Genomic DNA, 56,035 nt, shown 5'->3' with positions numbered 1-56,035 from the left:
GGGCGCGTCGAGGTGCTCGTCGAGATTGACGGCGGGGACGACGTAGGGCCCGATCGCGGCCGGGGTCAGGTCGATCAGCCGCTTGCCGAGCGGGGTCAGCTTCGCGGCGTTCGCCTCGTGGGCCTTGGCGGAGGTCGCGTCGAAGACGATCTCGATCTCGTCGAAGTCCGGCAGCGCGATCAGCCCGTCCACGCCCTCGTGCGTGGTCTGGACGCCCATGCGGGCGGCGCGGGCGAGGCCGTCCGACGCCGGGTCGATGCCCACCATGGCGCCCATCTGGAGGTGCCGCGCCCCGCGCAGCACCTTGATCATCAGGTCCGTGCCGATGTTGCCCGAGCCGATGATCGCGACTTTGGTCCTGGTCATGACGCCGCTCCCGCCGCCTCGCTGAAACGGACGCTCACCGTGCCCAGCCCGGACAGGGTGGCGGTGACGGTGTCGCCGGCGGCCACCGGACGCATCGGGCCGAGCGCGCCGGAGAGGATGACCTGGCCCGCGCGCAGCGGCTCGCCCAGGTCGCGGGCCGTTCCGGCCAGCCACACGACCGCCGCGATCGGGTCGCCGAGGCAGGCCGCGCCGGTCCCGGTGGAGGCCTCCTCGCCGTTGACGCGCATCGACATCGCGACGTCGATCGGCTCGAACTCGTCGAGCGTGCGGCGCTCCGCGCCGAGCACGTAGGCGCCCGAGGACGCGTTGTCGGCGACGGTGTCACCGAAGGTGATGTCCCATCCGGCGATCCGGCTGCCGCAGATCTCCAGCGCGGCGACGCCGTACTCGATCGCGTCCCGGACCCGCGCGGTGTCGAGCGGGCCGTCGGCGAGGTCGGCGCGGAGCACGAAGGCGATCTCCGCCTCGGCCCTCGGCTGGAGCACCCGGTCGATCGGGATCGTGTCGCCGTCGGCGTACGCCATGTCCGCGAAGAGGACGCCCAGGTCGGGCTGGTCGACGCCGAGCTGCCGCTGCACGGCCTCCGAGGTCAGGCCGATCTTGCGGCCGACGGCCCGGGCGCCCGAAGCGAGCCGGCGCTCGGTGAGCGCGGCCTGTACGGCGTACGCGGCGGCGAGGTCGGCGCGGCCGATCAGGTCGCGCACGGGCGGACACGGCACACCGGACGCCGAGGCCCCGGCGAGCCGCTCGGCCGCGGCGGCGATGTCTGACTCGCTCGTGGCGGCGAGCCGGCTGGATTCTGTCACGACCTCAATGTGCGGCCCTGGACGGCCACAAAACCAGGCTAGCGTATCGCTCAGCGATACACTGGCAGCGTGACGACGGAAAGGGCCGACCTCGACACCGTGCTGGGCAAGGCGGTGACGATCCTGCGCGCCTTCCGGGCCGACGACCAGGCCGTCAGCCTCGCCGAGCTGGTCCGGCGCACCGGCCTGCACAAGGCGACCGTCCACCGGCTGTCTCGCGACCTCGTCGCCAACCGCCTCCTCGACCGCGCCGACGGCGGCTACCGGCTCAGCGGCGGCCTGTTCGAGCTCGGCATGCTCGCGTCACTGGAACGCAGCCTGCTCGAAGTGGCCATGCCGTTCCTCCAGGACCTTTACGAACGCACCCACGAGACCATCCACCTGGGCGTCCGGGAGGGCCGCGACGTCGTCTACGTCGCCAAGATCGGCGGCCACCGTCAGGCCAGGGCCCCCTCGCGCCCCGGCGGGCGGATGCCGCTGCACTGCACCGCGATCGGCAAGGTCCTGCTCGCCTATGCCGACGACGGCCTGCGGCACGACGTGCTCACCGGCCCTCTCGAACGGCGCACCCCGCACACCGTCGTCGCCCCCGGAGCCCTCCGCCGCCAGTTGCAGCGCGTGGCCGAGACCGGCGTCGCCTTCGAACACGAGGAATCGGCCCTCGGCCTCCTCTGCGTCGCGGCCCCCGTCCTCGGCCGCGACGATGAGACCCTCGCCGCCATCAGCGTGGCCGGCCCCACCGGCCGATTCCGCCCCGAAAGCCACGTCCCGACCGTCCGCGCCACGGCCGCCGCCCTGGCCGCCACCCTCACCCGCCGATCCATGCTCCGCTGACCCGCCTCCACCTGCTCGCGCCGGGCCTCAGCCGGGGGGATCTCCGGGGTCCGGCGGGGTGCCGCCGCCCCCGGCCACGTCGATCGCCGCGGCGGCGAGGGCCAGCACGGGGAAGATCGCATGTGGCGGGACCCGATAGACGCCGCGTTCGGGCTGCTCGACCAGCCCGGCCGACGCGAGCGTCTTGAGGTGGTGGTAGAGCTGGCCGGGGGAGGCCAGGGCCAGCTCCGCCTGCAGCTCCGCGACCGGCTTGGGGCCGACGACCAGTGATTGCAGGATCTGGAAGCGGGCCGGGTGCCCGGCGGCGGCCAGTACGGCGGTCAACGGCCCGGTCGGCTGCCGCAGCAGCCAGCCGGGGCTGCGGTTCACCTCCCACAGCCACTCGTTGCCGTCGAGCCTGGCCTGGCCGCCGTAGGTGATCAGGCCCGTGTCGTCGCCGCCGGCCGGGGGCCGGGAAGTGGCGGCGAGCACGGCCTCAAGGGCGGCGACCCGTGCCTCAAGGTCCTCGAACCGGTCGTCGGCACTGGTCAGGGTCGCCTCACTTCAATGCTGCGCGAACTCTCGCGAGGAAGCTCGCATCGGTCGCCATCCGCACGATGAACTGCTGATGAGCATAGCTGCGCAGCCCGGAGAACCAAGTGGCCTCCGGTAGGTCCCGCAGCACGAGGACGGTCTCGAAGGGCTTCTCTCCAGGTTGGACGATGTACATGGCCTCGCTGATGACACCGGGCATCGCGCCCTCCTTCGTGCCGATGACCAGCGTGCCCAGGTCGGCGCCGGGCTGGCGCATCGGCCACTCCAGGTGCTTTCGCGCCATCTTGTCCTTAGTTAGTTCGGCGAGCACTCCGCGCAGCACGCCGGGCTTGATGCGGGCCACGGTCTTGGACCAGGCGGCCTGCTCGGCGAAGCCGGGGAGCGTGAGCTGTAGCTGCTTGCCGGCCTTGACGTACTTCCGCAGGCACACGTCGGCGGGCAGCGCACAGCCGCCGAAGGCGCGCAGCGCCTCACCGTTGACGGTGCCGACCCGGGTCCGTGCGATCTTGCGCAGCGCATCGGGACCGAAGCGGTCGCGCAGCAGGTCGGTGGCGGCGTTGTCGCTTTCCTCGATCATGGCGGAGACGATCTGGTCGAGCGTGACGCTCGCACCGGGGTTGAGCCGTTTGAGCGCGGCCTCATGGGCACCGCCGTCGGTGCCCGGCAGGTGGTAGGCGTTCCAGCGAGCCACCGGTACGCGTTCGCCGGGCTTGGCCTTCCCCTTGCGGACGGCGTCGACGTAAGCGGCGAGATGGACGATCTTGATGGCCGACGCCACGGCCGTGAGCTGGTCTGCGTTGTGGCTGATGCCCTGCGTCACCAGCGCGACGTCGTCCGGGTTCGCGCGGATGTAGTCCAGCACCGCCTCAACGTTCTTGAGATCGGCGGGGGCGGGGGCAGTGGGTGCTGCGCCGGCGGTACTGGTCACCGGGGCCGCCACTACCGCGGCGAGCAGCATGCTGAGGATGGTCTGCATGCCTCCATTGAACCACAAAATCGAAATTTCGGAATAACGGAGTTTTGTCGGCGTGGCGGCTCCTGTGCGAAGCCCTCGGCCGGATCCCTGGTCATGCCCGGCCGCCGTGCCACGGTCCGCGAGCACGGATCGCGTACCCATGGCCCCACGCCGGGCGCCCCGGCCGCCCGATCTCCACGGTGGCAATTCGATTGTCCGGCCGGTGGGTGGTTCGCCATGATGGGCGCGGTGGACATTTCATACCGGCAGATACGTGCCGCCTACACCGACGAGTCCATTACCGTCTACCAGGCATACGACGCGGAAATCGCGGACGCGGCCGTCGCCGCCCAGCGTCTCGTGCCACCCTTCAAACGGGAGCGGATGACCTGGATCAAACCATCCTTCTCCTGGATGATGTACCGCTGCGGGTGGGGTAAGAAGCCAGATCAGGCCAGGGTTCTGGCCGTTGACATCACGCGGGACGGGTTCGAATGGGCGCTCCGGCACTCGTGTCTCAGCCATCCACGCGATCGCGCCGGTAAACGCCCGCGTGAGCACCCCGTCCGGATTCAATGGGACCCTGAACGCGACCCGCACCACAATCCGTTGCCGTACCGATCGATTCAGATCGGGCTTTCCGGCGAGGCCGTCACTCGTTATGTCGACGAGTGGACCGTGGCGATCACCGACCTCACCGACCGGGTGCACGGCATACATCAAGCACTACGTGACGGCCACGACATCACGGACATGCTGCCGGGCGAACGCCGCTATCCCCTGAGCGAAGAACTCGCCCGGACCGTCGGCGCGACGACGGTAGCCCCTGGTCAGGGGCCGAGCAGATCCCAGTGATTCCCCGCGATGTCGAGAAACACGGCCACACGCCCGTAGGGCTCGGCCCGCGGTCCCCTCACGAACTCGACCCCCGCCGACGTCATCCGCCGGTAGGCGGCGTCGAAGTCCTCCACCCGCAGAAAGAACCCCACCCGCCCCGCGACCTGCCGTCCCACCACGGCGGCTTGGTCCTCACCATCGGCCTGGGCCAGCAGCACTCCCGTCTGCCCCCCAGGCGGCCGGACCACGACCCACCGCTTCGGCCGACCATCATTGGTCAGCGCAGGCACATCCTCCGCCACCTCGAAGCCGAGCACGTCAACGAAGAACCCGAGCGCGACGTCGTAGTCGTCGACCACGACCGTGACAAGATCGATCCGCATGTACGAACGCATTCCCCTTCGGCTGATCGAAGCCTAGATCACGGAAGTGTCGCGCGCTCATGCCGTCATCGGAAGTAGTCGTACGCTCACGGTGGGCGTCCATTGGTCGGCGTGAGGAGACCCGCGGGGAACCACCACGATCCCAACAGCGGTGACAAGGATCCGAGGCCCGAGCCCGCCGCCTGACTGGACGCGGTCTACTCCGACCAGCCGATCGTCACCCAGCTCGCGGACGGCGCCGTCGCCGTCCGCGATGTGATCGGAGACCAGGGTGCCCTGAGACTCCCTCCCGACGCATCACACCTCGTCCAACTCCGCTCCGGCCGTCGTCGCCGATCTGCTCCGGCTGCTGCGCGTCGCCCCTGGGCATCGTGTCCTGGACGTCGGCACCGGTATCGGATGGACCGCCGCGCTGCCGGCCCACATCGTCGGCTAGCACTGCCTGGGCGGGTCGTCGGGGCTGTGCCGGGCGGCTAGGGGGTCTCGGCGGCTTGGCGGAGGTGCGTGCGGGCCCTGAGGTGGTCGGCGCGGTCTATGGTGGCCCACCAGGGGTGGCCGTAGAGGATGTCCAGGTGGCGGGCGCGTTCGGCGCGGGCCTCCGTCAGGGCGGTGCGCTGGGCCTCGGGGATGGTCGCCTTTCCTGAGGCGACCTCCGTGGCGGCGGGTATGGCCGACGCGATCTCCTCGCAGGTGCGTTCGGCGGCGAGGTAGGCGCGTTGGGCGGCGATCAAATCGGCGGGCAGGTCGAACTCGGCCACCGGATCCTCCTCGCTGTTGGTGCGAAGAGGATCATACGGATCGCCGTTTGCGGGGCTTCATGTGGGTTTGGATATTTATGGGCAGACTTGTGGTGATCTGTCCTATGCGCGTACCTTTCAGCAGGTGAACGACCCTGCACCACCCGGTGACGGCGACGCCGGGCTCCAGCACGAACCGCTCGCCATCGAAGATCTGGAACAGACCTGCCTGACCTGCCAGGGGCAGGGCACGCGGGTCGATCCCGCCTGGCAGGTCTGGCGGGAGCGGCTGAGAGAGCTCGCGGACGCCGCCCGGGAGGCGCGCGAAGCCGCCGGCCTGCCGCCTGAGACTCCCGCGACCGGGATGGGCGTGGTGATCGACATCCATGGAGGGGCCGGGCAGAGCCCGCCCGTCGACGTGCCGTCCGCGGTGGCGGACGCCGAACGGGCCCTGGACGACCACATGGACGCCCGGCCTCTGGCGTACGAGCAGCGGCGATGCGCCCTGTGCCGGGGGAACGGGGTGGTCCTGACCGACCTCGGGGTCGAGCTCGTGGCGCTCCTGGAGCGCCACGGCTTCGTGCGGTCCTTCGGCTAGCCCGGGACCTCTCGCGACGGCCGGTCGCTCCTCCGCGCCGCCACGATGATCAGCGCACCGGCGACGGACCCGGCCGCGAACGGGGACGGGACCAGGATGACCCCGCTGATCAGCGACCACGCCACGAGGCCCCAGCCGACCCCGGCCGGCAGGGGCACCGCGCGGGCGGCGAGTCGCCAGGTCGCACAACCCAGCAGGATCAGCGGTACGGCGAAGCTCCCCGGACCACCCCAGAATCCGGCCGCGTCGCGTAAAGCGGCCGTCGTCGAGGCGCCCATGATCGGGACGGCGGCCCAGATCCCGCGATCCACCCACCCAGAGACAACGCCCCAGGACAGGAGCGTCTGCACCGAAAGGTGCCCTGCCCCGAGGAAGAGCATGATCCCGCTCGCCCAGCGCAGCGGTGACCGCACGGAGCCCGTCACGGCGTGCCCGCCGGGCGTGCGTGGTCGCGCCAGGCGCGTTCCCATCCGCGGGTCAGCGCCGGGTAGACGATGAGGTAGCGGAACGGCGCGATCGCGGCCATGTAGAGCCGCCCGAACCACCCGTTGGCCTTGACCAGGACGGCCATCCGCAGCTCGTGGCCGCCGTCCGCGCCGGGCGCCCAGCCGAGGTGCATCACGGTGTGCACGGTCTTGTTCGCCAGCTCGCGCGCGGCCTCCGTGGGGAGTTCGTAGACCGGTTTGAGAGGCATGTCCGCACCGTCCTCCCCGCGCGGAGCGTCACGGAGATCGCCGGGCAGCCGGTCGCGGAGCGAGGCGACCCGCGCGCCGATGCCCGCCGACGGCCGGTCCCAGCCGAGGAGCCGGCCGATCTTCCACCGGAGGCCGAACAGGAACCTCACCGGCCAGGGCTGCTCCGACAGCCCTCCGGCGGCGCGCATCGCCGCGAGCATCACCGGAAAGTCGTCCGGCCCGGCCCCCGGGGTGCGGAACGCCCACACGTCCTCGACCGCGAAGTCGCCGGTGAACTCGTGGACGCGCCAGGGGTGCGCGCTGAACGCGCTCCTGGGCAGTTTCACGAGAGTGCCCCGTCCGGTCGCGGAGTGCCGGTGAGGCCGAGTGCGCGGTGGCGGGGGTTCGCCCGGCCGAGATTCGCCCGGTCTCCCGGGGCCGACGCATGGGTCATCTGATGCCTCCGAGGAGACCCCCGCCTTCAGGCGGGGGAGGAATCGGACTCCTGCCTCGCGGGGCAGGACGGACAAATCCACCGAATCGAACAACCGTGCGACTCGTGGTTGATCGCGCGATACGATGCCAGGCGTGGCGCAGGTCGTGAAGCGGGCCTATAGGTACCGCTTCTACCCGACCCCCGGGCAAGCAGCGGAGCTTGCCCGGACGTTCGGTTGCGTCCGCCTGGTGTACAACAAGGCGCTGGAAGCGCGGGCCCGCGAATACCGGGTGGAGGGGCGTCGAGTGTCCTATGCGGAGTCCTCGGCCATGCTCACCAGGTGGAAACGTGGCGGCGAGTTCGGGTTCCTGTCCGAGGTGTCGTGTGTGCCGTTGCAGCAGGCGTTGCGGCACCTGCAGGCGGCGTTCGCGAACTTCTTCGCCAGACGGGCCGGGTACCCGGCGTTCAAGTCGAGGAAGAGGTCGCGGTCGTCGGCGGAGTACACCCGTTCGGCGTTCCGGTGGCGCGACGGCACGCTGAGGCTGGCGAAGATGGACGCGCCGCTGGACGTCCGCTGGTCGCGTCCGTTGCCGGAGGGTGCGGAGCCGTCCACGGTGACCGTGTCCAGGGACGCGGCCGGACGCTGGTTCGTCTCCCTGCCGGTGGAGGAGAAGATCACCCCGCTGCCGCCGGCGGACGCGGCGGTGGGTGTGGACGTGGGGATCACCGCCCTGGCCACGCTGTCCACCGGGGAGAAGATCCCCAACCCCCGCCACGAACGCCGTGACCGGCGCAGGCTGGCCAAGGCCCAGCGGGCGCTGGCCCGCAAGGAGAAGGGATCGAACAACCGGGCCAAGGCACGGCTCAAGGTCGCCAGGGTGTACGCGCGGATCGCCGATCGCCGGCGGGATCATCTGCACAAGGTCACCACACGGCTTGTTCGCGAGAACCAAGTGATCGCCGTGGAAGACCTGGCCGTCCGGAACATGGTCAAGAACCGCTCGCTGGCCCGCGCTGTCGCCGACGCGTCCTGGCGTGAGTTGCGGGGCATGCTGGAGTACAAGGCGGCCTGGTACGGGCGCACGCTGGTGGTGGTGGACCGCTGGTTTCCCTCCTCCAGGCTGTGCTCGGCGTGCGGGGCCCTGCGAGAAGCGATCCCGCTGAACGTCCGCGAATGGACATGTGCCTGCGGCGCCGTCCACGACCGGGACGTGAACGCGGCCCGTAACGTGCTCGCCGCCGGGCAGGCGGAGAGTGGAAACGCCTGTGGAGCCGGTGTAAGACCCAATGGGGAGACCTCCTCGGCGGGCGGTCGGTGATGAAGCAGGAATCCCCTTCCTTCAGGAAGGGGAGAAGTCAACCACTTCATGGCGGTCCTCCCACCGTTCTATGTTGACCGACACAGGCTATAGGGGCCGACATTTGATGTGTCATTCGGCATACCTGATTAGATGGACCGCATGGCCACGCGACGTATGGAGAGGACTCAGGAGAGCCGCAGGCTGTTGCTGACGGCCGCGGCCGGGCTCTTCGCTGAAAAGGGGTACCGGCGGACGAGCTTCATCGACATCGCCGACAAGGCGGGCATCAGCCGTGGCTCCATCCCCTGGCACTTCGGCAACAAGCTGGGCCTGCTGGAAGCGGTGATCGACGACCAGCTCCAGGCCGTGCTCGGCCGGTTCGCCGAGGGGCGCTCCGACGATCCGCTCGACCGGGTCATGGCCTTCGTCCGGCTGCCCGCCGCGCGCCTGTTCATCACCCTGCTCGCCGAGGCCGTGGAGGCCGGCTCGCCGATCCGCGAGCACTACGCGCGCCTGCACGCGGCACTTCGGCACGAACTGCGGGCCCGCATACCGGCGGCGTCGCTCCCTGCGGGAACCACCCCGGAGGCGTTCGCCGTCGTCCTGGTGGGGGCCGTCATCGGCCTGCACGCCCAGTGGCGGGTCGCCCCCGAGGCCGTGGACCTGGACGTGGTGCAGGCCACGCTGCGCACGCTCCTGCCGCCGGGTCTGAACCGGGCGTCCTGAGCTGCTAGCCCAGGCCGACGAGCAGGGCCAGGACGGCCAGCGCGAGTGCCGTCGGGGTCATGGCGTAGCGCTCCGGCTTGCTGCGTGAGATCGCGTTCATCGCCGTGCCAAGTACGAAATATCCGAATATGACCCATGTCCCGGCCGTGGAGATCGAGTCGGCGACGACGTCGATCAGCCCCGCACGGTCGAGGGCGATCAGGGCGATCACCGCGTAGATCGGGATGGTGATGACGCTTCCGATCCGCTGCGCGGTCGGCAGCACGCGATGCCGTCCTCCCCAGGCGAAGTGCCCGAGCGGTGCGCCGGCCGCCAGGGCCGCTTGGCCCACTGCCGGCACGGCGAGAAGTGCGGTCAGGAGAATCGCGGCGATGGTCATGTTTTCGCAGCGTATGTCGCAAACGGGGCGGGTGCTGATCTTGGGCATTTGGAATGTCCCACGCCCGTCATCCGGCAGGGGCTATGCGGCCCGGAGGATCGGGGTTAGTGTCTACGCTCGTAGAAGTTCGGCGCGGCGCATGGAGGCGCATGATGAACTACGTCCCGGTTCCTTATGATCCCGAACTTGAGGAGGGCCTGGCGGCCTTCCTGGCGGCCGTCGAGGTCGTGCCGTTGCGGGCCGACACCATCGTGCGCAACCGGGAGCACTTCGCCGAGCTCATCCCGCCGATGGAGGTGATCGTCGGGGATCGGCCGGTCCAGTGGTGGGACGTCGACGTCCCCGGCCCTGAAGGCGCGCCCGACGTGACCCTCACCGTCGTACGGCCCAAGGGCGGGCCCAAGCCGGGCGCGGCGGCGATCTACGAGATCCACGGCGGCGGGATGGTGCTCGGCACCCGGTTCTTCGGGGTCGAGGGGCTGATCCAGTCGGCCATCGAGCACGGCACGGTCGGCGTGGCCGTCGAGTACCGCCTCGCGCCGGAGCACCCGGCGCCCGCCCAGGCCGAGGACTGCTACGCGGGGCTCGTCTGGACCGCCGAGCACGCCAAGGAGCTGGGCTTCGACCCGTCCCGCCTGCTCGTGTCCGGCTTCAGCGCGGGCGGCGGGCTGACCGCGGCCGTCGCCATCATGGCCCGCGACCGCCAGGGCCCTACCGTCGCCGGGCTCTACATGGGCGCCCCCATGATCGACGACCGGAACACGTCCGTCTCCAGCCGCCAGTACGACGGCATCGGCGCCTGGGACCGCAACAACAACGACACCGCCTGGACCGCGATCCTCGGCGAACGGCGGGGCTCCGCCGACGTCCTGCCGCACGAGGTGCCCGCGCGGGCCGCCGACCTGTCCGGGCTGCCGCCCGCCTTCGTCGAGGTGGGCGCGGCCGAGGTCTTCCGCGACGAGGCCGTCGAGTTCGCCACCCGCGTCTGGGCGACGGGCGGGCAGGCCGAGCTGCACGTGTGGGCGGGCGGCTACCACGGCTTCTCCGGCAGCTCCGACGCACCCGTCGCGCACGCCGCCCAGGCGGCCAAGCTGTCCTGGCTCCAGCGGATCCTGGACGTCTGAGGCGATCAGCCGCGGGGACGCGAGCCGCTGAGCACCCGATCGAGGAGGAAGCCGATCAGGCCGATGAGCAGCATGGTCGCGGCCAGCTGTACGTAGTCCAGGTTGTCACGCGCGTTGAGCCCCGCGTAGCCGAGGCCGTTGGAGACGCCGAACATCTCGGCGGGGACCAGGACGACCCAGGCGATGCCGAGGGCCACCGGAGCGCGGTGCGCGCTCGTCGTCCGCTCCACCCCGGTGGTGCTGAGCGAGGCCCGCATCGCCTGGTTCGCCGGCCACGCCCGCGCCTGCGCCCGTGCCCTGGAGGTCCTGCTGATCCCCCGGGAGAACGGGCGGTCAAGGTCTAGCCCGCCGCGGAGAGGATCACGTCGACCAGGCGGTCGGCGGCGTCGGGCTTGCCGTGCACGCGGGCCTGGGCGGCCATGGTGGCGCGGCGGGTGGGGCTGAGCAGCAGCGGTTCCACTTCCTGGCGCAGGGTCGTGGGGGTGACCTCGCCGAGGAGGGCCGCGGCCGCTCCGGCCCGCTGCAGGTGGCGGGCGTTGTGGGCCTGCTCGTCGCCCGCCGCCGTGGCCAGCGGGATGAAGACCGCAGGCTTGCCGAGCGCGGTCACCTCGGCGAGGGTGCCCGCGCCGGACCGGGAGATGACCATGTCGGCCAGGGCCAGCACGTCGGGCAGCTCGGTGCCGACGTACCCGGTCAGGTGGTAGCGGGCAGCGAGCTCGGGGGGCAGCGTGGCGGTTTCGCCGCGCAGCGCCTCCTCCTTCTCCGGCCCGCACTGGTGGATCACGTTGGCGTGGGAGAGCAGCCAGGGCAGCACGTCGCGGACGACGTCGTTGATCTGCTGCGCGCCGCGCGCCCCGCCGGTGACGTAGACGGTCGGTAACCGCCGGTCGAAGCCGGACAGGCCGAGCCGCTCGACCGCCCGGCCCGCCTGCCCGGTCAGCAGTTCGGGGCGCACCGGGTTGCCGGTGACCACGGCGTTGCGGCGGGCCGACTCGGGCAGCAGCGGGAGTGTGGACTCGGAGGAGACCGCGATGCGGGTGGCCGACCCGGCGAGCCTGCGGTTGGCCAGCCCCAGGCGTACGGTCTGCTCGTGCAGGACCAGCGGGCGCTCGCACATGCGGGCCGCCAGGCCCGCGGGCACCGCGACGTATCCGCCGGTGGCCAGCACCACGTCGGGCCGGAACCCGGACACGATGCGGCGGGCCTGGGCGACGCCGAGCGGCACGCGCGCCATGTCCATCAGGTTGGTCGGCGAGAGCATCTTGAGCCGGTTCCGGTACCTGCGGATCTTGCCGGTGGTCACCACCGCGAAGGGGATCTTCTCGGCGGGCGCGATGCGGGCCTCCAGCCCGTCGGCGGTGCCGATCCACACGACGTCCAGCGTGTCGCCGCTCCGGGCGAGCCTGGCCGCGAGCGTGCGCACCGCGGTGAGGGCCGGGTACGTGTGACCGCCCGTGCCCCCTCCGGTGACGATCAGTCGGAAGGTTGTCGCCATGCCGGGAGCCTAGCGCCGACCGGCGCAGGGAAGATCCGCCGCCACGTTGGCCAGGAAATGGTCTGCCGATCGGCCTGCGAACGCTTCGATAATCCCGGCGATGACAGCGACCGTAGCGCCCGCGGGCGCCGCCGCCCTGACGCGGGACATCGACCGGATCCTGCGCGATCCCCGGTTGTCCGCGTCGCGGGCGGGCGTGGTCGTGCGCAGCGCGGCCACGGGGGAGATCCTCTACGAGCGCGACGCCGACCGGCTGTTCACCCCGGCGTCGCTGGTCAAGCTGGTCACCGCCGCCGCGGCGCTGGACATCCTCGGCCCCGGCCACCGTTTCACCACCCGTGTGCTCGCCTCCGGGCATCACGCCCACGGGGTCCTGCACGGTGACCTGCACCTGCTGGGCACCGGTGACCCGGCCATGCTGGCCGCCGACTACGGCGCGCTCGCCGCCAAGGTGGCCGCGACCGGCGTCCGGACGGTCACCGGCGGGCTGGTCGCCGACGACACCTGGTTCGACGACGAACGTCACGGCGCGGGCTGGCTGATCGACGACGAGTCGCTGTACTTCGCCGCGCCCATCTCGGCGCTCACGGCCTCCCCCAACTCCCGCTATGACGCGGGGGCCGTCATCGTCACGGTGACCCCCGCAGGGCGGCACGGCGACCCGGCCGAGGTCACCACGACGCCGCGCACCGGCCACCTGGCCATCGACAACCGCGCCACGACCGGCGCCACCACGAGACTGCGGATCCGGCGCGCGCACGGCTCCGACCGGGTCGTGGTCACCGGCACCGTGGACCGTCCGGCCGCCGAGCGGATCGCCGTCCGCGACCCGACCGGCTACGCCGCGACGCTGTTCGGGGAGGCGCTGGCCGAGCACGGCGTCACCGTCGAGGGGCACACCGCCCACGCCGGGACGCCCGCCGGGGCGCGGGAACTGGCCGCGCACGAGTCCATGCCGCTGGCCGAGCTGATGGCGCCGCTGCTGAAGTGGAGCAGCAACGCGCAGGCCGAGATCCTGACCAAGACCCTCGGGCGGGCGGTGCGCGGCGAGGGCACCTGGCGCGCCGGTCTGGAGGTCCTCACCGGGTACGGCAGCCGTCACGGCGTCCGCTCCGGCCGCCTCCGGGACGGCTCCGGCCTTTCCCGGCTCGACTCGATGACCCCGCGCGAGGTGGCCGCGCTGCTGCTGGCCGTCCGCGCCAAGCCGTGGTTCGCGACCCTGCGGGACGCGCTGCCGGCCGCCGGGCACGGCGGCCCGCTGGACCGGGGCACCCTGCGCCGCCGGATGGACGGCACCCCGGCGGCGGGCAACCTGCGCGCCAAGACCGGCACCATGACCGAGGTCTCCGGTCTGGCCGGCTACGTGGACACCGCCGACGGCGAGCCGCTGGTCTTCTGCGTGCTGCTCAACAACCACCTGACCTCGGTGAAGGACGTGGAGGACGCCGTCGCGGTACGCCTGTCCCGCTTCCGCCGGGGGCCGGGTGAGCGGCAACTGGACAGCGAATGGCCTGGGAACTGAGCAGGCGTCCGGACGACACTCGGACGTGTCGGGTCCGCGGCGGCGGTCGCCGCGTCACCTCGACTCACATGTCACCACAGGAAGGCTGATCGACAGTGACCGAACGCCTGCGCGTGGCCGTGCTGGCCGGTGGGCCGTCCGCTGAGCACGAGGTGTCGCTGCAGTCGGCGCAGGCCGTGCTCGACGCGCTGCCGCGAGACCTGTACGAACCGTTTCCGATCATCGTGGACCGGCTCGGCAGGTGGCCGCTGGAACTGCGCCCCGAGACGGCGGACGTGGTCTTCCCGGTGATGCACGGGCCGTTCGGCGAGGACGGCGTGATCCAGGGCCACCTGGAGACGCTGGGCATCCCCTACGTGGGCTGCGGCGTGCTCGCCTCGGCCGTGGGAATGGACAAGGTCGCGATGCGCCGGGCGTTCATCGCCGAGGGCATCCCGGTCACCGAGCACGTGTGGTTCACCGGCCGTGAGTGGCGGGTCACCATGGACCCCTGGGACCTGGTGAAGTCGCTGGACTGGCCGATGTACGTCAAGCCGGCCAACCTGGGATCGTCGATCGGCGTCTCGCGGGTCGGCTCCGTGGAGGAGCTGCGGGTCGCCGTCGAGCTCGCCCTCACCTACGACCGTGTGGTGGTCGTCGAGCAGGGCGTGCGGGCGCGCGAGCTGGTCTGCGGGGTCCTGGGCGACCACGACCGGCCGGAGACCTCGGTGCCGGGCGAGCTGATGGTGCCCGGCGACTGGCTGGACTACGAGGCCAAGTACCTCAGCACGGCGGAGATCGCGCTCATCCCGGTCGAGCTGCCCGAGCGGGTGGAGGAGGAGGTTCGCGAGCTGTCGGTGCGCGCCTACCAGGCGATCGGCGGGTACGGCGTGGCCCGCGTGGACTTCCTCTACGAGCGGGCCACCGGACGCCTGTACGTCCTGGAGATCAACACGATGCCGGGCTTCACCTCTCGTTCCGTGTACGCGAGGACCTGGCAGGCGAGCGGTGTCCCCTACCCAGACCTGCTACGACGGCTGATCGACCTGGCGCTGGCCAGGAGCACCTCGTGATCCCCGTCTCGCTGCGCGAGATCGCCCGGGTGGTGGAGGGCACCCTGTACGACGTGCCCGACCCGGAGGCGCGGGTGGTCGCGCCGGCGGTCGTGGACTCCCGCGAGGTGGTGCCGGGCGGGCTGTTCGCCGCGACGGCGGGCCTGCGGGTGGACGGCCACAACTACGTGGCCGACGCCGTCGCGGCCGGGGCGGTCGCGGTGCTGGCCACCCGCCCGGTGGGCGTGCCCGCCCTGGTGGTGGCCGACGTCCAGCGGGCGCTCGCCAAGCTGGCGGCCTACCTGCTCGAACGCGTCCGCCCGGTGGTGATCGGGCTGACCGGATCGGTGGGCAAGACCACGACGAAGGACCTGCTGGCCCAGGTGCTCGAACGGCACGCGCCCACGATCGCCACGGACCGGTCCTTCAACAACGAGATCGGGCTGCCGCTCACGGTGCTGCGCGCCGACGCGGCCACCCGGTACCTGGTGCTGGAGATGGGCGCGTCACGCAAGGGCGACATCACATATCTGACCGGGATCGCGCGGCCGTCGATCGGGCTGGTTCTCAACGTGGGCACCGCGCACATGGCCCGGATGGGCCGCGGCCTGGCCGACGTGGCGTCGGCCAAGGGCGAGCTGGTCGAGGCGCTCCCCCCGGACGGGGTGGCGCTGCTCAACGCCGACGACTCCTACGTCATGGGCATGGCGGGCCGGACGACCGCCCAGATCGTGACGTACGGCAGGGCGTCGTCGGCGCACGTCCGCGCCGAGCGGGTGCGGATGGGCGAACGGGCGCGGGCGGTGTTCGACCTGGTGACACCGTCCGGCAGGGCCGGGGTCAGGCTCGGCGTCATGGGTGAGCACCAGGTGGCCAACGCGCTGGCGGCGGCGGCCGCCGCCACGGTGTTCGGGCTCACCGCGCCGGAGATCGCGGAGGGTCTGAGCACGGCGCGGCGGCGGTCGTCCGGCCGGTTGGAGGTCACCGACCGGCCGGACGGCGTGACCGTCGTCAACGACGCGTACAACGCCAGCCCGGAGTCCGTCCGGGCCGGGCTGCGGACGCTGAAGGCGCTGGCGGGCGCCCGCCGTACCATCGCCGTGCTCGGCGCGATGGGACAGCAGGCGGCGGCCTCGCGCACGCTGCACGAGCAGGTGGGCCGCCTGGCGGCCGAACTCGGCGTGCACGTGCTGGTGGCGGTGGGCCCAGGAGACCCGGTGGCGATGGCCCGGGCGGCGGAATCCGCGAGGCTGGGCATCGAGGTGCACACGGTCGAGGACGTGACGGGCGCCGTCCGGCTGACCGGGGAACTGCTGGAACCGGGAGACGTGGTGCTGGTCAAGGCGTCCAGCGAGGTCGGGCTCGACGCCTGCGCTCGCGCGCTGGCCGGCACCTGAACCGCCACCGGAAGGGCGGGTCTTACGATTCGGCCGGCGCCAAGTGGGGGGCGTCGGCCGGGGCCGCCGATGGAACCCGAGCCGCGGGAGGGGTACAGCCTGCTGTACCCCCGCGCGGTAGTGGACGGGATCGACGCATCGGTGATCCTTCAATATTTTGCGGATATGGGATTGCATAGAGACAACAACCGGGGAACTGGGGGATGGTTATGTCACAGTTGACTGACCACATGTCCGGACTACTGGGCTGGCGTTTGCAGGCCGCCCGTGAGCTGTCTTTCGTCGGGCGACGCGAGGAACTCGCCGTCTTCGACGCGGCTTTACGTGGAAATGGGTGCAACGTCCTCTTCGTGCATGGGCCTGGCGGCATTGGCAAGTCGGCCCTGCTGCGCCGGTTCGCGCAGCAGGCGGCGACGCTTGGACGCCCCGTCGCCCGGATCGACGCACGGGTGCCGGTCTCGACGGACGAGGGGTTCGAGGCCTTCGCCGCCTTCGAGGCCAAGGCCGCGCCGGTGCTGCACGACGGGAACGCGGTGCTGCTGATCGACGCGTTCGAGCAGATCCAGGACATGGAGGGCTGGCTCAGGGAGGTATTCCTGCCCAAGCTTCCGGTGGGCGCGCTGGTGGTGGTGGCCGGGCGGTTCCCGCCGGACATCCAGTGGCAGGCCGATCCCGGGTGGACGGGCGCGCTGGGCGTGCTGCCGCTGCGCGACCTCGCGCGCGACGACGCGCGGGCCCTTGTGGAGTCGTACGGCGTCCCGGCCGACCGGGCCGAACCGCTGCTCGCCTTCGCCGGAGGCCACCCGCTGGCCCTGCTGCTCGGCGCGACCATGGCCGCGCGCAACGGCGGCCCCAGCGAACGCGGCCCCGAACAGGACGTGGTGGCGACCCTGCTTGACCAGATCGTCGGCGAGGTGCCCTCCCCGTCCCACCAGCAGGCCCTGGAGGTCTGCGCGCACGCCTACGTGACCACGGAGGACCTGCTGCGGACCTTCATGCCGGACGAGGCCGCGACGCTCTTCCGCTGGCTGCGCCGTCTGCCGTTCGTGGAGTCGAGCAGCCTCGGGCTGTACCCGCACGCCGTCGTGCGGGAGGCGCTGGAGGCCGACTTCCGGTGGCGCGACCCGCAGGGGCACGCGGACATGCACGAGCGCATCCGCGCGCACCTCATGGAAAGGGTGCGGACGGTCGGCGACTCCGACGTCCTCGGCACCGTCGGCGCGCTGCTCTACCTGCACCGTGAGAACGGCGAGTCGCCCGTCTTCCACGACGCCCACCGCCAGTGCCTGGTCCAGGAGGACGTCCTGCGCGGCGAGGACACCGGGGCGCTGCCCCGGGTGGCCGAGGCGGCGGAGGGCGCGGAGTCGGCGGCCGGGGCGGCCTTCTGGCTGGAACGCCAGCCCGAGGCGTTCCGCGCGTACCGGCTGATCGGCACCGGCGAGCCGGTGGCGTTCTCCGCGTGGCTGCGGCTGCCCGCCCCCGACGACGAGGAGGCCAAGGCCGACCCCGTCGTGGCCGAGGCATGGGCGCACGCCAGGGCCACCGCGCCGCTGCGCACGGGCGAGTACCTGGCGGTCAACCGGACCTGGGTGGAGCCCGCCCACTCCGACAACTCCTCGGTCACCGATTTGCTGCACTGGCGGGCCATCGGCAACAGCCTGCGGTCGCAGCGGATGGCCTGGTCCTACATCGCGGTACGGGGCCCGGGCGAGGCGTCGGTGAAACGCGCGCGCCGCTACGGCATGGAAGAGATCGACGAGCAGCCGAAGGTGGGCGACGAGGTGTACGGCCTGTACGCCCACGACTGGCGGGCCCTGCCCGGCCAGGCGTGGCTGGAACGGCTGAACGGCGCGCCGGTCAGCGACCCCGAGGCCAGGACCACGAAGCTGGTGGTGCTCACCCGCGTGGAGTTCACCGAGGCGATCCGGCAGGCGCTGCGCCAGATGGGCCGGCCGGACGCGCTGGCGGCCTCCCCGCTGACCCGCACCAGGCTGGTCACCGAGCGCGGCGGCCCCGACCCGGTCGGGACCCTCCGCGACCTGCTGCGCCAGGCCATCGACGACCTCGGCGAGGACCCGCGGGCGGCCAAGTTTCACCGGGCGCTCTCCGCCACCTACCTGAACGGCGCACCCACCCAGGAACTGGCCGCCGAACGGCTCGGCCTGCCCTTCACCACCTACCGCCGCCACCTGATGTCGGGAATCGAACGAGTCTGCGCGGACCTGTGGCGCCTTGAGCTTTACGGCCCACCGGAACACCACGCGCGCTGAGCGCATGTCAGTCGCCGAGGGCGAGCCCGGCCGCCGCCTCCGCGTGCAACCGCGCGCTGGGCAGCAACGGGATCTTGGCCTCCTGGATCAGCAGCTCGATCTCGGTGCACCCGAGGATGACGCCTTCGGCCCCGTCGTCCGCCAGCTCGGCGACGATCTGGGCGTAGGCGTCGCGGGAGGACTCACGCAGTTCCCCGCGCACCAGCTCGTCGAAGATCACCTGATGTACCAGTTCCCGCCGCGCAGGGCCGGGGACGACGACCTCGAAACCGTGGGCGGCCAGCCGCTCACGGTAGAAGGGTTCCTCCATCGTGAACCGGGTGCCGAGCAGGCCGACCCTGCGCATTCCCCGGGCGCGGACCTCCCGGCCCACGGCGTCGGCGATGTGCAGGACCGGCACACCCGCCGTCTGGGCCACCTGGTCGGTCACCCGGTTGAAGGTGTTGCTGCAGATGAGCAGGACCTCCGCGCCCAGGTCGCGCAGCTTCCCGCCCGCGTCCGCCAGCAGCTCCCCCACTTCGTCCCAGCGGTCCGCGAAGATGAGATCCTCGACCATCGTGTAGTCGCAGGACCAGATCAGGCTCATGGCGGAATGACTGCCGCCGAGCCGTTCGCGCACCCGCTGATTGATGACCTGGTAGTAGATCACCGTTGACTCCCAGCTGAGTCCGCCGATCAGGCCGATGGTTCGCATGTGGCTCCGTTCATCATCTTCGCGAGCCGCACACTAAACGAATCGGATGTCCATTTTGAAGGCCGAAAAATGGCCACTCCTGACCGACGCGGAATCTTCCGGGCGGATTGTTCTTGGCCAGTGTTTGAAGTGTCGGATGGATGGTCAAGCTCCATAGGTTGCCTCCGGTTCGAACGTTCCGTTGGCAAGGAGATCTCGTTGAGAAGGCATAGCACCGCCGTACTGTCCGGGCTGCTGGCCCTCGGCACGGCCCTGGGGGCCGGCGGGTGCGGCGCGGGCAAGACCGAGACCGCCGGAGGCGGCACCGGGTGCGACACCGGCAAGGGCACCCTGGTCGTCGGGGTGATCGCCCCGATGTCGGGCAAGCTGTCGGCGATCGGGCTGGGCATCCGCAACTCCGTCGGGCTCGCGGTCGAGCAGGCCAACGCGCGCTGCGCGGTCAAGGGCTACCGGCTCACCATGGACGCGCAGGACGACGAGGCCAACCCCGACAAGGGCGCGGCGGCGGCCCAGCGCTTCGCGGACGACTCCAACGTGCTCGGCATCGTGGGCCCGTACAACTCGGGGGTGGCCAGGGCCATCCAGCCGAAGATCGCCCCCTCCGGGCTGCTGGAGATCTCACCCGGCAACACCGACCCGGCGCTGACCAGGGGCGCGGACTTCGCGATCTCCCCCAAGCGGCCCTACGCCAACTACTTCCGGGTCGTCGGCACCGACGACCTGCAGGGGCCGTTCAACGCCCGCTACCTGGTCGAGGAGGAGGACCGCAAGAAGATCGCGATCATCACGGACGGCAAGGCCGTCGGCGAGAGCAGCGCGACCGAGTTCGCCAAGGAGGTCAGGCGGCTCGGCGGCGACATCGTCATCAGGGAGAAGGTCAACGAGAACGACAGCGACTTCTCCGGCGTGCTGACCAAGGTGAAGGCCGAACGCCCGCAGGCGATCTTCGTGGGCTCGGAGTACCACGTCGCCGGTCCGCTCAGCCGTCAGGCCAAGGACCTCGGGCTGGACGTGCCGATCTCGGGCACCGACGGCCTGTTCGACCCGCAGTTCATCGCGCTCGGCGGCAAGGACGGAGACGTCGTCACCTCGGTCGGCGCCCCCATCGACAAGCTGGAGACCGGCAAGGCGTTCGTGGCGGCCTACAAGGCCAAGGGCTACCCCGAGAGCTACGGCGGCTTCGGGGCCTTCGCCTACGACGCGGCCAACGTGATCGTCTCCTCCGCCGCGAGCCTGACCGCGGCCACCGAGTGGACGGGCTCCGCCCAGCAGCGCGCCGAACTGGTCACGAGGGTCCAGGACTACCGGACCGAGACGGGCGCCAACGGCACCATCGGCTTCGACCGCTACGGCGACAGCGTCAACAAGATGTTCACCGTCTACAAGGTCGAGTCCGGCAAGTGGAAGGACGTGCTGAGCGACCAGGCCGAGGCGAAGTGACCGGTGGCGACCCTGGCCCAGCAGACCGTCAACGGCCTGGTGCTGGGCGCGCTGATCGGCCTGATCGCGCTCGGCTACACCATGGTCTACGGCATCGTCCAACTGATCAACTTCGCGCACGGTGAGGTGTTCATGGTGGGCGCCTTCGGCGCGCACTTCGCCGCCCTCTACGTGCTGCCCCATGGGACGCGCTGGTACGTCGCGCTGCCGGTCATGGTCGTCGCGGCGGCGGCGGTGTCCGTCGCCGCCGCGCTCGCCATGGAACGGCTGGCGTACCGGCCGCTGCGCGGCGCGCACCGGCTGGCCCCGCTGATCACCGCGCTCGGCGTCTCCATCGTGCTGCAGGAGGTCGTCCGGGTCTTCTACCCGGGCGCGACCGCGCCGCTGGCCTTCCCACGCGCGTTCCCCGAAGGGCGGCTGGTCCTCGGGCCGGTGACGGTCCTGTGGACCGGGGTGCTCGCGCTGGCCGTCGCGCCGCTGCTGGGCGCGGCGCTGCACTTCTACGTGGAGCGCTCGCGGCTCGGCCGCGCCATGCGCGCCACCGCGCAGGACGCCGACACCGCCCGCCTGATGGGCATCGACCCCGACCGGGTGATCCTGGCCACCTTCGCCATCGGCGGCGTCCTGGCCGGGGTGGGAGCCGTGCTGTACGGCGTGCACTACGCCCAGATCGACACCGCGCTCGGCTTCCAGAACGGGATCTTCGCCTTCACCGCCGCCGTGCTCGGCGGCATCGGCAGTGTGCGCGGGGCGATGCTCGGCGCGGTGTGCATCGGCCTGGTGAAGTCGCTGGCCGGCCAGTACGCCTGGGGCGGCGCGCAGTACGACTACGTGTGGGTGTTCGTGCTGCTGATCCTGGTGCTCATGTTCCGGCCGAGAGGGTTCCTCGGCCGCTCGGAAGGAGTACGCGCGTGACGCTCACCCGGCGGCATCCGGAGGCCCGGTCCGCCGCGACGCACCGCCGTCCGTCGTCGTTCCGGTGGCGGCCGGTGACGGGGGCCGCGCTCGTCGTGGTGGGCGCGCTGCTGCCCTGGGCGACGGCCGTGCTCCCCGGCGGGGCCTACCCCGACCTCGCGACGCTGCACCTCTTCGACGCCCCGCAGCAGGTCACCGGCTTCCGGCTGCACCTGGTGCTGCTGGCGGCGGCCGTGGCGCTGCCCCGCGCCCGGCGGGCGGTGGGGTTCGGCGTGGTCGTCATCGCGCTGGTCCACATCGCCTTCCTCACCGGCCACGGCGTGCTGTCGGCCGGTGGGCCGGTCGCGCTGGCGGGCGGGGCGCTGCTGGTGTGGGCGGGCCGGCATGCCGTACCGGCTCCCCGGCCGGGGCTGCCCGGACGGTGGGCGGCCTGGGCGGTGCTCTCCGCCGCCTTCGCCGGGACGCTGTGGCTGGTCGCCGAACTGCTCACCGCGGGCGGGCAGAGCCGGGCGGCCAACCCGCACGGCGGCGCGGAGTTCCTCGCCTTCTGCGGCTTCGCCCTGGCCCTGGTGGGCGCTCTGTCCGCCTACGGCGTCTGGGCCTGGCTCACCGAACTGGCCGAACGGCACCGGCTCTTCGCCTTCACCGTGCTGCTCGGCTGCGCGCTGGCGCTGCCGTTCACCGAGGCGGGCACCGGCTACTGGATGACGGTGGCCTCCACCGTCGGCGTCTACGCGGCCACCGCGATCGGCCTCAACGTCGTGGTCGGCCTGGCCGGGCTGCTCGACCTCGGCTACGTGGCCTTCCTCGGCATCGGCGCGTTCACCGCGGCCAACCTGGCGCACGCGGTGCCGTTCCCGGTGGCCGCCGCCGCCGGAGCCGTGACGGCCGGGCTGCTCGGCATCGTGGTCGGTGCGCCGACCCTGCGCGTGCGGGGCGACTACCTGGCCATCGTCACCCTGGCGTTCGGCGAGATCTTCTTCCGGGCCGCGCAGAACGACATCGGCGGGCTCACCGGCGGGGCCAACTCGATCCCCGGCATCCCGCCGATCACCATGTTCGGGGTCGGCTTCGACCGGCCGGTCGGCGTGCTCCCGCCGGGGGCGCTGTACTACGCGCTCACCGTGCTGATGGTCGCAGGGGCGATGACGGCGCTGGCCAACCTGCGCGACAGCCGTACCGGGCGGGCCTGGGCGGCGATCCGGGAGGACGAGGACGTGGCCCGCGCCATGGGCGTGCGCACCGGACGCGCCAAGATCATGGCCTTCCTGGTCGGGGCCACCATGGCGGGCCTGGCGGGCGCGGTCTTCGCGCACAAGCTGGGCACGGCCGGATACGAGAGCTTCGACTTCGGGGAGTCCGTCACCCTGCTGGCCGCGGTGATCCTCGGCGGGATGGGCACGGTCGCCGGGTCCGTCGTGGGCGCGTCGCTGCTGTTCGTGCTGCCGGAGAAGCTGCGCGAGTTCAGCGACTACCGGCTGCTGCTCTTCGGCCTCGCGCTCATCCTGATCATGCGCTTCCGCCCGCAGGGGCTGGTGTCGCGATGACGCTGGTCGCCGAGCGCGTCACGATGGCCTTCGGCGGGCTCGTGGCGCTGGACGGCGTGACGCTCGCCGTACCGCCTGCCTCGATCACCGGTCTGATCGGCCCCAACGGGGCCGGCAAGACCACCCTGTTCAACTGCCTGACCGGCCTGTACGCGCCCACCTCCGGGCGCGTCCTGCTCGACGGGCGGCCCCTCGCCGCCGATCCCGCGCTGGCCATGCGCGGCGGCGTGGCCAGGACGTTCCAGAACATCCGGCTGTTCGCCGGGATGACCGCCCTGGACAACGTCCTCGTCGGCCGCCACACCCGGATCAGGCAGGGCCTGCTCACGGCGCTGCTGCGCGGCCCCGGCCTGCGCGCGAGCGAGACGGCGGCGGCCGAACGCGCCCGCGCCGAACTGGCCTTCGTCGGGCTAGACCCCGAAGGCCGGGCGCGGGCGGGCGAGCTGGCGTACGGCGACCAGCGCCGCCTGGAGATCGCCAGGGCGCTGGCCGGAAATCCCATGGTGCTCATGCTCGACGAACCCACCGCGGGCATGAACGCCACCGAGACCGCCGCCGTGGCCGGCCTGATCCGCGCCGTCCGCGACCGGGGGATCGGCGTGGTCGTGATCGAGCACGACACCAAATTCGTCTTCTCCCTCTGTGACCACGTCCACGTGCTGGCACGGGGACGGACGCTGGCCGCCGGGCCCCCGGCGGACGTGCGGGCCGACCCACGGGTCATCGAGGCATACCTGGGGACCGGCTGATGCTCGTAGTGCACGGACTGTCGGTGGCCTACGGGCACGTCGAGGCGGTCAGGGACGTCGCCTTCACCGTGGCGGAGGGGCAGATCGTCTGCCTGGTCGGCGTCAACGGGGCGGGCAAGACCACCACCCTGCGCGCGGTGTCGGGGCTGCTGCGGCCACGCCGGGGAGAGATCCTGTTCATGGGGAAGGCGCTGCACCGGCTGCCGGCGCACGAGGTACTCGCGGCGGGCGTCGCGCACTGCCCGGAGGGCCGTGGCCTGTTCGCCGGGATGAGCGTCGAGGAGAACCTGCTGCTCGGCGCCCACCTGCGGCGCGACCGCCGGATCGCGGCCGACGTGGGGCGCGTCTACGAGCGCTTCCCCGTCCTCGGACGGCGGCGCACCCAGCGCGCCGGGCTGTTCTCCGGCGGCGAGCAGCAGATGCTGGCGATCGGCCGGGCCATGATGGCCCGGCCCAGGCTGGTCATGTTCGACGAACCCACCATGGGCCTCTCGCCCATCATGAGCAAGGAGATCCTGGACACCATCGCCGCGCTCCGCGACCAGGGGACGACCGTCCTCATGGTCGAGCAGAACGCCCTCGCCGCCCTCACCCTGGCCGACCACGGCTACGTCATCGACCTCGGCCGCACCACCCTGTCCGGCTCCGGCGAGGCCCTGCTCGCCGACCCGCGCGTCCGCGCGGCCTACTTCGGCTGACGGCCTATCGGGATAGGCGTTTGCAACCGGCGTCTGCGTATCATCGCAGCGGCGGGTATCGAGGAGGACGCGCGTGGCCACGAGCGAGCCGTTACGATCCGGCGATCCGGGGGAGGTAGGCGGATACCGGTTGCTCGGCCGGCTCGGGGACGGCGGGCAGGGCATCGTCTACCTCGGCGAAGGCCCCGACGGCGGCCGGGTCGCGGTGAAGGTGCTGCGCGCCGAGGGCGTGGACGAGCGGGCCAGGGAACGCCTGGTCAGAGAGATCGAGGCGGCCAGGCGGGTCGCGCCGTTCTGCGTGGCCCGCATCGTGGACGCCGACCCGCTGGGCGACCCGCCGTACCTGGTCTCCGAGTACGTCGCCGGTCCCTCCCTGGCCCAGGTGGGCGCCCGCTCCGGCGCCGACCTGCTCCGCGTCGCCGTCGCCACGGCCACGGCCCTCGCGGCGGTGCACGAGGCCGGGGTCGTCCACCGCGACTTCAAGCCCGCCAACGTGCTGCTCGGCCCGGACGGCGCGCGGGTGATCGACTTCGGCATCGCCCGCTCCCAGTCCGACGCCGCCACCCTGACCAGCCAGATCGTGGGCACGCCCAGCTTCATGGCGCCCGAGCAGTTCGCCGGCGAACAGGCGGGCCCGCCCACGGACGTCTTCGCCTGGGGCTGCGTGATGCTGTACGCGGCCACGGGCCGGGCCCCGTTCGGCAGCGACGCCATCCCGGCGGTGATGCACCGCATCCTCACCGCCGAGCCCGACCTGTCCGTCCTGGAGGAACCCCTCCATTCCATCGTGTCCGCCGCCCTGGCCAAGGACCCCTCCAGGCGTCCCACCATGGTGGAGATCTGCCTCCGCCTGCTGGGCCCGTCCTCGCCCGTCGCCGCTGCCGGCCGGGCCGCGCCTCCGGTGCCACCGGTAGAGCGGTCGTCCGGGCCGACCTCGCCGTCCGGGATGGGCAGGCTCCAAGGGCCGACCGCGCCCACGGGCACGCGGTCCGCGTGGCCCCCGCCGCCGCCGAGCGGCAGGCCGGTCCACCTGGCCCCGCCTCCGGCTCCGGTGGGCTACCCGGTGCCCGCCGGGGGTCTGGCCGCGCCGTCCGACTCCGGCCGCGCCCCCGACTGGGGCACCGATGGGGGTACCGTCCCGCCGTCCAGACAGCGTCGCGGCGCCCGGCGGCTCCTCATCGGCGCCGCCGTCGTGGCCCTCGCGATCGCCGCGACCATCGCCGCCATCGTCCTCCCGCCCGACGCCACCGCGACCCGCCCGACCCCCGCCCCCACACTCTCGACCAGCCTCACCGCGACCCCCACCCCGACGCCGACCCTCACGCCCACGCCCACGCCCACCCCGACGCCGACCCCGGCCGTCCGCCGTACCTTCCCGGCATCGTTCGCCGGAGCATGGCAGGGCCGCGTCAAGTACGAGCCGGGCGCGACCGACGAACTCCGCGTCGAGATCTCGGCGGGCGGCACCAAGATCACCGAGCGCTACCTCGAATACCGCTGCGTCGCCACCTCCCGCCTGATCAGCGTCAAGGGCGGCACGGCCACGCTCAAACGCGCCACCATGAAGGGCAACTGCGTCCACAACGGCTCCATCACCCTCACCCTCGCCGGCGACCGCCTCCAGTTCCGCTACCAGGGCCACGGCGAGAACGAGTACACCCGCGACATCGACTTCACCATGTACGCGGACCTTCCCAAGGCCCGCCGATGAAGCCCGCCCTGGGCGACGCGCGCGGGCGGCGGCTGCGGTTCGGGGGCGGGGGCGGCGGGATCGAGCGGATGGAGGCGGTGCTGGTGGGGGAGGCGTTCTCCCCGCATCGGCATGACACGTACGCGATCGGGATGACGATGGCGGGGGTGCAGACGTTCCGGTACCGGGGGGAGGGGCGGGTGTGCCTGCCGGGGGAGTGGCATGTGCTGCATCCCGACGAGGTGCACGACGGGGCGGCCGGGACGGACGAGGGGTTCGGGTACCGGATCCTGTACGTCGATCCGGCGCTGGTGCAGCGGGCGCTGGGCGGGAGGCCGTTGCCGTTCGTGGCGGATCCGGTGGTGCGGCCCGAGGGGATCGGCCCGTCGCTGGCGGCGTCGCTGCGGCGGATGGACGAGCCGCTGGCGGAACTGGAGCGGGTGGAACTGGCGGTGCTGGTCGCCGATGCCCTGGTACGGCACGCCGACACGCCCCCGGGGCGGGCGCCGTCACCCGCCCTGGCGGTCGGGGCACTATCGCGGGTGCGCGAGATGATCGCCGCCGACCCGGCCACCGTCCACCCGGTGAGCGCCTTCGAGCGGGTGTCCGGCCTGTCCCGGTGGACCATCGCCCGCCAGTTCCGGGCCGCCTTCGGCACCAGCCCGACCCGCTACCGGACCATGCGACGCCTCGACCTGGTCCGCCGGACCCTCCGCGACGGCACGCCGCTCCGCGACGCCGCCCTCGCGGCGGGCTTCGCCGACCAGAGCCACATGACCCGCATGTTCCGCCGCGCCTACGGCCTCACCCCGGGCGAATGGACCGCGGCCCTGACATGAGCGCCGACATGAGCGCCGACATGAGCACTGACCTGAGCACTGACCTGAGCACCGGCTTGTGCGCCGATCACAGGCCGCCGGAGACGTCGAGGATCGCGCCGGTGATGTAGGAGGCGTGGCCGGAGAGGAGCCAGGTGACGGCTTCGGCGATCTCGGCGGGCTTGCCGGGCCGGGCCAGCGGGATTCGCTCGGCCACCCGCCAGGCCCGGCCGGGTTCTCCGGCGCGGGCGTGGATGGTGGTGTCGATGGTGCCCGGCGAGACCGCGTTGACGCGGACCCCTGGGGCCAGTTCCTTGGCCAGGCCGACCGTCATGGTCTCGACCGCCGCCTTGGTGGCCGCGTAGGCGACGTACTCGCCGGGGGAGCCGGTGCGGGCCGCGACCGAGGAGACCGTGACGATCGACTTCCCGTTCCGGCCCTTCCAGCGGCGGGCCGCCTCGCGGCACAGGCGGATCGGGCCGATCAGGTTGACCTCGACGACGCGTCGCAGGTCGTCGTCGCTCAGGCCGACGATGGGGCCGAGCCTGCCGGTGACCCCCGCGTTGTTGACCAGGCCGGTGACCTCACCGGACGACTCGGCGAGGTCGAACAGGCGGCCGGGGGCGTCCTGCGCGGTGACGTCGAGGCGGACGCCACGGGCGAGCGGGCCGAGCCGGTCCTCCACCTCGCGGGCCTCGTCGTCGGAGGCGGAGTGGGTGAACAGGACGGCGACGCCGTCCGCGCACAGGCGTTCGACGACGCTTCTGCCGATCCCCCGGGAACCACCGGTGACGATCACGGTCATGCGTCCGCGGCCTCCTTCACGATGGCGGCGGTCCTGGCCTCGATGGCGTGGACCACCGCGGCCATGTCCAGTTCGGCGTGGCCGAGTTCCAGTGTCTCGGTGAACAGGGCGTGACACACGTCGATCAGCGGCGAGGCGATGGCCCCGGTCCGCGCCGCCTCGGCGACGAGCCGGTTGTTCTTCAGGACGTCGGCGATGGCAGCCTGGGCCGCGAAGTCGTGTTCCACCAGCTTGCGGACCTTCACCCGCGACACGGCGCTGGCCATCGGTCCGGAGTCGAGGACGTGCCGGAACCGTTCCAGGTCCAGGCCGTGCCGCGCGGCGAAGTGCGAGGCCTCCGCCAGGCCGGTGACCATGGTGATCAGGAACGTGTTGACCGCCAGCTTCATCAGCGACCCGCCGGGCACCGCGCCGCACGCGATCGTCTCGCGGCACATCGGGGCGAGCAGCGGCCGTACCTCGTCGGTCACGGCGGGTTCGCCCGCGAGCATCGCCACGAGCTGCCCGGCCACAGCCGGGTCGCGCGACCCCGACACGGGGGCCTCGGCGTACTCGCCCCCGGCGGCGCGGACGGCGGAGCCGAGCCCCGCCGAGTACGCGGGCGACGTGGTGCCCATGTGGACCACGATCCGCCCCGCCACCTTCGCCGCGAACTCCGGCGTGCCGCGCCCGAGCACCGCGTCGATCGACGCGTCGTCCGCCAGCATCAGCATCACCACCCGCGAGCGCGCGAAGACCTCGGCGGGCCCGCCCGCGACCGCCGCCCCGGCCGAGCGCGCCGGCTCGCACCTGGCGGCCGTGCGGTTCCAGACGGCGAGCGGAGTGCCCGCGCGGGCCAGGTTGACCGCCATGGGCGATCCCATGATCCCCAGTCCGATGAATCCCACGCCCATTCGCCCGGCCTCCGATCTTCGGTAGGTAATCGTTGTAGCCGAGCGGACCGGCGCCGGTCTTGAACGATTGTGCCGCGCGTGCCGTCCGGCGCCTCGGGTCTGGAGTTCCGACTTTTCGATGACTTCGCTCTCACGCGGGGTGATCGTGGTTATCGTCGAGGGCGGAGGGGAGACGCGAGGCGCGGCGGAGACGGGGGCGGCACATGGATCGCCGACTTGACGCGGTGCTGGCCGAGCTGGTGATCAGGGATCGGCTCCGCCTCCGGCGGCTCCGATACGACCGCCGGACCGGCCCGTTGCTGCTGCAGGTGGAGGGTGCCGAGGCCGCGCTGCGGGCCTGGCTCGACGACTTCGGCAAGGCGTATTCGGGCGTCCTGCCCATCGGCACGCCCGACGAGGCGGGGGGCGATCCCGGTTCGCGGGTGGCCGTCGAACTGCTGAACATCGCCTACGGCTGCGGCTACGGCGGGCGTCCCGCCTACCGCCTGCCGATCGTCTTCCCGCGTTTCGCCGCCGCGTACACCGTCCTGGTCGAGTGGCAGCCGACCGTCCCGCCCCGCTCGCTGGCCGAACTCGACTCCGAGCTGGAGGGGAAGGTCACCACGGCGATCGAGCGGGCCCGCCGTGACATCCTCCCGGCGCTGCGCAGGCGCGTCGGGGAAGTGGTCGGCGATCCGTACTTCGGGCAGCAGCACAGCGGCCTGGTCGGGCTGTTCGCCAGCGTGATCCGCGCGTTCCGGTTCCGCGCGTTCTGGACGCTGCGCTGGTATCGCCGCAAGGGGCTGCGGCAGCCGGTCCGCACCACGCAGGCGCTGATCAAGGAGCTGCGGCGGCTGCGCGACGAGCCGTCCGCGCCCGCGGGCGGCGAGGAGGCGGTGGACGCCCGGGAGCTGGTGCTGCTGGTCGACGCCCTGCTCGCCGACATCGACGCGCACTACGGGTTCTTCCGCAGGCTCAACCGCGTGCGACGTCCGGTGATCCTGCTGCCAGACGTGCACCGGATCCCCGAGCACCGGGCGATCAGGGACGCCCTGCTCACCGCGTTCGACGGCAGGTCGCGCAACCTGCGCGTGCATCCCGTCGTGATCGCCACCGCCGAGCCCGGCGCGGACGGCGAGGGCGCGCGCCCCGCCGTACGGCCGGGCGAACTGGCCGACGAGATCCGCGCCGTTCAGGCCCGCCTGAAGACCGGCGGCGAGGGCCCGGGCCGGTTGCTTCCGGTGTCAGCCGGTCCACCGGGTCCGCCGGGTTCACCGGGTTCGCCGGGCGGGGGAGCCGCCGCCGGGCGGCGTCGGACCGGGCGCGCCGGGCCGGTCACCGCCGCTCTGGTCGCGCTCGCCATGGCCGCCGCGCTGCTCACCGGCGGGGCCGGGGTGGCCCGCCTGCTGCGGAGCTGCGGCGAGGGCCTGGAACGGATCGACGCCGACTGCGTCGGCGTGTCCGACGGCACCGCCGTCTTCATGCCCGGCGTCAAGGGCATGCCCGAGATCTTCAAGCGGATCGAGGCGGAGAACGACCGGATCGCGCCTGTGCCGCACGCCACCGTCGCCCTGATGATCCCGATGCAGAGCGACGTCCCGGCCGTGCGCGAGCAGATCCTCAGCGAGATGCAGGGCGCCTACCTGGCGCAGGTCCGGGCCAACGCCTCCGCGGACAAGCCGCCGATCCGCCTGGTGCTGGCCAACCCCGGCCGCGAGTACCGCCTGTGGCGCACCACGGCCGACCGGCTGGTGGAGCAGGAGCCGGAGCTGCGCGTCGTGGCCGGGTTCAACCTCAGCGTGGACGCCACCTGGCACGCCATGCACCACCTCACCAACGAGCGGCGGATCCCCGTCGTGGCCGGGCTGGTCACCTCCAGCGACTTCACCAACCCCGAGACCCAGGACCGCGCGCGCGACCCGTTCCCCGGCCTGGCCCGGGTGGTCTCGGCGGCCAAGGAGCAGGCGGCGGCACTGCTCGCCTTCGACGGCGGCCTCGCGGGCGCGCAGACCGCGCTGGTCGCCGACACCCGGCCGAACGACAACTACAACAGCTCGTTGCGCAAGGCGTTCACCGAGGCCAGGAAGGGACGCCGGGGCACCGGGGTACAGGACATGACCTTCCAGTCGCCGGGCATCGAGCAGGCGGGCATCGCCGCGAACCGGTTCGAGGACTTCGCGCTGAACATCTGCCGGTCCAAGGCCCGCTACATCTACTTCGCCGGGCGGGGGTTCCACCTGGAGCTGTTCGTCAACCGGCTCGCGGCCACGTACTGCTCGGGCAAGAAGTCCTACACGGTGATCTCGGGGTCCGACGCGACCACCCTGAACAGCCGTCTCGACGCCGGTGAGCGCGCGATGCTGCGGGGCGACCCGGGGGGCGGCAGGCCGTCCGTGTCGGTCGTCTACACCGCGCCCGCACACCCCGCCCAGTGGGACGAAGAGGTGGCGAAGTGGCGGCGGACGGACGAGGGCGGGGCCGAGTCGAAGCCGCCCGTGTACCTCTCCGAGCCCCAGGAGGCCATGGCGCGGCTGCGGGCGGGCATCGCGGCGGCCGAGCTCGGCGACGTCGCGCTCGACGACGGGCGCACGATCGTCACTCACGACGTCGTGCTCACCGCGGCGCGGGCACTGACCAGGGCGGCGAGCGTCAGCCGTACGGAGGTCCCCTCGACCGGGCACGTGCGGGAGGTCCTCTCCGACCTCAACGCGGCCTTCCGGATCCGCGGCGCGAGCGGCTGGATCTGCCTGACCAACGCCGGGAACCCCTACGACAAGCCGCTGGCGGTGGTGCGCCTCGACCCGGCGGCCGACCGGCTGGTGTTCGAGGGCGTCGCCTGGCCGGAGGGCGGCCCACCGGCGGACGAGTGCGTGGTGCCGCAGATCACGCCATAGCCCCGGCTCTTGCCGGTCACTCCACGTGGACCCGGCGGCGGAACACCCAGTAGGTCCACGCCTGGTAGAGGATCACCAGCGGCAGGAAGATCACCGCGATCCAGGTCATGATGGTGAGCGTGGTCGTGGTCGCCGCGGCGTTCTGGATGTTCAGGCTGTAGGCGGGGTTGATCGACGACGGCATGACGTCCGGGTAGAGCACCGCGAACAGGGTGAGCACCGCCACCCCGATGGCCACCGCCGACAGCAGGAACGCCCAGCCCTGACGTCCCCGCGCCGCCACGACGAGGGCCGCGACGAACGACGCCGCGGCGATCGCCGCCAGCACGATCGTGGCCGCGTCGCCCCCGTGGAACTGCGTCCACGCCAGGAACGCCACCGCGAGCACGGCCGCGATCACCCCCGAAGGCACCACCAGGGCGGAGGACCGGCGGCTCATGTCGCCGGTGGTCTTCAGCGCCAGGAACACCGCCCCGTGCGTGGCGAACAGGGCCAGCGTGGTCAGCCCGCCGAGCAGCGCGTAGGGGTTGAGCAGGTCCCAGAACGTGCCGACGTACTCGTGGCGGGCGTCGAGCCGCACCCCGCGCACGATGTTCCCGAACGCCACCCCCCACAGGAACGCGGGCACGAACGAGCCCACGAAGATGCCGATGTCCCATCGCCGCCGCCACACGTCGTCGTCCCGCCTGCCGCGGTACTCGATGGCCACCCCGCGCACGATCAGCGCCAGCAGGATCAGCAGCAGTGGCACGTAGAACCCGCTGAACAGCGTGGCGTACCACTCGGGGAACGCGGCGAACGTGGCGCCTCCGGCGGTGATCAGCCAGACCTCGTTGCCGTCCCAGACCGGGCCGATCGTTTCGAGCATCCCGCCGCGCTCGGACTCGTTGCGGCCGACGACGGGCAGCAGCATGCCGACGCCGAAGTCGAACCCCTCAAGAACGAAGTAGCCGACCCACAGGACGGTGATCGCCACGAACCAGATGTCGTTCAGTACCACTGCGAGCTCTCTCCTCGGCGGGCGGGCTGTTGGGGGCGGGCTAGTAGGCGAACGACGGTTCGCCGCCGCCCTGCTCGGACTCCTCGGCGGGGGGCGGGGACTGCCGGCCGTACTTGATCATGAGAGCGACCTCGACCACGGCGAGCACGCCGTACAGGACGGTGAACGCGATCAGCGAGGTGAGCACGATCCCCGGGCCGTTGGTGGGCGAGACGCCCGCGGACGTGTGCATCTGGCTGAACACGATCCACGGCTGCCTGCCCATCTCCGTGAAGATCCAGCCGAAGCTGTGCGCCAGGAAGGGCAGCACCACGGCCCACACGGCGAGCCGCCACATCCAGGACGGCCCGCGCACCAGCCCCTTCCGGGTGAACCACAGGAGCACGACCGCCACCAGCGCGGTCAGCATCCCGAAGCCGATCATCAGCCGGAAGCCCCAGTAGGTGATCGGGATGTACGGGCGGTAGTCGCCGGGACCGAAGATGCGCTGGTAGTCGGCGTTCAGGTTGTTGATGCCCTCGACCTTGGCGCTGAAGTCGGCGGTGGCCAGCCAGGACAGCAGCCCGGGGATCTCCAGCTTGAAGATCGGCCGGGTGCCTTCCAGGGTGCCGATGGTGAACAGCGAGAACGGCGCGGGCTGCGCGGTCTCGTAGAGCGCCTCGGCGGCGGCGATCTTCATCGGCTGGGTCTGCGTCATGATCTTGCCGAGCACGTCGCCGGAGATCAGCGTGCCGCCCGCGCCCACCAGGACCGCGATGACGCCGAGCCGCAGCGACGGCCGGAACACGTCGACGTCCCGCCCCCGCGCCAGATGCCAGGCCGAGATCGCCATCAGGATCGCGCCGCCCGACAGCCAGCAACCGAGGATCGTGTGCGGGAACGCGGCCAGCAGCACCTTGTTGGTCAGCACCGCCCCGAAGTCGACCAGCTCGGCCCGATGGACCACCCGGTATCCCACCGGCCACTGCATGAACGAGTTCGCCGCCAGGATGAAATAGGCGGACAGGGTCGTCCCGAACGCCACCAGCCAGATGCACGCCAGATGCACCAGCTTGGGCAGCAGGTTCCAGCCGAAGAGCCACAGCCCGAGGAACGTGGACTCCAGGAAGAACGCCAGCAGCGCCTCCAGCGCGAGCGGCGCCCCGAAGATGTCGCCGACGAACCGCGAGTAGGCACTCCAGTTCATCCCGAACTGGAACTCCTGCACGATCCCGGTGACCACGCCCATCGCGAAGTTGATCAGAAACAGCATGCCCCAGAACTTGGTGGCCCGCTTGTAGGCCGGCTTGCCGGTCCGCACCCACATCGTGTTCAGGATCGCCACCAGCAGCGAAAGCCCGATCGTCACCGGGACGAACAGGAAGTGGTACACGGTGGTGGTGCCGAACTGCCAGCGCGCGAGATCCAGGGCGGCGTCCATGATGATGACTGTACGTGGCCGATTGCGTGAAATCAGTCACGAAACGCTGCGTCATGCTCAAGGGCCGGGTGGCCGGTGGGTGGCCGGGTGATGCGGGGGCGCGACAGGCGCCCCCGCATCCGTGTTCTATGCGTCGGAGAGCGCCTTGCGCTCGGCGTCCCGCTGGACGCGCCGGATCTGCTCATCCGTGACGTTCAGATTGCCGAACTGCTTGACCGCTTGGTAATAGGTCCATGCCAGACCGTCACAGGTGGCCTTGGGAACTCCTGAATATCCCGCGCATACCTGCTTCATATCGAAATAGAACGCATTATCGATGCGTGCCTTGTTGGCCGGGAACTGGCTTACCGCCTTGTAGTTGCGGTAGCCGAAGTCGTGCCTGCGGCAGGGCATCCGGAAGTCGAAGCCGAGCGGCTGGTCGGGGCTGCTTGAGCAGAGGTCGGTGGACCAGTCGAAGGCGTAATCGGCCCAGGCCCCCTGGTTCTGCCAGGCAGACCGCCATGCGGAGGCGCTGGCTGCGGTGGGCTGGGAGAAGTTGGAAAGCGCGGCGAGCTTCTGCTGGGGGGTCACCGCGGCGTGGGCGGAAGGCGTGAACGCCAGGGAGGTGATCAGGGAGAGAGCGGCGGTACCTAACACGGCGAGCGATCTGCTGAACATGAGACCTGTTTCTCTTGTCCGGGGGGCGGTCGTGTCGTGGCAAGCTTCGCCTGACGACATAACAATGAAGGGAAACAGGCCGAAAAGTGGAAGCACTTCTTGCCCATTCTCTTCGGCAGAGTTCGCGCAGGATCGCTGTTTACACGGCCGCCGGGTGCGCGGTCATGGCGGGAACGGCGTGGCGAGGCTCCAGGGACGGACGGTCTCGTCGCGGCCGCCGCTGAGGACGATCGGGGATCCGGCGAGGCGGCCGATGGCGACCGTCCAGACGCGGTCGGTGTGACCGGTGAACGGCGAGCCGACCGGGGTGCGGGTGCGCAGGTTCCAGACGCGGACGGTGCGGTCCTCGCCGCCGGAGACGGCGATGGGAACGCCGTTGACCTCGCCGAAGGCGACGGACCAGACCGGCCCCTGGTGGCCGGTGAGCGGCGCGCCGCTCGGGGTCTTGCGGGTGAGGTCCCACAGGGTCAGGGCGCCGTCGGCGCCGCCGGACACCGCGACGGGCGTGCCGTCGATCCGGCCGAAGGCGACGGCCCGGACCTGACCGGAGGTCGTCTTGACGGGCGGGCCGCTCTGCCGTCCGGTGGTGAGGTCCCACAGGCGGAGCGTTCCATCGTCGCTCGCGGAGACGGCGACGGGCCTGCCGTCCACCTCGCCGTACGCGATCGACCAGACGGTGTCGTCGTGGCCGGTCATGGGGGCGTAGAGCGGGACGCCGGTGGCCGGGTCCCAGACGCGGACGGTGCGGTCGGCGCCGCCGCTGACGGCGACCGTCCGGCCGTTCACCACGCCGACGGCGACCGCCTTCACGTCGGCGGTGTGGCCGGTGAAGGGCGCGCCGATCTCCGTGCGCTCGGCCAGGTTCCAGACCCGCACGGTGTCGTCGTCGCTGCCGGTCAGCGCGATGGGCGCGCCGTCCAGCTCGCCGGTGGCGATCGAGCGGACCCAGCCGGTGTGGGTGGTGAGCGCGTCGCCGGCCTGCCGCCGCGCCCCGAGGTCGAGCACCCGGACAGTCCGGTCGTCGCCACCGGTGACCGCGACCGGCGTGGGCCCGACCTGGGCGAGGGCGATGGCGCGGACGTCGTTGCCGTGGTCGGTCAGCGGGCTGAACAGCGGTTCGCCGAAGGGGATCGACTCGCTGACGGGGGTGGTGGTCGTGCGCGGGAAGGGCTCCGGGTCCCCTTGCCGCAGCAGGGGCGGTACGGCCAGCGCCGCCGCCACCGCGAGCGCGACCACCGCCGCGCCTGCGAGCACGATCCCGCGCCGCCTGCGCGGCGGCTCGGGGTTCCGCGCCGGGGCCTGCGGCGCGGGCTCCTCACCGGTGAGGGTCCGTAAGACCTCGGGGGCGGTGGGACGGTCGGCCGGGTTCTTGGCCAGGCAGCGGGCCAGCAGCGGGAGCAGCATGTCCGGCACGCCGGATAAGTCGGGCTCGCCGGACAGGATGGCGTTCACCACCACCGGCACCGTCTCGCCGGGGAACGGCCGATGGCCCGATGCCGCGAACACCATCGTGCAGCCCCAGCTGAAGATGTCGGCGGCGAAGCCGGGCGACTCCTCGGCGAACAGCTCGGGCGCCATGTACGGCGGGGTGCCGATCGCGCGGGTCGCGGTGCCGCTCTGGTCGAGCGCCCGGGAGATGCCGAAGTCGATCACCACCGGCCCCTCGGGCCCCAGGATGACGTTGCCCGGCTTGAAGTCGCGGTGCACGATCCCGGCGCGGTGGATCGCGGCCAGCGCGCTGATCGTGGCGACCGCCAGCCGCTCCAGCCCGCCGCCCGTGCGCGGGCCGTCGGCCTTGACGACCTGGTCGAGCGAGCCCCCGGGGACGTACTCGCTCACGATGTACGGTCGGCCCTCGTGGTCGCCCATGTCGAGCACCCGCGCGGTGGCGAACGGTGCGACCCGGCTCGCCGCCTCGACCTCGCGCAGGAACCGCCGCCGCACCGCCGGATCGGCGGCCGTCCACGCGTGCAGCACCTTGACCGCCACGTCGGCCCCCGACGGGGAACGGCCCAGGTAGACCACCCCCTGCCCGCCCCCGCCCAGCTTGCGGACCAGCCGGTAGCCGCCGACCCGTCGCTGCTCGTCCAGCTCGGGCGGCTGGGATTCGGTCATGTCCGACTCCCGTCCGGGACGGCCCGCAGCACCGCGTCGGGGATCACCAGGTCGGCCAGGTGGCGGGTGGCGGCGATGAGGTCGGCGTTGCGCTGGTCGGTGCCGGTGGCCCAGGCGACGGCCTCGCCGTGGGTCTTGCCGTACCTCTCGTGCCTGGCGACCAGGCGGCGCAGGCGTTCGTCCGGATCGAGGTCGCAGTACCAGACCTCGTTCAGGCAGGGCCGCACCCGCGCCCAGTCGCCCTCGCCGAGCAGCAGGTAGTTGCCCTCGGTGATGACCAGCCGTGCCGCGCGCGGCACCGGGACGGCCCCGGCGATCGGCTGCTCCAGGTCGCGCTCGAACGCGGGGGCGTAGACCACGTCGTCGTGCTCCTCGCGCAGGCGGCGCAGCAGGACGGCGTAACCGGCGGCGTCGAAGGTGTCGGCCGCGCCCTTGCGGGCCCGCCGTCCGAGACGGTCGAGTTCGGCGTCGGCGAGATGGAAGCCGTCCATCGGCACGTGCGCCACCCAGCCCCGCGGGGCGGACTCCCGCAGCGCCCGCAGCAGGTATTCGGTCAGGGTGGACTTGCCCGCGCCCGGGCAACCGGTGATGCCGAGGACGGCACGGCGGCCGTCGGGCGCGAGCGCGCGGGCCCGCGCGGCCAGTTCAGGGAGAGTGGTCATCGAGTCCGTCGCGGTTCGAGGTGCATGAGGATGTCGTCGGCCGCCCACTGCACGATGGTTCCTTGGGGGATGAGGTAGTCGCCGAGGACGAGGTCGCCGGTGGCCTCGCGCGCGCCGTACGGGCCGGGCGGGTAGAGCCGCATCGACTCCTTGAGCGCCATCTCCAGGTACGGCACGCGCCCAGATCGTCGTGGCCGGGCGCGTCGCGATCGCCCAGCACGGCGTCCACCTCGGCCACGGCGTGCCGGGCGGCCTCGGGGTGGCGGGCCAGCGACCAGAGGGTCCAGGAGACCGCAACGCCGGTGGTGTGGTGGGCGGCGAGCACGCGCCGTCCACGACCTCGCGCAGGTAGGCGAGCGACGACGGCCCGCTCCGGCCGCTCCTCGCCCGGATGGTAGACGCGCCCCAGGTATTCGGTCAGCACCACCTCGAAGGCGGCCACCACCCGGTCGGCCTCCTGTGCATCGTCAAGGCCGTACACCGCCGCCCGCACACCGGGCAGCCGGAACCGCGCCACGGGGCCGTACTCGGCGTGCAGCCGCAACTGGTAGGTGTGCAGCCCGCCCGCCTGGGCGATCGCCTCCCGCCCATCGTCGCGATCGGTACCGGGCGGCCCGGGGATCTCCTCGTAGGCCCGCATGGTCCTCCTCCGAGGGGAAAGCTTTCCAGAAATATGCTAGCGGCCAGTATTGAAATTATTCCCTGCGGAGCAATATTCGGAATTCCGCATACCGCATTTATGGTAGCACCAACGTGCGGACGAGATGATGAACGGCTTATGTCCGAAAATATGAATAACGAGATGTCCGGGACGGTGTATGGCGCGGTCGTGCAGGCCAGAGATGTTTCCGGTGGGGTGCACTTTCACGGCCCCGCCCCCCTGCCCGCGCCGAATCAGTTGTTACCTCGCCCCCGACTGGTCGGTCGCAAGGCCGAGCTGGCGGCGCTGGACGCGATGCGGGACGAAGTCACCGATATTCCGCTCACAATCCTGATAACCGGATCGGTCGGAGTCGGCAAGACGGTGCTGTCGCTGGGCTGGGCCCACAAGATCCGCCGGCACTACCCCGACGGGCAGCTCTTCGCCGATCTGCGTGGTCACTCCGACGACGACCCGGTGTCGCCCCAGAAGGTGCTCGGCGACTTCCTGCATGCCCTCGGCGTGCCTGTGGAGTTGATCCCCGGCGAGCCCGCCCGCCGGGCCGCCCTCTACCGCACGGTCACCCACGACCGGCGGCTCCTGGTGCTCCTCGACGACGCCGTGACCGCCGCCCAGGTGCGTCCGCTGCTTCCCGCCTCGCCGACCAGCGTGACCCTGGTGACCAGCAGATACCGCCTGGCGAGCCTGCTCGCCCAGGGCGCGCGGGGGATGTACCTCGATCGCCTCGACGTGCGGGCGAGTCTGGCCCTGCTAAGTGACACCCTGGGGCGCGAACGGGTCGACCGCGATCGCGCCGCAGCGGACGAACTGGTCGAACTGTGCATGCGGCTGCCCCTGGCGCTGACCGTCGCGGCGGCCCGGCTGGCCTCACGTCCGAACTGGCCGCTCGGCGAGATGGTGACGGTGCTCGCGGAGGAACAGCGCCGCCTGGCGGCCCTGGCGATCGGAGATGACATGGCGGTGCGATCGGCCCTCGACCTCTCTTACCGCGCGCTCGGAGAGGAGGAGGCCCGGCTTTACCGGCTGCTCGGTCTCGTGCCCGGCACCACTTTCGGCGGCGAGGCGGCGGCGGCCCTGGCCGATGTCCCGGCGGTGGAGGCGAGGCGCTCACTCGGCGCGCTGACCGACGCCAACCTGCTGACCGACACGACCGACGGCACGTACCGCTTCCACCACGAACTGGTCCGGTTGCACGCCTCCCAGCTCACCGAGCATGAGGACTCCGAGTCGGGCCGGAAGGAGGCCGAAACTCGCCTGCTGGGCTGGTACCTGGGCACGGCAGCGCGGGCAGAGCGACGCCTCCGGCCGTACCGTACCGGCCTCCCACGCGACGCCGAGACCCCACCGCGCGAGGTCACCGACTTCGGCGGCCCGGCCGACGCGCTGGCCTTCTTCGAGCGGGAATTGGGGAACCTGGGCGCGGCGATCACGCTCGCTCACGAACGGGAACGGCATGCGACGGCCTGGCAGTTGGCGGACGCCTTGTGGTCTCTCTTTCTAATGAGGGGTCACCACGTGGAACGCGCCACCATAGAGAAGACGGGGCTCGCGGCCGCACGCGCTTGCGAGAACGCCTACGCGGAGGCCAAGATGCTCGACCGGCTTGGCCACAGCATGCGCGCCGTGGGACGTCCCGACGAGGCGGCAGAGTACTTCGGTGCGGCTCGCGACATCTGGCGGCGCCTCGGCGAGCGCGACCGCGAGGCGAGTTCCCTGCGCAGGCTGGGCTCCGTCGCGGTGGATCGCGGCCACCTGGATGAAGCGGTCGTCTATTTCCTCACCGCGGCCGAAGCGTTCCGCGAACGGAGGGCGACGCGGAGCGAGGGGCTCGCGATGCTGGATCTGGGCCTGGCAGTGCTCGGCCAAGGGCGCTCGGCGATGGCGGTGATCTACCTGGAGCGAGCCGGCGATCTGCTGGCGAACGTTGACGACTCTTACAATCGCGCGAGAGTCAAGCTCGCCCTCGGCCGCGCCCACACCCAGGAAGACGCGCACGAGACGGCAGACCTGGCACTGAGGAACGGGCTAGAGGTGATGACGTCCCTGGGTTCCACGGTGGGCCGCGCGGAGGCGCTGGAAGCGCTGGGCGAGCTGGCCGAACGCAGGGGCCGGGCGGAGGAGGCCAGGGAGCGGTACGACGAGGCCCTTGAGGCTTTGGGGGATTTCGAGACGGCGGCCCACCTGCGGATCAAGTCCCGGACCGAAGCCCTGGGGCCGCCGAGCTAGCCTCGAACGGGCAGGTCAGCCCATCATAATGAAGGCAAGCCCCATCATAATATAGTGCACTTCGTTCCCTTACTAGGAGTAATGGTCCGAGTGTCCGAACCGATCGAGCTGGAGCCCCAACGGGCAACCATGCAAGACGATAGCATAAGAGACGGACGCTAATACCGCGCACTAACAGGCGAAAAATCGTGATTCGCGAAGCTTGTCCTAGTTGACGGCTATTGGCTACGCGCTCGGAGGCCTGAGATCTCGGAGTCGCACGCGCAACGCGGCCGCCTCCGGTGCCCCGAGTCTATCGAAGATCATAATCGCTTGTCGCCACCGCGCTTCCGCCGCTTCCCGATCATCAATGTGGAGTAATACCTCGCCGAGGCCCTGCAAACACCCTGCCTCAAGGTAGGGGTCGGCCACCTCTCGAGCGACCGATAGTGCCTGTTCGTAGGTCTCGTGTGCCAAGGAGAACTCTGCGGCTGTCCGCTGGCTGTCGCCGATCGACTGCAAAGCACGGGTCTGTTGATATAGATCGCCGATGTTCCTGGCGACCGCGAGAGCCTTTTGGAAGTAGGCCATGGCCTCAGCGTTCATATCCGAAACCAAATAGGTCCGACCAATATTGCAAAGCGCCTCGGCTTCATGTCGCTTGTCGCCGATCTCGCGATGGACTGCCAGCGCCTCCCGATAGAAATGCAGGGCCTCGTTGTGTCGTCCGCGTCGCTGCAGCACGCCGGCCACGTTGTTCAAGGCCACCGCTTCGAACTGGCGCCAGCCGACCGATCGCATCGCGTCCAGGGCGCCGTGGTAAAGAGGCATCGCCGCATGATCGTTTCCGCGGTTGAACTCGATGTCGCCGAGGTTGTTGAGGGCCTGCGCCATCCCCGCCCGGTCGTCGGTGCCCCGCAGGATTCGCAAAGATGCCTTGAAGGAGACCTCCGCCTCTTCCGGTCGTCCGAGATATGACAGAGCGATTCCTTTGTGCAGGAGCGCGGTTCCCTCTCCGTGGTGGTCACGGAGCGCGCGGAATATGGACACCGCCTGCTCGGCGTATTCCAGCGCCACGGTGAGGCGGCCGGAGAGCCAGCAGGCGCGGGCAAGCTGGTCCAGCATTTCGGCCTCCCCTCTTTCTTCGCCGAGTTCCCTGAAGGTGTGCAGGCCGTCGAGGGCGTGCTGCAGGGCATCGCTGAGGTGTCCGGTGCGGCTTTCGACCAGGCTGAGCTCCAGGGTCACGCGGGCCGCCCGTTCGCGGTCGCCGGTCTCCTGGCAGATGCGCAGAGCGGTCTCGTGCAGGCGTTTGGCGTCCAGCCACAGCGCGCCGCGCTCCAGGTGCGTGGCGAGGATCAGGGAAAGCTGTACGGCATGGCCCGGGAACCCCTGATCGGCCGCGTGCTGCGCGCAGCTCATCAGGTTGGCGTGCTCGGCGCGGAGCCAGTCGGCTGCAATCTCCGGCTCGTCCACGACGGGCAGGTGGGCCGGCGGGTGCTCCACGACCAGCGGCGCGCGGCGGCGATGCGGGTAGCGGGTGCGGTCGGCCTCGTCGGCGGCGCGAAGGTAGTAGTCCAACAGCCGGGCGACTGCCCGCCGCGGCTCTCCGGGCGGTTCTTCCTCCTCCGCCCGTTCGCGGGCGTACATGCGCAGCAGATCGTGGAAGCGGACCCGGTCGGCGTGCGGCTCCTGGACCAGATGCCGGTCGATCAGTTCCTCCAGCGCCTGCTCGGCCTCCGGTAGTTCGCACTCGATCAGCGCCGTCGCCGCGTCCGCCGTGACATCCGCACCCACGTGCAGGCCGAGCCGCCGAAACGCGCGCTGCTGGGCCGGGGTCAGCCCCCGGTAGGACAGTTCGAACGCGGTGACCAGATCGTTGCCGCCCGCGCGTATCTCGCTCAGCCGGTTCCTGGCCCGGGTCAGTTTGGTCACCAGGTCGCCGACACCTCGTGCGGGCCGGTGGCGGAGCCTGGTTGCCATGATCGTCACAGCTAGGGGAAGACGTCCGCACAGGCGCACGAGCCGGCTCACGTCGTCCGACTCCAGGGACCGTTCGGTGCCGACGATCCGCCGGAACAGCAGCGCCGCCTCCTGCGACGAGAGGGCGTCCAGGGACAACGGCCGGATTCCGGCCAGTCCGGTGAGCCGGTACCTGCTGGTGATCAGCACCAGGCACCCGGGCTCGGCCGGGAGGAATGGCCTGACCTGGTCGGCCCCCGCCGCGTCGTCGAGTACGACGATCATCCGGCGGTCGGCCAGGCGGGCGCGCCACAGCGCGGCCCGGGGCTCCAGGGCGTCGGGCATCCGATCGGCGGCCACACCGAGCTGGCTGAGCAGGGTTTCCAGACCATCTGCGGGATCGACGGGGGGCCTGGTCGGGTCGTGGGCGAAGAGCTGCAAGAACAGTCGCCCGTCGGGGTAGCGGTCCGCCAGTTGATGGGCGGCGTGGGTGGCGAGCGCTGTTTTCCCTATTCCGGGCATGCCGTCGATGGCCGCGATCGCGATCGCCGTCGCCGGACGGTCGAGCGCGCTGAATAGGTGCCGTAATTCGGCCTCCCGGCCGGTGAAGTCGGGGGTGTCGCGGGGCAGGGTGTTGGCGGGCGGGACACGCCTGGGACGCCGCCGATGCCGGGGCGAGGCCAGGTCACGGTCGGCGTTCAGGATGCGCTGGTAGGTGCCGCTCAGGGCGGGAGTGGGATCCGTACCATGGTCCTCGGACAGCCGCTGCCGTGCTTCGTGGTAGATCTTCAGTGCCTCTGTCTGCCGACCGCACCGGTAGAGCGCGACCATCAGGTGCTCCACGAACGACTCGTCCCAGGGGTGCTCGCCCACCAGACGATAGAGATAGCTGATCAACTCGGCGTGATGTCCCACCTCGAGTTCTATCTCCACCCGCTTGCGGATGAGTGCGTGGCGCTCGCTTTCCAGGCTTATCCGTAAATTCCGAGCCCATTCTCCGGAAAGCCCGGCGAGTGGCTCGCCGCGCCACAGATTCTCGGCCTCGATGAGCAGCCGCAGCGCGTCTTCGGGGTTTCCGCTGTCCGCAATTGCGCGGGCTTGCGTTTCCAGTTGCCGGGATCGGTATAGGTCGATGCAATCAGGATCAACGTCCAGTACGTAGGTCCCGGATCGTCGATCCAGGGGTGCCCTGTCTCCTAGCAGGCGGCGCAGCCGTGCGATATAGGCGTGCACGCTGCCACGGGCCTTCGGCGGCGGGTTCTCGCCCCACACCCGGTCGATCACGGTGGCGATGGAAACCGGCTGCCCTGGTGCGCTCAGCAGCACGGCCAGCACATGCCGCGCTTTGGCTGAGCCGAGATCGCACATCTCACCATCGGCCCACAACTCCACGGAGCCGAGTATTCGGAACTCCACGAGCGTCCTTTCAGCGGCAACGCCATGCGCGATCCAGTTTCCCGCGTCACCCCTTAATGGTCCACAACGCGTGGCCGATCGATGCCGGGTCGCGATCTCCGGTAAGCCCTCACGATTGCTGCAAGGTTCTGTCAAGCCGGGCAACGGAACCTCGAGACAAGAACCGTGGTGACGGGGACCACGAACACCGAATACGGCGCCCTCGCGCCATATTGAAAGGGAGTTCGAAAGCTCGATGTCCTGTGTGGAGGGGTATCACGTGCCCGTCGGGCCCGACGCGGCACGATGGGTCACGAATCACAGCGCGCGGACGGTCCTGGTGATCGTCCATACGGTCACTTCGGGGCAGCGTCTGCTCGACGTCGCCCGGCTACTGGCCGCCGATCTCCGGGTCCAGGTGGTCTTCACGCACGGCCCGGACGTCTTCGGCAACGGGGTGGCCGGCCTGCTGGAGCGAATCGGCGGGGTGGTGGTGCCATGGCACCTGGCCGTCCGTCACCACTTCGATCTGGTGGTCTCCGCCGCGTACGGGGGGATAGAGGAGGTTCACGGACCACTGATCATCGTCCCGCACGGCGCGGGATACAACAAGCGGGTGAGCCGCAGGCTGGGCGGTGGGGCGATGGCGTCGCGCGGCACCTACGGCCTGAGCGCCCAGGAACTGATCAGGGACGGCATGGTCATCCCGACCGCCGTCGCGCTCGCCCACGACGTGGAACTCGGACGGCTCGCCCAGAGTTGCCCCGAGGCCACCCCGATCGCCCACATCATCGGCGATCCCTGTCATGACCGGCTGGTCACCAGCATGCCCGAACGTCCCGCGTACCGGCGGGCGCTCGGCGTCGGCGATGACCGGGAGCTCGTCGTCGTGACCTCTACCTGGGGGCAGCGGTCGCTTTTCGGCCAGCGTGCCCAACTGCTGCGGGCCATGGCCGCGCGACTGCCGAAGGAGCGCTACCGAGTGGCGGCGCTGCTGCACCCGAACGTCTGGTTCGGGCACGGCGTCTGGCAGATCCGGGCGTGGCTGGCCGACTGCGTGCGCGACGGCCTCGCGCTGATCCCGCCGGAAGCCGACTGGCGGGGCGCGCTGGTGGCCGCCGACCACATCGTGGGCGATCACGGGTCGCTCGCCGTCTACGGGGCGGTGACCGACGCCTCGATCATGCTCTTCGGCGACGCCCGCGACGACGTCGATCCCGAATCGGCCATGGGGCTGCTCTCGGCTGCGGCCCCCCGGCTGCGGCTGGGCCGGTCGCTGGCCTGCCAGTTGCGGGACGCCGCCGCGAGCGACCATCCAGGGCGCAGCGCGGGTGTGGTGGCCCGCCTGACGTCGGCTCCCGGCATGTTCGACGAGAACATGTTCCGGCTCATGTACCGGGTGCTGCGGCTTCAGCCGCCGCCCTCGGTCCGGCGGGCCGAGGCGGTCCCGCCCCCTTTCCTCACCGACTCGTCCGTGCCGGCCTGACCGGCCGAACTTCGGAGTAGAGATGAGCAACAGAATCGTGGTGGCCGGTGTCACCAGCCTCTACATGGCGGTGCCCGTCGCCGGTTTCCCCTTCCCCTACACGCCGCAGAGCTTCCCGGACTGGCTGCGGGCCGAGGTGTCCGGGGCCGCCTGTCACATCGCCGACACCCTGCGGACGCTCGGCGACGACGTCAGGCTGTGCACGTTCGTCGGCGACGACGTGGCGGGCGCGGCCATCCGGGCCTCGCTGGGCGAGCGCGGGCTGTCCGGGCCGGGTGTGGTCCGTGCGCCCCGCTCCTCGCTGGGCGTGGTCCTTGTCGCACCGGACGGCCGGCGGGCCGGGCACCCGTACCTCGCCGCCGTCAACATGCTGGAGTACCCGGTCGAGGCGTTCCGCCGCGCGCTGCGCGGCGCGGACCTCGCCGTGCTCACCAACACCGCGTTCGTCCGGCCGCTGCTGCGGCACGCCCGCGACGAGGGCGTGCCGGTGGCCGTGGACGTGCACGTGATCAGCGAGGTGGACGACTCCTACAACCGGCCCTGGCTGGAGGTCGCCGACATCGTGTTCTGCAGCCACGAGCGGCTGCCGTGCTCGCCGCGCGAATGGGTGGCCCGGATCTTCGACCGCTATCCGGGTTGCGCGATCGCCGCGGTCGGTCTCGGCGGCAAGGGGTGCCTGATGGGGCTGCGGGACGGCACCCTGATCGAGGTGGCGGCGGTCGCCCCGCGCGGGGTGGTGAGCACGTCCGGGGCGGGCGACGCGTTGTTCGCGTCGTTCCTGCACGGCTGGCTCGCCACCCGCAACCCGGTGACGGCCTTGCAGCATGCCGTGCTGCACGCCGGGTGGAAGGTGGGCGACACCTTCCCCGGCGTGGTCTCGCTGACCGGCGAGGAGCTGGTGCGGCTGGGCCGGAGCCATCCGGTGGCCACGGTCCTCGGCCGCTGGGACACGGAGGCGGCCGGGGACGCCCTGTCGGTGGTCACCGTCCCGGCGTTGCGGCGGGCGCCCGAGCGGCCCTGACGCACGGCCCTATCGGGCCGCGTTGATGGCGAGGAGGTGATCGATGTCGACGGCACCGCCGGCCACGGCGGTGCCGTCGAGGCCGAGCCAGCGGCGTGCCGTGCCGGGGGTGACCTCGAACTCCCTGCCGGGGCCCGCTAGGACGAAGCGGTCATCCGACCGGAGGATCGTGAAGTAGGGATCCCGGCGGGGGCCCGCGTCGCCGTGTCCGGGGGCGGCCGACGTGGTGCGGACCGGCCGCCAGTACGACGCCGCCGTGCGGCCGGATGGCCAGGTCGCGCACGTGGCCGGGGACCTCGGATTTCCCGCGCCCCCGGTGGGGGCGGTTCCGGTCGCCGCCCGCCCAGCGCACCGCCCGCTCAAGGTCCTCGTCCGTGATCCGGTTGACCCGGACGGGCGGCCGTGACGGCCCCAGGGCGTCCCAGCTGGCATGACGTCGTTCATCCGTTTCCCCCGGAGAACGTCAAATCATGATTAATGGTCATCATATGGAAAGGCGATATCAGTTCTCTTTATAGCCCATTTATCCTCCAGTTAAGAGGCGCGCGCTCGGCCCGACCGGACCGCGTGGAAGCGGCGGGATTCGGGGTACGACGAACAACGGAGAGTATTCATGCGGTCGCTCTTCGGTAAAGGTCGAACCCCAGGGAGGGCCCATGTCTCTCGGTGACCGAGTGTGGAACGCGTTCGACGAGCTGGCCGAGCTGCTCGACCGCAGGTACGGCTGGGACCGGCTGCCCCGGCCGCTCGCCATCGCCGTCCTGGCCGGGATTCGCGACCGCCTGCGCCGGTCGAACCTGCACGACACCGGCGCCCTGCCCGCCGTGTCCGCCGCCGTCCCCGCCCCGCGAAGCCCGCTGCATGACACCTTCCGCAGCGACGACGGCTCGCACAACGACCCCGAGGACCCGGCGACCGGCATGGTGGGCACCCGGTTCGGCCGTAACGTCCCGGTGGAGCGCACCTGCGCGGAGCCGCCCGACCGTGTGCTGACGCCCAACCCCCGCCTGGTCAGCCGGATGCTGATGACGCGCACCGAGTTCCAGCCCGCCACGTCCCTCAACGTGCTGGCCGCCGCCTGGCTGCAGTTCATGATCCGGGACTGGTTCACCCACGGCCGGGGCGCCCCGGAGAATCCGTGGTGCCTGCCGCTCGACCCCGGCGACGACTGGCCCGTCCCGCCGCTGACCGTACGGCGGGCCGCGGCCGACCCGACCCGGCCCCGCGGCTACGACGGCCCGGCCACCTCGCTGAACATGCGGTCGCACTGGTGGGACCTGTCCTCGATCTACTGCCCGGGAGACCGGCCCGTGCTGCGCACCGGCGTGGGCGGGCGGCTGCGGCTGGAGCCGGGCGGCGCGCGGCCGGTGGTGGCGGGGCGCGAAGACGTCTCCCGCGAGCCGGGGTTCTGGCTGGGCCTGGCCATGCTGCACCGGCTGTTCGTCCGCGAGCACAACGCGATCTGCGAACGGCTGGCGGTGGAATGCCCGGGCATGTGCGATGACGAGCTGTTCGAGCACGCCCGGCTGGTCAACGCCGCGCTGGTGGCGAAGATCCACACGGTGGAGCTGACCCCGGCGATCGTCCGCCATCCGGTGGCGGTGCACGGGCTGCGCGCGAACTGGTGGGGGCTGGCGGGCGAGCGCGTCCACCGGATGTTCGGGCGGATCGGCAGGGGCGGGGCGATCAGCGGCATCCCGGGGTCGCGCGGCGGCCGGGGCGGCGTGCCGTACCGGCTGACCGAGGAGTTCGCCGCGGTCTACCGGATGCACCCGCTGATCCCCGACGACTTCCACATCCGCTCGGTCGCCGACGACGCGCACCTGCGCTTCTTCACGCTGCGCGACATCTCCGGGCCCCGGGCGCTGGCCGCGCTGTCCGCCTACCCCGAGCCCGACCTGCTCTACTCCCTGGGCACCGAGCATCCCGGCGCGATCACCCTCCACAACTTCCCCCGCCACCTGCAGGAGTATCAACGGCCCGACGGCCGGCTGGTGGACCTCGCCGCCACCGATATCCTGCGCTGCCGCGAGCTGGGCGTGCCGCGCTACAACGAGTTCCGCAGGCTGCTGCGGCTGCGGCCCGCCACCGGCTTCGCCGCGCTCAGCGACGACCCGCTGACAGTGGCCGCGCTGCGCGAGGTCTACCAGGGGCGCATCGAGGACGTCGATCTGACCGTGGGGCTGTTCGCGGAGCGGCGTCCGGACGGCTTCGCGCTCAGCGAGACGGCCTTCCGCATCTTCATCCTGATGGCCTCGCGCCGCATCGGCGGCGACCGCTTCCTGACCACCGACTACACCGAGCACGTCTACACCAGGGCCGGAATGGACTGGATCGCCGACAACACGATGGCCACCGTGCTGCTGCGGCACCATCCCGAGTTGCGGCGGGCGCTGCGCGGCACGGACAACGCCTTCACGCCGTGGACGCGCACTCGCTGATCAGGGCCTCAGGCTTCTTCGCCGGGCTCAGGAGGGCGGTCCACCGGGTGCTCGACGAGGGCCAGCAGGCGGCTCGCCATGAAGCGGGCCGTGCGCACCGGGGTGCCGTTCCTGGTCACCTCGGCCACCTCGACGACGCCCCGGCCGATGGTCACCTCGACCCGCCGCCCGGCCCGGGTGGCGACGATCTCGTAGGCCCGAGAGCCGTCGTTGGTGTCCACGACGATCTCGACTCTGTCACCCTTCATCCCGCCCCCTAGTCCACACTCCATATCTACCCATTCGCGGGGGAATGATCCGGATGTCAGGGGGCGAAACGTCCGGCCGTGTCGCGTTCGGCGCGGATACGTCGGCGCAGGTCCTCGCCCTCCTCGCCGGGGACGACGTCCGCGTGCGCCAGGGCCTCCTCCAGCATCGCGAGGCCCGCGTCGAGGTCGCCGTTGAACAGGTGCGCCATGCCGTACCTGGCCTCGGCCTCGGCCAGCTCTGCGAAGGTGCCGGGGTCGCCGGGATCGAGCCCGGCCCGGGTCGCGCGGACCGCGCGTTCGGTGAGGGCGAGCAGTTCGTGCAGCTCGCCGGGGTCGGCGACGCCGTGGCCGACGCGCTCCTGCGTCACGGTGAAGGAGAGCATCGCGTGGGTGGCGGTCAGCTCGCCGTGCGCCTCGCGGGCCTGCCTGCCGGGTCCGCCGGTCAGCGCCTCGCCCTCGATGAGGACGGCGACGGCCGCGTCGAGGTCGCCGGTGGCGGCCAGCGCCCGCCCGAGCCCGGCGATGGACCGGCCCAGCTCGCCCACGACGTCGTCGCGCTGCGCGGCCAGCGACGAGGTCTCGTCCAGGACGTGCCGCAGCAGTGCCACGCTCTCCCGCAGCTCGGCCAGCGCCCCGGCGAGGTCGTCGCGGCCGGTGCGGACCAGCCCGGAGTGCCAGAGCACCTCGGCCAGCCCGCGCTGGGCCCGCCTGCGGTCGGGCACGGTGGCCGCCGAGCGTAACAGCGCGCGATAGGCGGCGATCGGCCGGGCGAAGACGCCGGGCTCCTCCTCGCCCGCCACGAGGCGCTCCGTCGCCGCCTCGTACGAGCGCGCGGCGGCCTCGGCCTCGGAGGCGCACGCCGGGGACGCCGCGGTCGCATGGCCGGTGCGGCCCTCGACGGCCACGCGCCGTTCGTGGTGTTCGGTGAACGCGGGCACGCCGTTGCGGGCGAGCCCCACCATCAGGTCGAGGGCCTGGCCCACGTGACCCTGGTCCGCGAGCCCGGCCCCGCGCCTGGCCAGTCCCAGGCAGTCCAGCGCGAGCGCGTACGCGCCGAGCACGTCGGGATCCCGTACGGCGCACGGGCGCAGCGTCTCCACCGCCTCGGCCGCGGCCGCGACGGCACGGCGGGGCTCGCCCCTGGCGAGGAGGATCTGGCCGGACAGCAGCAGCGCGTACCCGAGGAGCGCCTGCCCGTCGCCCCGCGCCCGGCGGCGGGCGAGATGCGCGGCGGCGAGTTCGGGCGCGCGCCTGCCGCCCTTGGCCGCCACCCGGATCACCTCGGTCTCGTCGGGATCCTGTGGCCCCAGCCTCCCCCGTACGGCGAGCAGGATGCCCGCGTCGAACCCCGGCCCGGCGTCCTTGCCGCCCGCCCGCCACCACCAGCGCGCCATTCGCCTCGCCTCTCCGACGCTCTTGGCTGGATTATGCATTTCGGCGGCGGAACGGTATAGGGATCAAGACCGGGTTTGCTGGTCACGACTAGGTTTCTTGTGGTATTTCCGGACTGAAGTGGGCTACCGTCGTTCGCGGTAATGACTCCCGTTCTTGTCAAGTTAGAAAGGGAAATCTGACAAATGGGCCGCTGAGAAGGCCCGGTCGATCCCGCCGCCGGGCCGGTACAGCGATTCGCCTTCGAACTGAGGAGATTGCGCGCGGAGGCCGGATCGCCCACCTATCGCGCCATGGCCCGCCGGGTGCCCTACTCGGTCACCCCGGGACCTCGGCCGATGCGCACCCACGCCGCGCACCTGGCCGCCCTTACGGACGGCTCGGAACTACTGGTGGTGATCGACCAGTTCGAGGAGATCTTCACGCTCTACCAGGACCCGGCCGAGCGGGTGGAGTTCGTCGGTCTGAGGGTGGCCGCGCGCCGTCCCGGCGAGCGGACGCGGGCCGTCGTCGCGGTGCGGGCCGACTTCTACGGCCGGTGCGCCGAGCACCGGGAGCCGGCCGGCCCGATGACCGCCGGGGAGCTGCGCGAGGCGATCGTCAGGCCCGCCATGGCGGCGGGCCTGGTGGTGGAGCGCACGCTGACCGCGCGGATCCTTCAGGACGTGGACGGCGAGCCGGGCGGCCTGCCGCTGATGTCGCACGCGCTGTCCACGTCGCTGCGGGCGCCGAGCCACCTGGCGTTCTCGCCGTCCGGCGACCTGCTGGCGGCTCTCGACATGCGCGCCGTCGAGATCTGGGACGTGCCCGCCCGGCGGCTGGTCGCCGAGATCCCGTGGCCGGGCAACCAGGGGACGTCGATCGCGTTCGACCGGCACGGCGGCGTGCTGCGCATCGCGTACGAGGACGGCTCGGTGGTGCCGTTCCCGATCACTCCGGAGAGGGTGGCCGAGGCGGTGTGCGCGAGGGCGGGCCGTACGCTCAGCGCGGCCGAATGGGACGAGCACCTGGGCGGCACGGCCTACCAGGACGTCTGCCCTCGATAAGACCACCTGGCGAGGCGGGGACTGGACACCCGCTGCGCCGGGGCCGTGCGATGTCAGGTGACGGCGATGGCGCGGACCGGGCAGAACCGGGCGGCGTCCTTGGCGCGTCCTTCCTGATCGGGGCCGGGCTCGGGGACGAGGATCAGCACCAGGCCGTCCTCGCCGGAGTCGAACAGGTCGGGCGCGTGGTGGGCGCACTGGCCCGCGCCGATGCAGCGGTCGCGGTCCGCCGTGATGGTCACCATGCCACGGGCAGTTCGTGCAGACCGAAGATCGGCCCGTCGTACTTGAACCGCAGCTCCTCGTCCGGAAGCTCCACCCGCAGGGTGGGGACGCGCTCGAACAGGGTGCGGTAGGCGATCTCCAGCTCGGCGCGGGCGAGGTTCTGGCCGAGGCACTGGTGCACGCCGTACCCGAAGGCCACGTGCGTGCGGGCGTCGCGGTCGATGTCGAAGCGCCCGGGGTCGGCGAAGGCCCGCTCGTCGCGGTTGGCCGCCGCGCCGAGCACGTAGATGCCCTCGCCCGCGCGGATCTGGACGCCGCCGACCTCCAGGTCGGCCGTGGCGACCCGGTCGAAGGCGATCCAGTCCACGACCGAGTGGTAGCGCAGCAGTTCCTCGACCGCCGGGGGCCACAGCGCGGGATCCGCCACCGCACGCCGGAGCTGGCCGGGATGCCGGAGCAGGGTGAGCACGCCGAGCGGGATCATGTTGGCGGTGGTCTCGTGCCCGGCGACCAGCAGCAGGAACATCATGCCGGCGATCTCCTCGCGCGGCAGTTGCGCGGTGGTGACGAGCCTGCCCAGCAGATCGTCGCCTGGGGCCTTCTCCGCCTTGGCGATCAGGTCGACGAGGAACGCCCGCAGTTCCAGCGCGGCCGTGCCGCCGGTCGGGTCCTCGCTGGCCAGCATCATGCGGGTGCGGGACTGGAAGAACTCCCTCTCGGTGTACGGCACACCGAGCAACTGGCAGATCACCAGCGAGGGCAGCGCCAGCCCGAATGCCTCGACTAGGTCGGCCCGCCGGTCCGGGGCGGCGAGCATGGCGTCGATGAGTCCGTCCGTGGCCTGCTGGATGCCGGGGCGCAGTTCCCTGATCTGACGGAAGCTGAACTCCGGGATGAGCAGCCGCCGGTAGGCGGTGTGCTGGGGCGGGTCCATGTTGATGAAGGAGCCGGTGAGGAAGTCCGCGATGGCGGCCGTCTCCTCGGGGGTGAACTCTCGCCCCGACAGCTTGACGTCCGGGTGGCCCGGGGTGAGCGGGCTGGTGCTGATCGTGGGGTCGGCGAGCACCTGCCGCGCCTCGGCGTGCCTGGTGACCAGCCAGACCTGACCGCCGGGCAGTTGCGCCCGCACCACGGGTGCGTCCTCGCGCATCGTGTCGTACGTTTCGGGTGGTGCGAACGGACAGGTGCGCGGAACTGGGAATTCGTAGGTCATAGGGTGGCTCCCTAAGCCGGCCGGATTGATTACTTACATGAAAGTAAGCAATATGAGGGCCGGGGTCAAGGTAGTGGGAGAGTTGAATGGTCGGTCGGCGGTCGGACACCCGTGAGCGCATCCAGCGGGTCGCCCTGGAGATGTTCGCCGAGCGGGGTTACGAGAAGACGACGTTGCAGGAGGTCGCGGAGCGGCTCGGCATCACCAGGCCCGCGCTCTACTACCACTTCAAGGCCAAGTCCGACATCCTGGCCAGTGTCATCGAGGACATGATCGAGTCCATGGACGACCTGATCGGCTGGGCGCGGGCCCAGCCGGGCACGCCGGAGGCGCAGCGGCGGATCCTCGTCAGGATGGCGGAGCTGCTGGAGGGCCGGTGGCGTCCGCTGCTGCGGTTCGCCCAGGTGAACCAGGCGGTGATGGCCGAGATCGAGCCGGGCACACGGATGCAGGAACGGCTGACCGCCATGGTCTCGATGCTGGTCCGCCCGGACGCCACACCGGTGCGGCGCTTCGAGGCCAGGCTCGCGGTGCTCGCGCTCATCCTGGGGAGCGTGCGATTCGCCTTCGAGACGGATATGCCCGACGCCGAGCGGGCGGAGGTCGCCATGGAGGTCGCCACCAAGCTCATCGCCGGTCAGCCGGGGACCACCGGGCGTTAGAGTCATTGCATGGTTGCGCAAGTTCCTTCCGGCCCGCCGGTCGTGTCCGTCGATGCGATCGTCGAGGTGTTGAAGGCGATCGCCGATCCGATCAGGTTCCAGATCCTGAAGGCCGTGTCCGGGCAGGAGTGTCACGTCGGACAACTCGCTGAGAAGCTCGGCGCCCACGTCGCCGCCGTCTCCCAGCATCTGGCCCGCCTGCGTTCGGCGGGCCTGGTCAGCTCCCGTCGCGAGGGCACCCGAATCTACTACCGCACGGCCAACTCACACGTCGGCGGCCTGCTGAACGAGGCGGGCCTGCTGACCGGCTACGTCACCGGCGTCCTAGAAGACGACGCCGCCCCGCCCGCCACGACCCCGCCCAGACCCAACGTCATCCTTCATCCACGTCACCTCCATCCGGTCTGATCCGGTCCGATCAGATCTCTCACAGCACGTCCGACCGCAGGCCCGGAAAGACCTTGCTCACCTTCCCGAGGAGGGTGAGCAGGCCGTAGTCGGTGTGCTCACCCACTCCCCACCCGTCGTCGTCCGCGGGCGAGGGCGGGTAGTGGAAGATCCGGAACAGCACGGTGGGGTCCGCCGTGTAACCGGAGGCGAAGTAGTCCCCGGGCAGGCCGAGGCTGAGCGCTATGCCGCGCAGCACCGCCTGGGCCACGCCGGTCATCGTGTCCAGATAGGTCAGGAGGCCTCGCGCAGCTCCGGCACCTGGCGCGGGAACAGGTTCGGCCCGTGCAGCGGCGTGCCCGCGCGCACGCGGGGGTCGTCGGCGGGCGGTTCCGTGCCGAAGTAGACGCCCTCCTTGAAGTCGGGACGCCCGGAGGCGCGGGTGACGGGCTCGCCGTCGCCGCCGTTGACGAGTGGCGCGATGTCGATCACCGGCAGAGATGGCATCCCCCCATCATGGGGGACAGGGTTATATGTCGTAAATATCATTAAATCCCCGCCCTCGTATCGCGTATTTCCCATCGGGAACTGTAATCACGCTGTGACTTGTCGGCTTTAGTCTTACGAGGGGGATTCCGTAGGCTCAACTGGGGGGCGGCGGTTTGTCCAAATTATTCATTTGTTACGCGCGCCAGGACGCCTCCTGGGCCCGTGAGCTGGCCGAACGCCTGACCGATCACGGAATAGAGATCTTTTTCGACGAGTGGAGCCTGCTGCCCGGCGACGTGGTCGTCCATCAGGTCGAGGAGGCCATCAGAAAGGCCGCCGACGGAATCGCGATCTTCGGGCCCGGCTCGGCCCGCGACGGCCGGGCGCTCGCCGAATGCGCCGCCCTGATGCGCGCCGCCGCCGAAGACGGCCTGCGTTTCATCCCCGTCCTGTACGGCGGCGCCACCATCCCCCGGTTCGCCGCGGGCTGGATCTGGCGCGACTTCGGCCACGCCCGCGACGCGGCGCTGACGGCGCTGGTCGCCGAGCTGGCGGCCGAGGTGACCGGCGAGGCGACCGGCGCGAGCCTCGGCACTCGCGAGGAGATGGCCATGCCCGCCCCGCCCCGGCCGCTCACCCCGGCCGAGCGGTCCGTCGTGGTCTGCTACGCCCCCGCCGACGCCGCCTACGGACGGGCCCTGACAGGCCGGATCGGCGCGGCGGGACTGCCGGTGTGGTCCGTGCGCAGCCTGCGGCCGGGCGAACCGCACGTGTGGACCATCCGAGCCAGGCTCCGGCACGCCACCGTGATCGTCGTGGTGATGACCCCGCAGGCCCAGGACTCCGACGACGTCACCCGCATGATCCTCGAAGGCCAGTGGCACGGCCGGCCGTTCTTCCCGATCCTGCTTCGCGGCGAGCGCCACTACCAGCTCGCCAACCTGTCCTACCTGGACGCGCGGGCGGGCGGCCGTCCCGGCGACGAAGACGTCGCGACACTGCGGCGGCTGCACGAGGCCGCGCTGGAGGACCGGCCGGTCTCGGTGGCGGACGTGCTGCCGCCGCCACTGAGCGAGCCCGCCGTCCGGTCGGCCGTGCGCGTCCCGGCGTCCGTCTCGCTCGGCAGGCTGCGCGACTCGCTGGCGGCGGGCGAGGTCGAGCACGCCGACCTGCTGACCACCTCCGCCCTGCTGGAGGCCGCCGGGCGGCTCGGCGCGGGATGGCTGCGAAGAGCCGACGGCGAGCGGCTCACCGACCCGCTGCTGGCCGGGATCGACGCCCTGTGGGCCGCGTTCAGCGGGGGCGCGCTGGGCTTTCGCGCCCAGCTCGGCGCCGCCGGGATCCGCTCCGCGCGGCACGCCGAGTTCCTGTCCCTTTCGGTGCGCCTGGGCTGGCGGCGCTCGCCCGACGAGACGGTGCCCGTGTACCGGGAGTTCGCCGGGCGCGGCCAGTGGGAGGGGCAGGCCCGCCCCGGCTTCTTCCCGACCCTGCGCAACCCGCAGAGCGAGCGATACCTCGACTGGTACGACCAGTGGACCCAGACGGTCCTCACCGTGCACGGACGCCTGAAGGAGTGGGGGGAGAGATGACACCGTTCCTGGTGATCCTGGCCCTGGCGATGCTCGGCGCGGGGGCGTCGGTCGTCTACCGCGCGGGCCGCTGGATCGTTCCAGCCGGGCATGTGGGCGTCGTCCGCCGGGTGCGCGGGCCCGCCTACGGCGATCCGCGCTTCCGCAGGGTCACGCCGTACAACTCGCGCGGCATCCACGCGGTCACGCTGCCGCCCGAGCGCCCCCGCTGGCT

55 protein-coding genes (2 of these 55 only partly in view) are annotated in these 56,035 nt (G+C 71.5%); 27 read left to right on the top strand and 28 right to left on the bottom strand.

Annotated elements, in window-relative coordinates:
• Together P3X83_RS18400 and P3X83_RS18395 are read right to left on the bottom strand one after the other, a co-directional pair.
• Positions 1-366 carry the start of an acetaldehyde dehydrogenase (acetylating) gene (locus P3X83_RS18400; protein ID WP_277306342.1) on the bottom strand. It extends 582 nt beyond the left edge of the window, so the window shows 366 of its 948 coding nt (coding positions 1-366); the start codon lies at positions 364-366; its stop codon lies beyond the left edge, outside the window.
• Positions 363-1,193, bottom strand: a complete 831-nt coding sequence (locus P3X83_RS18395) for a fumarylacetoacetate hydrolase family protein (RefSeq protein WP_277306341.1) — start codon at positions 1,191-1,193, stop codon at positions 363-365. The genes P3X83_RS18400 and P3X83_RS18395 overlap by 4 nt, the downstream gene beginning before the upstream one ends.
• Positions 1,194-1,262: 69 nt before the next feature.
• Between P3X83_RS18395 and P3X83_RS18390 the strand changes: the two genes are divergently transcribed.
• A complete protein-coding gene (locus P3X83_RS18390; RefSeq protein WP_277306340.1) occupies positions 1,263-2,027 on the top strand; it encodes an IclR family transcriptional regulator in 765 nt (254 codons plus the stop codon).
• A gap of 27 nt (positions 2,028-2,054) precedes the next feature.
• Here the strand turns inward: P3X83_RS18390 and P3X83_RS18385 are convergent, their stop codons facing one another.
• On the bottom strand, positions 2,055-2,498 hold the full coding sequence (locus P3X83_RS18385) for a winged helix-turn-helix domain-containing protein (RefSeq protein WP_277306339.1): 444 nt from the start codon (positions 2,496-2,498) through the stop codon (positions 2,055-2,057).
• Between the two features lie 67 nt (positions 2,499-2,565).
• Positions 2,566-3,519: a serine hydrolase gene (locus P3X83_RS18380; protein ID WP_277306338.1), complete on the bottom strand. Its 954-nt coding sequence runs from the start codon at positions 3,517-3,519 to the stop codon at positions 2,566-2,568.
• Positions 3,520-3,765: 246 nt separating this feature from the next.
• Here P3X83_RS18380 and P3X83_RS18375 point away from each other — a divergent pair, with 246 nt between their 5' ends.
• Entirely contained in the window at positions 3,766-4,371 is a 606-nt protein-coding gene (locus P3X83_RS18375) for a DUF4291 domain-containing protein (protein WP_277306337.1), read from the top strand.
• Here P3X83_RS18375 and P3X83_RS18370 read toward each other — a convergent pair.
• Both P3X83_RS18370 and P3X83_RS18365 read right to left on the bottom strand, forming a co-directional pair.
• Positions 4,347-4,736 carry a VOC family protein gene (locus tag P3X83_RS18370; RefSeq protein ID WP_277306336.1) on the bottom strand — a complete coding sequence of 130 codons (390 nt, stop codon included), beginning with the start codon at positions 4,734-4,736 and terminating at the stop codon, positions 4,347-4,349. The two genes, P3X83_RS18375 and P3X83_RS18370, sit on opposite strands and share 25 nt — an antisense overlap.
• Positions 4,737-5,209: 473 nt before the next feature.
• Entirely contained in the window at positions 5,210-5,494 is a 285-nt protein-coding gene (locus P3X83_RS18365) for a hypothetical protein (protein ID WP_277306335.1), read from the bottom strand.
• Between the two features lie 124 nt (positions 5,495-5,618).
• Here P3X83_RS18365 and P3X83_RS18360 point away from each other — a divergent pair, with 124 nt between their 5' ends.
• Positions 5,619-6,071, top strand: a complete 453-nt coding sequence (locus tag P3X83_RS18360; RefSeq protein ID WP_277306334.1) for a hypothetical protein — start codon at positions 5,619-5,621, stop codon at positions 6,069-6,071.
• On the opposite strand, the gene P3X83_RS18355 is transcribed toward P3X83_RS18360, so the two are convergent.
• Both P3X83_RS18355 and P3X83_RS18350 read right to left on the bottom strand, forming a co-directional pair.
• Positions 6,068-6,496, bottom strand: a complete 429-nt coding sequence (locus P3X83_RS18355) for a DUF6463 family protein (RefSeq protein ID WP_277306333.1) — start codon at positions 6,494-6,496, stop codon at positions 6,068-6,070. The two genes, P3X83_RS18360 and P3X83_RS18355, sit on opposite strands and share 4 nt — an antisense overlap.
• Positions 6,493-7,092, bottom strand: a complete 600-nt coding sequence (locus P3X83_RS18350) for a DUF2867 domain-containing protein (protein WP_277306332.1) — start codon at positions 7,090-7,092, stop codon at positions 6,493-6,495. The genes P3X83_RS18355 and P3X83_RS18350 overlap by 4 nt, the downstream gene beginning before the upstream one ends.
• Positions 7,093-7,333: 241 nt before the next feature.
• Between P3X83_RS18350 and P3X83_RS18345 the strand changes: the two genes are divergently transcribed.
• Positions 7,334-8,500, top strand: coding sequence for an RNA-guided endonuclease TnpB family protein (locus tag P3X83_RS18345; protein ID WP_277306331.1), 1,167 nt, complete (start codon positions 7,334-7,336; stop codon positions 8,498-8,500).
• 141 nt (positions 8,501-8,641) lie between these two features.
• Positions 8,642-9,208, top strand: a complete 567-nt coding sequence (locus P3X83_RS18340) for a TetR family transcriptional regulator (RefSeq protein ID WP_277306330.1) — start codon at positions 8,642-8,644, stop codon at positions 9,206-9,208.
• A gap of 4 nt (positions 9,209-9,212) precedes the next feature.
• Here P3X83_RS18340 and P3X83_RS18335 read toward each other — a convergent pair whose 3' ends face one another.
• Complete coding sequence (locus tag P3X83_RS18335; protein ID WP_277306329.1) at positions 9,213-9,587, bottom strand: hypothetical protein; 375 nt, start codon at positions 9,585-9,587, stop codon at positions 9,213-9,215.
• A gap of 152 nt (positions 9,588-9,739) precedes the next feature.
• Between P3X83_RS18335 and P3X83_RS18330 the strand changes: the two genes are divergently transcribed.
• Positions 9,740-10,711: an alpha/beta hydrolase gene (locus P3X83_RS18330; protein WP_277306328.1), complete on the top strand. Its 972-nt coding sequence runs from the start codon at positions 9,740-9,742 to the stop codon at positions 10,709-10,711.
• 5 nt (positions 10,712-10,716) lie between these two features.
• On the opposite strand, the gene P3X83_RS18325 is transcribed toward P3X83_RS18330, so the two are convergent.
• Positions 10,717-10,968, bottom strand: coding sequence for a hypothetical protein (locus P3X83_RS18325; RefSeq protein WP_277306327.1), 252 nt, complete (start codon positions 10,966-10,968; stop codon positions 10,717-10,719).
• An 83-nt stretch (positions 10,969-11,051) separates the two neighbouring features.
• Positions 11,052-12,206 (bottom strand): UDP-N-acetylglucosamine--N-acetylmuramyl-(pentapeptide) pyrophosphoryl-undecaprenol N-acetylglucosamine transferase, encoded by a 1,155-nt coding sequence (locus P3X83_RS18320; RefSeq protein WP_277306326.1) that lies wholly within the window; start codon positions 12,204-12,206, stop codon positions 11,052-11,054.
• Positions 12,207-12,306: 100 nt separating this feature from the next.
• On the opposite strand from P3X83_RS18320, the gene dacB reads away from it, so the two are divergent.
• From dacB to P3X83_RS18300, 4 genes are all read left to right on the top strand, one after another.
• Positions 12,307-13,728, top strand: a complete 1,422-nt coding sequence (gene dacB / locus P3X83_RS18315; RefSeq protein ID WP_277306325.1) for a D-alanyl-D-alanine carboxypeptidase/D-alanyl-D-alanine-endopeptidase — start codon at positions 12,307-12,309, stop codon at positions 13,726-13,728.
• Positions 13,729-13,823: 95 nt separating this feature from the next.
• Positions 13,824-14,780 carry a D-alanine--D-alanine ligase family protein gene (locus tag P3X83_RS18310; protein WP_277306324.1) on the top strand — a complete coding sequence of 319 codons (957 nt, stop codon included), beginning with the start codon at positions 13,824-13,826 and terminating at the stop codon, positions 14,778-14,780.
• Positions 14,777-16,156, top strand: a complete 1,380-nt coding sequence (murF, locus tag P3X83_RS18305) for a UDP-N-acetylmuramoyl-tripeptide--D-alanyl-D-alanine ligase (RefSeq protein ID WP_277306323.1) — start codon at positions 14,777-14,779, stop codon at positions 16,154-16,156. The genes P3X83_RS18310 and murF overlap by 4 nt, the downstream gene beginning before the upstream one ends.
• A gap of 230 nt (positions 16,157-16,386) precedes the next feature.
• Positions 16,387-18,426, top strand: coding sequence for an ATP-binding protein (locus P3X83_RS18300; protein ID WP_277306322.1), 2,040 nt, complete (start codon positions 16,387-16,389; stop codon positions 18,424-18,426).
• A gap of 7 nt (positions 18,427-18,433) precedes the next feature.
• Here P3X83_RS18300 and P3X83_RS18295 read toward each other — a convergent pair whose 3' ends face one another.
• Positions 18,434-19,120 carry an aspartate/glutamate racemase family protein gene (locus P3X83_RS18295; RefSeq protein WP_277306321.1) on the bottom strand — a complete coding sequence of 229 codons (687 nt, stop codon included), beginning with the start codon at positions 19,118-19,120 and terminating at the stop codon, positions 18,434-18,436.
• A gap of 198 nt (positions 19,121-19,318) precedes the next feature.
• Between P3X83_RS18295 and P3X83_RS18290 the strand changes: the two genes are divergently transcribed.
• The 7 genes from P3X83_RS18290 (at position 19,319) to P3X83_RS18260 (ending at position 26,998) form a co-directional block, all read left to right on the top strand.
• Positions 19,319-20,560, top strand: coding sequence for a branched-chain amino acid ABC transporter substrate-binding protein (locus tag P3X83_RS18290; protein ID WP_277306320.1), 1,242 nt, complete (start codon positions 19,319-19,321; stop codon positions 20,558-20,560).
• Positions 20,561-20,563: 3 nt separating this feature from the next.
• Positions 20,564-21,475 (top strand): branched-chain amino acid ABC transporter permease, encoded by a 912-nt coding sequence (locus tag P3X83_RS18285; protein ID WP_277306319.1) that lies wholly within the window; start codon positions 20,564-20,566, stop codon positions 21,473-21,475.
• On the top strand, positions 21,472-23,022 hold the full coding sequence (locus P3X83_RS18280; RefSeq protein WP_277306318.1) for a branched-chain amino acid ABC transporter permease: 1,551 nt from the start codon (positions 21,472-21,474) through the stop codon (positions 23,020-23,022). The genes P3X83_RS18285 and P3X83_RS18280 overlap by 4 nt, the downstream gene beginning before the upstream one ends.
• Positions 23,019-23,771: an ABC transporter ATP-binding protein gene (locus P3X83_RS18275; RefSeq protein ID WP_277306317.1), complete on the top strand. Its 753-nt coding sequence runs from the start codon at positions 23,019-23,021 to the stop codon at positions 23,769-23,771. Before P3X83_RS18280 ends, P3X83_RS18275 begins: the two co-directional genes overlap by 4 nt.
• Positions 23,771-24,469 (top strand): ABC transporter ATP-binding protein, encoded by a 699-nt coding sequence (locus P3X83_RS18270; RefSeq protein WP_277306316.1) that lies wholly within the window; start codon positions 23,771-23,773, stop codon positions 24,467-24,469. The genes P3X83_RS18275 and P3X83_RS18270 overlap by 1 nt, the downstream gene beginning before the upstream one ends.
• Positions 24,470-24,542: 73 nt before the next feature.
• Positions 24,543-26,180 (top strand): serine/threonine-protein kinase, encoded by a 1,638-nt coding sequence (locus P3X83_RS18265; RefSeq protein ID WP_277306315.1) that lies wholly within the window; start codon positions 24,543-24,545, stop codon positions 26,178-26,180.
• The gene (locus P3X83_RS18260; protein WP_277306314.1) at positions 26,177-26,998 is read left to right on the top strand and encodes an AraC family transcriptional regulator; all 822 of its coding nucleotides are present in this window, start codon (positions 26,177-26,179) and stop codon (positions 26,996-26,998) included. Before P3X83_RS18265 ends, P3X83_RS18260 begins: the two co-directional genes overlap by 4 nt.
• A 67-nt stretch (positions 26,999-27,065) precedes the next feature.
• On the opposite strand, the gene P3X83_RS18255 is transcribed toward P3X83_RS18260, so the two are convergent.
• Together P3X83_RS18255 and P3X83_RS18250 are read right to left on the bottom strand one after the other, a co-directional pair.
• Positions 27,066-27,782 carry an SDR family oxidoreductase gene (locus P3X83_RS18255; RefSeq protein ID WP_277306313.1) on the bottom strand — a complete coding sequence of 239 codons (717 nt, stop codon included), beginning with the start codon at positions 27,780-27,782 and terminating at the stop codon, positions 27,066-27,068.
• Positions 27,779-28,675 carry an NAD(P)-dependent oxidoreductase gene (locus P3X83_RS18250; RefSeq protein ID WP_277306312.1) on the bottom strand — a complete coding sequence of 299 codons (897 nt, stop codon included), beginning with the start codon at positions 28,673-28,675 and terminating at the stop codon, positions 27,779-27,781. Before P3X83_RS18250 ends, P3X83_RS18255 begins: the two co-directional genes overlap by 4 nt.
• A gap of 203 nt (positions 28,676-28,878) precedes the next feature.
• On the opposite strand from P3X83_RS18250, the gene P3X83_RS18245 reads away from it, so the two are divergent.
• A complete protein-coding gene (locus P3X83_RS18245) occupies positions 28,879-31,548 on the top strand; it encodes a hypothetical protein (protein ID WP_277306311.1) in 2,670 nt (889 codons plus the stop codon).
• A 16-nt stretch (positions 31,549-31,564) separates the two neighbouring features.
• Here P3X83_RS18245 and cydB read toward each other — a convergent pair whose 3' ends face one another.
• The 6 genes from cydB to P3X83_RS18215 form a co-directional block, all read right to left on the bottom strand.
• Entirely contained in the window at positions 31,565-32,548 is a 984-nt protein-coding gene (gene cydB / locus P3X83_RS18240) for a cytochrome d ubiquinol oxidase subunit II (protein ID WP_277306310.1), read from the bottom strand.
• A gap of 40 nt (positions 32,549-32,588) precedes the next feature.
• Positions 32,589-33,968 carry a cytochrome ubiquinol oxidase subunit I gene (locus P3X83_RS18235; RefSeq protein ID WP_277306309.1) on the bottom strand — a complete coding sequence of 460 codons (1,380 nt, stop codon included), beginning with the start codon at positions 33,966-33,968 and terminating at the stop codon, positions 32,589-32,591.
• A gap of 126 nt (positions 33,969-34,094) precedes the next feature.
• Complete coding sequence (locus tag P3X83_RS18230; protein WP_277306308.1) at positions 34,095-34,625, bottom strand: phospholipase; 531 nt, start codon at positions 34,623-34,625, stop codon at positions 34,095-34,097.
• A gap of 162 nt (positions 34,626-34,787) precedes the next feature.
• The gene (locus P3X83_RS18225; RefSeq protein ID WP_277306307.1) at positions 34,788-36,740 is read right to left on the bottom strand and encodes a serine/threonine-protein kinase; all 1,953 of its coding nucleotides are present in this window, start codon (positions 36,738-36,740) and stop codon (positions 34,788-34,790) included.
• Complete coding sequence (locus P3X83_RS18220; RefSeq protein WP_277306306.1) at positions 36,737-37,402, bottom strand: nucleoside/nucleotide kinase family protein; 666 nt, start codon at positions 37,400-37,402, stop codon at positions 36,737-36,739. Before P3X83_RS18220 ends, P3X83_RS18225 begins: the two co-directional genes overlap by 4 nt.
• Positions 37,386-38,042, bottom strand: coding sequence for a cytochrome P450 (locus P3X83_RS18215; RefSeq protein ID WP_277306305.1), 657 nt, complete (start codon positions 38,040-38,042; stop codon positions 37,386-37,388). Before P3X83_RS18215 ends, P3X83_RS18220 begins: the two co-directional genes overlap by 17 nt.
• Before the next feature lie 162 nt (positions 38,043-38,204).
• On the opposite strand from P3X83_RS18215, the gene P3X83_RS18210 reads away from it, so the two are divergent.
• The gene (locus P3X83_RS18210) at positions 38,205-40,289 is read left to right on the top strand and encodes a tetratricopeptide repeat protein (RefSeq protein WP_277306304.1); all 2,085 of its coding nucleotides are present in this window, start codon (positions 38,205-38,207) and stop codon (positions 40,287-40,289) included.
• 225 nt (positions 40,290-40,514) lie between these two features.
• Here the strand turns inward: P3X83_RS18210 and P3X83_RS18205 are convergent, their stop codons facing one another.
• Positions 40,515-43,619, bottom strand: coding sequence for a tetratricopeptide repeat protein (locus P3X83_RS18205; RefSeq protein WP_277306303.1), 3,105 nt, complete (start codon positions 43,617-43,619; stop codon positions 40,515-40,517).
• 343 nt (positions 43,620-43,962) lie between these two features.
• Here P3X83_RS18205 and P3X83_RS18200 point away from each other — a divergent pair, with 343 nt between their 5' ends.
• Together P3X83_RS18200 and P3X83_RS18195 are read left to right on the top strand one after the other, a co-directional pair.
• Positions 43,963-45,108, top strand: a complete 1,146-nt coding sequence (locus P3X83_RS18200; protein ID WP_277306302.1) for a hypothetical protein — start codon at positions 43,963-43,965, stop codon at positions 45,106-45,108.
• Positions 45,109-45,130: 22 nt separating this feature from the next.
• Positions 45,131-46,129 (top strand): carbohydrate kinase family protein, encoded by a 999-nt coding sequence (locus P3X83_RS18195; protein WP_277306301.1) that lies wholly within the window; start codon positions 45,131-45,133, stop codon positions 46,127-46,129.
• Positions 46,130-46,138: 9 nt separating this feature from the next.
• On the opposite strand, the gene P3X83_RS18190 is transcribed toward P3X83_RS18195, so the two are convergent.
• Positions 46,139-46,492 (bottom strand): hypothetical protein, encoded by a 354-nt coding sequence (locus P3X83_RS18190; RefSeq protein ID WP_277306300.1) that lies wholly within the window; start codon positions 46,490-46,492, stop codon positions 46,139-46,141.
• A gap of 293 nt (positions 46,493-46,785) precedes the next feature.
• Here P3X83_RS18190 and P3X83_RS18185 point away from each other — a divergent pair, with 293 nt between their 5' ends.
• Entirely contained in the window at positions 46,786-48,570 is a 1,785-nt protein-coding gene (locus P3X83_RS18185; protein WP_277306299.1) for a peroxidase family protein, read from the top strand.
• An 8-nt stretch (positions 48,571-48,578) separates the two neighbouring features.
• Here P3X83_RS18185 and P3X83_RS18180 read toward each other — a convergent pair whose 3' ends face one another.
• Positions 48,579-48,818 carry a hypothetical protein gene (locus P3X83_RS18180; protein ID WP_277306298.1) on the bottom strand — a complete coding sequence of 80 codons (240 nt, stop codon included), beginning with the start codon at positions 48,816-48,818 and terminating at the stop codon, positions 48,579-48,581.
• A 56-nt stretch (positions 48,819-48,874) separates the two neighbouring features.
• The gene (locus P3X83_RS18175; RefSeq protein WP_277306297.1) at positions 48,875-50,212 is read right to left on the bottom strand and encodes a hypothetical protein; all 1,338 of its coding nucleotides are present in this window, start codon (positions 50,210-50,212) and stop codon (positions 48,875-48,877) included.
• A 255-nt stretch (positions 50,213-50,467) separates the two neighbouring features.
• On the opposite strand from P3X83_RS18175, the gene P3X83_RS18170 reads away from it, so the two are divergent.
• Positions 50,468-51,256, top strand: coding sequence for a hypothetical protein (locus tag P3X83_RS18170; protein WP_277306296.1), 789 nt, complete (start codon positions 50,468-50,470; stop codon positions 51,254-51,256).
• Between the two features lie 53 nt (positions 51,257-51,309).
• Here P3X83_RS18170 and P3X83_RS18165 read toward each other — a convergent pair whose 3' ends face one another.
• Both P3X83_RS18165 and P3X83_RS18160 read right to left on the bottom strand, forming a co-directional pair.
• A complete protein-coding gene (locus tag P3X83_RS18165) occupies positions 51,310-51,498 on the bottom strand; it encodes a ferredoxin (RefSeq protein WP_277306295.1) in 189 nt (62 codons plus the stop codon).
• Positions 51,495-52,631: a cytochrome P450 gene (locus tag P3X83_RS18160; RefSeq protein ID WP_277306294.1), complete on the bottom strand. Its 1,137-nt coding sequence runs from the start codon at positions 52,629-52,631 to the stop codon at positions 51,495-51,497. Before P3X83_RS18160 ends, P3X83_RS18165 begins: the two co-directional genes overlap by 4 nt.
• Positions 52,632-52,780: 149 nt before the next feature.
• On the opposite strand from P3X83_RS18160, the gene P3X83_RS18155 reads away from it, so the two are divergent.
• Complete coding sequence (locus P3X83_RS18155; RefSeq protein WP_277306293.1) at positions 52,781-53,356, top strand: TetR/AcrR family transcriptional regulator; 576 nt, start codon at positions 52,781-52,783, stop codon at positions 53,354-53,356.
• A 9-nt stretch (positions 53,357-53,365) separates the two neighbouring features.
• Complete coding sequence (locus tag P3X83_RS18150; protein WP_277306292.1) at positions 53,366-53,764, top strand: metalloregulator ArsR/SmtB family transcription factor; 399 nt, start codon at positions 53,366-53,368, stop codon at positions 53,762-53,764.
• Positions 53,765-53,783: 19 nt separating this feature from the next.
• Here the strand turns inward: P3X83_RS18150 and P3X83_RS18145 are convergent, their stop codons facing one another.
• Together P3X83_RS18145 and P3X83_RS18140 are read right to left on the bottom strand one after the other, a co-directional pair.
• Positions 53,784-54,023 (bottom strand): hypothetical protein, encoded by a 240-nt coding sequence (locus P3X83_RS18145; protein ID WP_277306291.1) that lies wholly within the window; start codon positions 54,021-54,023, stop codon positions 53,784-53,786.
• 14 nt (positions 54,024-54,037) lie between these two features.
• Positions 54,038-54,250 carry a hypothetical protein gene (locus P3X83_RS18140; RefSeq protein WP_277306290.1) on the bottom strand — a complete coding sequence of 71 codons (213 nt, stop codon included), beginning with the start codon at positions 54,248-54,250 and terminating at the stop codon, positions 54,038-54,040.
• 155 nt (positions 54,251-54,405) lie between these two features.
• On the opposite strand from P3X83_RS18140, the gene P3X83_RS18135 reads away from it, so the two are divergent.
• The gene (locus tag P3X83_RS18135) at positions 54,406-55,821 is read left to right on the top strand and encodes a TIR domain-containing protein (protein WP_277306289.1); all 1,416 of its coding nucleotides are present in this window, start codon (positions 54,406-54,408) and stop codon (positions 55,819-55,821) included.
• A protein-coding gene (locus P3X83_RS18130; RefSeq protein ID WP_277306287.1) for an SPFH domain-containing protein crosses the window boundary here: on the top strand, positions 55,818-56,035 show its start. 1,570 nt of this gene lie beyond the right edge of the window; 218 of the gene's 1,788 nt are visible here — the first part of the coding sequence; the start codon lies at positions 55,818-55,820; its stop codon lies off the right edge, out of view. The genes P3X83_RS18135 and P3X83_RS18130 overlap by 4 nt, the downstream gene beginning before the upstream one ends.

This window comes from Spongiactinospora sp. TRM90649 (genome assembly GCF_029382225.1).
GTDB lineage: Bacteria > Actinomycetota > Actinomycetes > Streptosporangiales > Streptosporangiaceae > Spongiactinospora.
This window is presented reverse-complemented; position numbering and strand designations above follow the sequence as displayed.

Excerpts from the sequence above, each read along its gene's own strand:
- P3X83_RS18275 (WP_277306317.1), top strand. The coding sequence starts at position 23,019 with ATGACGCTGGTCGCCGAGCGCGTCACGATGGCCTTCGGCGGGCTCGTG.
- P3X83_RS18145 (WP_277306291.1), bottom strand. The coding sequence starts at position 54,023 with ATGACCGGCGTGGCCCAGGCGGTGCTGCGCGGCATAGCGCTCAGCCTC.
- P3X83_RS18220 (WP_277306306.1), bottom strand. The coding sequence starts at position 37,402 with ATGACCACTCTCCCTGAACTGGCCGCGCGGGCCCGCGCGCTCGCGCCC.
- P3X83_RS18210 (WP_277306304.1), top strand. The coding sequence starts at position 38,205 with ATGTCCGGGACGGTGTATGGCGCGGTCGTGCAGGCCAGAGATGTTTCC.
- P3X83_RS18295 (WP_277306321.1), bottom strand. The coding sequence starts at position 19,120 with ATGCGAACCATCGGCCTGATCGGCGGACTCAGCTGGGAGTCAACGGTG.
- P3X83_RS18140 (WP_277306290.1), bottom strand. The coding sequence starts at position 54,250 with ATGCCATCTCTGCCGGTGATCGACATCGCGCCACTCGTCAACGGCGGC.
- P3X83_RS18185 (WP_277306299.1), top strand. The coding sequence starts at position 46,786 with ATGTCTCTCGGTGACCGAGTGTGGAACGCGTTCGACGAGCTGGCCGAG.
- P3X83_RS18340 (WP_277306330.1), top strand. The coding sequence starts at position 8,642 with ATGGCCACGCGACGTATGGAGAGGACTCAGGAGAGCCGCAGGCTGTTG.
- P3X83_RS18270 (WP_277306316.1), top strand. The coding sequence starts at position 23,771 with ATGCTCGTAGTGCACGGACTGTCGGTGGCCTACGGGCACGTCGAGGCG.
- P3X83_RS18380 (WP_277306338.1), bottom strand. The coding sequence starts at position 3,519 with ATGCTGCTCGCCGCGGTAGTGGCGGCCCCGGTGACCAGTACCGCCGGC.
- P3X83_RS18195 (WP_277306301.1), top strand. The coding sequence starts at position 45,131 with ATGAGCAACAGAATCGTGGTGGCCGGTGTCACCAGCCTCTACATGGCG.
- P3X83_RS18330 (WP_277306328.1), top strand. The coding sequence starts at position 9,740 with ATGAACTACGTCCCGGTTCCTTATGATCCCGAACTTGAGGAGGGCCTG.
- P3X83_RS18300 (WP_277306322.1), top strand. The coding sequence starts at position 16,387 with ATGTCCGGACTACTGGGCTGGCGTTTGCAGGCCGCCCGTGAGCTGTCT.
- P3X83_RS18150 (WP_277306292.1), top strand. The coding sequence starts at position 53,366 with ATGGTTGCGCAAGTTCCTTCCGGCCCGCCGGTCGTGTCCGTCGATGCG.
- P3X83_RS18250 (WP_277306312.1), bottom strand. The coding sequence starts at position 28,675 with ATGGGCGTGGGATTCATCGGACTGGGGATCATGGGATCGCCCATGGCG.
- P3X83_RS18155 (WP_277306293.1), top strand. The coding sequence starts at position 52,781 with ATGGTCGGTCGGCGGTCGGACACCCGTGAGCGCATCCAGCGGGTCGCC.
- P3X83_RS18260 (WP_277306314.1), top strand. The coding sequence starts at position 26,177 with ATGAAGCCCGCCCTGGGCGACGCGCGCGGGCGGCGGCTGCGGTTCGGG.
- P3X83_RS18235 (WP_277306309.1), bottom strand. The coding sequence starts at position 33,968 with ATGGACGCCGCCCTGGATCTCGCGCGCTGGCAGTTCGGCACCACCACC.
- P3X83_RS18175 (WP_277306297.1), bottom strand. The coding sequence starts at position 50,212 with ATGGCGCGCTGGTGGTGGCGGGCGGGCGGCAAGGACGCCGGGCCGGGG.
- P3X83_RS18180 (WP_277306298.1), bottom strand. The coding sequence starts at position 48,818 with ATGAAGGGTGACAGAGTCGAGATCGTCGTGGACACCAACGACGGCTCT.
- dacB (WP_277306325.1), top strand. The coding sequence starts at position 12,307 with ATGACAGCGACCGTAGCGCCCGCGGGCGCCGCCGCCCTGACGCGGGAC.
- P3X83_RS18245 (WP_277306311.1), top strand. The coding sequence starts at position 28,879 with ATGGATCGCCGACTTGACGCGGTGCTGGCCGAGCTGGTGATCAGGGAT.
- P3X83_RS18230 (WP_277306308.1), bottom strand. The coding sequence starts at position 34,625 with ATGTTCAGCAGATCGCTCGCCGTGTTAGGTACCGCCGCTCTCTCCCTG.
- P3X83_RS18215 (WP_277306305.1), bottom strand. The coding sequence starts at position 38,042 with ATGCGGGCCTACGAGGAGATCCCCGGGCCGCCCGGTACCGATCGCGAC.
- P3X83_RS18335 (WP_277306329.1), bottom strand. The coding sequence starts at position 9,587 with ATGACCATCGCCGCGATTCTCCTGACCGCACTTCTCGCCGTGCCGGCA.
- P3X83_RS18320 (WP_277306326.1), bottom strand. The coding sequence starts at position 12,206 with ATGGCGACAACCTTCCGACTGATCGTCACCGGAGGGGGCACGGGCGGT.
- P3X83_RS18325 (WP_277306327.1), bottom strand. The coding sequence starts at position 10,968 with ATGCGGGCCTCGCTCAGCACCACCGGGGTGGAGCGGACGACGAGCGCG.
- P3X83_RS18225 (WP_277306307.1), bottom strand. The coding sequence starts at position 36,740 with ATGACCGAATCCCAGCCGCCCGAGCTGGACGAGCAGCGACGGGTCGGC.
- P3X83_RS18255 (WP_277306313.1), bottom strand. The coding sequence starts at position 27,782 with ATGACCGTGATCGTCACCGGTGGTTCCCGGGGGATCGGCAGAAGCGTC.
- P3X83_RS18370 (WP_277306336.1), bottom strand. The coding sequence starts at position 4,736 with ATGCGGATCGATCTTGTCACGGTCGTGGTCGACGACTACGACGTCGCG.
- P3X83_RS18160 (WP_277306294.1), bottom strand. The coding sequence starts at position 52,631 with ATGCGCGAGGACGCACCCGTGGTGCGGGCGCAACTGCCCGGCGGTCAG.